Source organism: Mycolicibacterium boenickei, from assembly GCF_010731295.1.
Classification (GTDB): Bacteria; Actinomycetota; Actinomycetes; order Mycobacteriales; family Mycobacteriaceae; genus Mycobacterium; species Mycobacterium boenickei.
The window spans coordinates 507,725-564,093 of the sequence record NZ_AP022579.1 but is presented as its reverse complement, the minus strand read 5'-3'; the positions used below and the strand labels follow the sequence as shown (position 1 = coordinate 564,093).

General features: G+C 66.7%; 52 protein-coding genes (2 of these 52 running past the window's edge). 23 read left to right on the top strand and 29 right to left on the bottom strand.

From position 1 onward, the window contains the following. Nucleotides 1–1,529 carry the 3' portion of an acyl-CoA dehydrogenase family protein gene (locus tag G6N57_RS02460; protein ID WP_077738769.1) on the top strand. 601 nt of this gene lie to the left of the window's left edge, so the window shows 1,529 of its 2,130 coding nt (coding positions 602–2,130); its start codon lies off the left edge, out of view; it ends in the stop codon at nt 1,527–1,529. Here the strand turns inward: G6N57_RS02460 and G6N57_RS02455 are convergent. Next, on the bottom strand, nt 1,526–2,140 hold the full coding sequence (locus tag G6N57_RS02455; RefSeq protein WP_077738770.1) for a TetR/AcrR family transcriptional regulator: 615 nt from the start codon (nt 2,138–2,140) through the stop codon (nt 1,526–1,528). The genes G6N57_RS02460 and G6N57_RS02455 overlap by 4 nt on opposite strands. 60 nt (nt 2,141–2,200) lie before the next feature. Here G6N57_RS02455 and G6N57_RS02450 point away from each other — a divergent pair, with 60 nt between their 5' ends. Continuing rightward, a complete protein-coding gene (locus G6N57_RS02450; RefSeq protein WP_077738771.1) occupies nt 2,201–2,716 on the top strand; it encodes an Rv1443c family protein in 516 nt (171 codons plus the stop codon). On the opposite strand, the gene G6N57_RS02445 is transcribed toward G6N57_RS02450, so the two are convergent. Together G6N57_RS02445 and G6N57_RS02440 are read right to left on the bottom strand one after the other, a co-directional pair. Next, entirely contained in the window at nt 2,645–3,214 is a 570-nt protein-coding gene (locus G6N57_RS02445; protein ID WP_077741645.1) for a hypothetical protein, read from the bottom strand. The two genes, G6N57_RS02450 and G6N57_RS02445, sit on opposite strands and share 72 nt — an antisense overlap. 28 nt (nt 3,215–3,242) lie before the next feature. Further along, a complete protein-coding gene (locus G6N57_RS02440; protein ID WP_077738772.1) occupies nt 3,243–4,301 on the bottom strand; it encodes a ferredoxin--NADP reductase in 1,059 nt (352 codons plus the stop codon). Between the two features lie 168 nt (nt 4,302–4,469). Between G6N57_RS02440 and hsaA the strand changes: the two genes are divergently transcribed. The 6 genes from hsaA to G6N57_RS02410 all read left to right on the top strand — a co-directional run bounded on the left by hsaA (nt 4,470) and on the right by G6N57_RS02410 (nt 10,634). Continuing rightward, nucleotides 4,470–5,660: a 3-hydroxy-9,10-secoandrosta-1,3,5(10)-triene-9,17-dione monooxygenase oxygenase subunit gene (gene hsaA / locus G6N57_RS02435; RefSeq protein WP_077738773.1), complete on the top strand. Its 1,191-nt coding sequence runs from the start codon at nt 4,470–4,472 to the stop codon at nt 5,658–5,660. A gap of 3 nt (nt 5,661–5,663) precedes the next feature. Next, entirely contained in the window at nt 5,664–6,539 is an 876-nt protein-coding gene (gene hsaD, locus G6N57_RS02430; protein WP_036442384.1) for a 4,5:9,10-diseco-3-hydroxy-5,9,17-trioxoandrosta-1(10),2-diene-4-oate hydrolase, read from the top strand. Between the two features lie 3 nt (nt 6,540–6,542). Continuing rightward, on the top strand, nt 6,543–7,442 hold the full coding sequence (gene hsaC / locus G6N57_RS02425; protein ID WP_077738774.1) for an iron-dependent extradiol dioxygenase HsaC: 900 nt from the start codon (nt 6,543–6,545) through the stop codon (nt 7,440–7,442). After that, nucleotides 7,442–8,011, top strand: coding sequence for a 3-hydroxy-9,10-secoandrosta-1,3,5(10)-triene-9,17-dione monooxygenase reductase subunit (gene hsaB, locus G6N57_RS02420; protein WP_065510216.1), 570 nt, complete (start codon nt 7,442–7,444; stop codon nt 8,009–8,011). Before hsaC ends, hsaB begins: the two co-directional genes overlap by 1 nt. A gap of 171 nt (nt 8,012–8,182) precedes the next feature. Next, entirely contained in the window at nt 8,183–9,637 is a 1,455-nt protein-coding gene (locus G6N57_RS02415; protein ID WP_234815860.1) for a hypothetical protein, read from the top strand. 157 nt (nt 9,638–9,794) lie between these two features. Next, nucleotides 9,795–10,634 (top strand): mycofactocin-coupled SDR family oxidoreductase, encoded by an 840-nt coding sequence (locus G6N57_RS02410; RefSeq protein ID WP_077738775.1) that lies wholly within the window; start codon nt 9,795–9,797, stop codon nt 10,632–10,634. Here G6N57_RS02410 and G6N57_RS02405 read toward each other — a convergent pair. Further along, a complete protein-coding gene (locus G6N57_RS02405; RefSeq protein WP_077738776.1) occupies nt 10,627–11,220 on the bottom strand; it encodes a TetR/AcrR family transcriptional regulator in 594 nt (197 codons plus the stop codon). The two genes, G6N57_RS02410 and G6N57_RS02405, sit on opposite strands and share 8 nt — an antisense overlap. A gap of 153 nt (nt 11,221–11,373) precedes the next feature. Here G6N57_RS02405 and G6N57_RS02400 point away from each other — a divergent pair, with 153 nt between their 5' ends. Together G6N57_RS02400 and G6N57_RS02395 are read left to right on the top strand one after the other, a co-directional pair. Continuing rightward, nucleotides 11,374–11,598 (top strand): ferredoxin, encoded by a 225-nt coding sequence (locus tag G6N57_RS02400; protein WP_077741647.1) that lies wholly within the window; start codon nt 11,374–11,376, stop codon nt 11,596–11,598. Nucleotides 11,599–11,601: 3 nt separating this feature from the next. Continuing rightward, nucleotides 11,602–12,885: a cytochrome P450 gene (locus G6N57_RS02395; protein ID WP_077738777.1), complete on the top strand. Its 1,284-nt coding sequence runs from the start codon at nt 11,602–11,604 to the stop codon at nt 12,883–12,885. Here G6N57_RS02395 and G6N57_RS02390 read toward each other — a convergent pair. The 9 genes from G6N57_RS02390 to G6N57_RS02350 form a co-directional block, all read right to left on the bottom strand. After that, on the bottom strand, nt 12,866–14,104 hold the full coding sequence (locus tag G6N57_RS02390) for an NAD(P)/FAD-dependent oxidoreductase (RefSeq protein WP_097926454.1): 1,239 nt from the start codon (nt 14,102–14,104) through the stop codon (nt 12,866–12,868). The genes G6N57_RS02395 and G6N57_RS02390 overlap by 20 nt on opposite strands. Continuing rightward, complete coding sequence (locus G6N57_RS02385) at nt 14,101–15,501, bottom strand: NAD(P)/FAD-dependent oxidoreductase (RefSeq protein WP_077738778.1); 1,401 nt, start codon at nt 15,499–15,501, stop codon at nt 14,101–14,103. Before G6N57_RS02385 ends, G6N57_RS02390 begins: the two co-directional genes overlap by 4 nt. After that, nucleotides 15,498–16,928 (bottom strand): FGGY family carbohydrate kinase, encoded by a 1,431-nt coding sequence (locus G6N57_RS02380; protein WP_077738779.1) that lies wholly within the window; start codon nt 16,926–16,928, stop codon nt 15,498–15,500. The genes G6N57_RS02385 and G6N57_RS02380 overlap by 4 nt, the downstream gene beginning before the upstream one ends. Then, complete coding sequence (locus G6N57_RS02375; RefSeq protein WP_077738780.1) at nt 16,925–18,412, bottom strand: amino acid permease; 1,488 nt, start codon at nt 18,410–18,412, stop codon at nt 16,925–16,927. Before G6N57_RS02375 ends, G6N57_RS02380 begins: the two co-directional genes overlap by 4 nt. 86 nt (nt 18,413–18,498) lie before the next feature. Further along, nucleotides 18,499–19,278: a DeoR/GlpR family DNA-binding transcription regulator gene (locus tag G6N57_RS02370; RefSeq protein WP_077738781.1), complete on the bottom strand. Its 780-nt coding sequence runs from the start codon at nt 19,276–19,278 to the stop codon at nt 18,499–18,501. 84 nt (nt 19,279–19,362) lie between these two features. Further along, nucleotides 19,363–20,778, bottom strand: coding sequence for an aldehyde dehydrogenase family protein (locus tag G6N57_RS02365; protein WP_077738782.1), 1,416 nt, complete (start codon nt 20,776–20,778; stop codon nt 19,363–19,365). Further along, a complete protein-coding gene (locus G6N57_RS02360) occupies nt 20,760–21,557 on the bottom strand; it encodes a carboxymuconolactone decarboxylase family protein (RefSeq protein WP_077738783.1) in 798 nt (265 codons plus the stop codon). Before G6N57_RS02360 ends, G6N57_RS02365 begins: the two co-directional genes overlap by 19 nt. After that, nucleotides 21,554–22,354 (bottom strand): mycofactocin-coupled SDR family oxidoreductase, encoded by an 801-nt coding sequence (locus G6N57_RS02355; RefSeq protein WP_174814449.1) that lies wholly within the window; start codon nt 22,352–22,354, stop codon nt 21,554–21,556. Before G6N57_RS02355 ends, G6N57_RS02360 begins: the two co-directional genes overlap by 4 nt. Further along, nucleotides 22,354–23,184, bottom strand: a complete 831-nt coding sequence (locus G6N57_RS02350) for a mycofactocin-coupled SDR family oxidoreductase (RefSeq protein WP_077738784.1) — start codon at nt 23,182–23,184, stop codon at nt 22,354–22,356. The genes G6N57_RS02355 and G6N57_RS02350 overlap by 1 nt, the downstream gene beginning before the upstream one ends. A gap of 86 nt (nt 23,185–23,270) precedes the next feature. On the opposite strand from G6N57_RS02350, the gene G6N57_RS02345 reads away from it, so the two are divergent. After that, nucleotides 23,271–23,831 carry a TetR/AcrR family transcriptional regulator gene (locus tag G6N57_RS02345; RefSeq protein WP_077738785.1) on the top strand — a complete coding sequence of 187 codons (561 nt, stop codon included), beginning with the start codon at nt 23,271–23,273 and terminating at the stop codon, nt 23,829–23,831. Here G6N57_RS02345 and G6N57_RS02340 read toward each other — a convergent pair. Both G6N57_RS02340 and G6N57_RS02335 read right to left on the bottom strand, forming a co-directional pair. Next, the gene (locus G6N57_RS02340; protein WP_077741649.1) at nt 23,828–24,598 is read right to left on the bottom strand and encodes an alpha/beta fold hydrolase; all 771 of its coding nucleotides are present in this window, start codon (nt 24,596–24,598) and stop codon (nt 23,828–23,830) included. The genes G6N57_RS02345 and G6N57_RS02340 overlap by 4 nt on opposite strands. A gap of 15 nt (nt 24,599–24,613) precedes the next feature. Continuing rightward, nucleotides 24,614–25,525 carry a LysR family transcriptional regulator gene (locus G6N57_RS02335; protein WP_097926453.1) on the bottom strand — a complete coding sequence of 304 codons (912 nt, stop codon included), beginning with the start codon at nt 25,523–25,525 and terminating at the stop codon, nt 24,614–24,616. Nucleotides 25,526–25,642: 117 nt separating this feature from the next. On the opposite strand from G6N57_RS02335, the gene G6N57_RS02330 reads away from it, so the two are divergent. Genes G6N57_RS02330 through G6N57_RS02320 form a run of 3 tightly spaced genes read left to right on the top strand, consistent with a single transcriptional unit; the run spans nt 25,643 to nt 29,639 of the window. Then, on the top strand, nt 25,643–26,971 hold the full coding sequence (locus tag G6N57_RS02330; protein ID WP_036442361.1) for an MFS transporter: 1,329 nt from the start codon (nt 25,643–25,645) through the stop codon (nt 26,969–26,971). Beyond that, a complete protein-coding gene (locus tag G6N57_RS02325) occupies nt 26,968–27,714 on the top strand; it encodes a 3-hydroxybutyrate dehydrogenase (RefSeq protein WP_077738786.1) in 747 nt (248 codons plus the stop codon). The genes G6N57_RS02330 and G6N57_RS02325 overlap by 4 nt, the downstream gene beginning before the upstream one ends. Beyond that, entirely contained in the window at nt 27,711–29,639 is a 1,929-nt protein-coding gene (locus G6N57_RS02320) for an acetoacetate--CoA ligase (RefSeq protein ID WP_077741651.1), read from the top strand. Before G6N57_RS02325 ends, G6N57_RS02320 begins: the two co-directional genes overlap by 4 nt. 73 nt (nt 29,640–29,712) lie before the next feature. Here the strand turns inward: G6N57_RS02320 and G6N57_RS02315 are convergent, their stop codons facing one another. From G6N57_RS02315 to fadD3, 5 genes are read right to left on the bottom strand one after another with little or no spacing between them, the layout of a single operon-like run. Then, nucleotides 29,713–30,867 (bottom strand): pyridoxal phosphate-dependent aminotransferase, encoded by a 1,155-nt coding sequence (locus tag G6N57_RS02315; protein WP_077738787.1) that lies wholly within the window; start codon nt 30,865–30,867, stop codon nt 29,713–29,715. A gap of 10 nt (nt 30,868–30,877) precedes the next feature. Next, nucleotides 30,878–31,816 (bottom strand): acyl-CoA dehydrogenase IpdE2, encoded by a 939-nt coding sequence (ipdE2, locus tag G6N57_RS02310; protein ID WP_077738788.1) that lies wholly within the window; start codon nt 31,814–31,816, stop codon nt 30,878–30,880. After that, on the bottom strand, nt 31,813–32,769 hold the full coding sequence (locus G6N57_RS02305; RefSeq protein WP_077738789.1) for an acyl-CoA dehydrogenase family protein: 957 nt from the start codon (nt 32,767–32,769) through the stop codon (nt 31,813–31,815). Before G6N57_RS02305 ends, ipdE2 begins: the two co-directional genes overlap by 4 nt. Further along, nucleotides 32,766–33,896, bottom strand: coding sequence for an acyl-CoA dehydrogenase family protein (locus G6N57_RS02300; protein ID WP_077738790.1), 1,131 nt, complete (start codon nt 33,894–33,896; stop codon nt 32,766–32,768). The genes G6N57_RS02305 and G6N57_RS02300 overlap by 4 nt, the downstream gene beginning before the upstream one ends. Next, entirely contained in the window at nt 33,887–35,431 is a 1,545-nt protein-coding gene (gene fadD3, locus G6N57_RS02295) for a 3-((3aS,4S,7aS)-7a-methyl-1,5-dioxo-octahydro-1H-inden-4-yl)propanoate--CoA ligase FadD3 (protein ID WP_077738791.1), read from the bottom strand. The genes G6N57_RS02300 and fadD3 overlap by 10 nt, the downstream gene beginning before the upstream one ends. Before the next feature lie 47 nt (nt 35,432–35,478). Between fadD3 and ipdE1 the strand changes: the two genes are divergently transcribed. Both ipdE1 and ipdF read left to right on the top strand, forming a co-directional pair. Next, nucleotides 35,479–36,627 carry an acyl-CoA dehydrogenase IpdE1 gene (gene ipdE1, locus G6N57_RS02290; RefSeq protein WP_077738792.1) on the top strand — a complete coding sequence of 383 codons (1,149 nt, stop codon included), beginning with the start codon at nt 35,479–35,481 and terminating at the stop codon, nt 36,625–36,627. Next, nucleotides 36,624–37,415: a (5R,7aS)-5-hydroxy-7a-methyl-1-oxo-2,3,5,6,7,7a-hexahydro-1H-indene-carboxyl-CoA reductase gene (gene ipdF, locus G6N57_RS02285; RefSeq protein WP_077738793.1), complete on the top strand. Its 792-nt coding sequence runs from the start codon at nt 36,624–36,626 to the stop codon at nt 37,413–37,415. Before ipdE1 ends, ipdF begins: the two co-directional genes overlap by 4 nt. Before the next feature lie 60 nt (nt 37,416–37,475). Here ipdF and G6N57_RS02280 read toward each other — a convergent pair whose 3' ends face one another. Both G6N57_RS02280 and G6N57_RS02275 read right to left on the bottom strand, forming a co-directional pair. Next, nucleotides 37,476–38,792: a RodZ family helix-turn-helix domain-containing protein gene (locus tag G6N57_RS02280; protein ID WP_133118393.1), complete on the bottom strand. Its 1,317-nt coding sequence runs from the start codon at nt 38,790–38,792 to the stop codon at nt 37,476–37,478. A 201-nt stretch (nt 38,793–38,993) separates the two neighbouring features. Next, a complete protein-coding gene (locus tag G6N57_RS02275; RefSeq protein ID WP_077738795.1) occupies nt 38,994–39,806 on the bottom strand; it encodes a helix-turn-helix domain-containing protein in 813 nt (270 codons plus the stop codon). A gap of 153 nt (nt 39,807–39,959) precedes the next feature. Between G6N57_RS02275 and G6N57_RS02270 the strand changes: the two genes are divergently transcribed. Genes G6N57_RS02270 through fadA6 form a run of 5 tightly spaced genes read left to right on the top strand, consistent with a single transcriptional unit; the run spans nt 39,960 to nt 44,968 of the window. Next, the gene (locus G6N57_RS02270) at nt 39,960–40,625 is read left to right on the top strand and encodes a response regulator (protein ID WP_077738796.1); all 666 of its coding nucleotides are present in this window, start codon (nt 39,960–39,962) and stop codon (nt 40,623–40,625) included. A 5-nt stretch (nt 40,626–40,630) separates the two neighbouring features. After that, nucleotides 40,631–41,650: a HAMP domain-containing sensor histidine kinase gene (locus G6N57_RS02265; RefSeq protein ID WP_077741652.1), complete on the top strand. Its 1,020-nt coding sequence runs from the start codon at nt 40,631–40,633 to the stop codon at nt 41,648–41,650. Further along, a complete protein-coding gene (locus tag G6N57_RS02260) occupies nt 41,647–43,167 on the top strand; it encodes a DUF4153 domain-containing protein (protein ID WP_097926452.1) in 1,521 nt (506 codons plus the stop codon). Before G6N57_RS02265 ends, G6N57_RS02260 begins: the two co-directional genes overlap by 4 nt. A gap of 32 nt (nt 43,168–43,199) precedes the next feature. Next, nucleotides 43,200–43,802, top strand: a complete 603-nt coding sequence (kstR2, locus tag G6N57_RS02255) for a TetR family transcriptional regulator KstR2 (RefSeq protein WP_077738798.1) — start codon at nt 43,200–43,202, stop codon at nt 43,800–43,802. 17 nt (nt 43,803–43,819) lie between these two features. After that, nucleotides 43,820–44,968 (top strand): steroid 3-ketoacyl-CoA thiolase FadA6, encoded by a 1,149-nt coding sequence (gene fadA6 / locus G6N57_RS02250; RefSeq protein WP_077738799.1) that lies wholly within the window; start codon nt 43,820–43,822, stop codon nt 44,966–44,968. 66 nt (nt 44,969–45,034) lie between these two features. Here fadA6 and G6N57_RS02245 read toward each other — a convergent pair whose 3' ends face one another. After that, nucleotides 45,035–45,934, bottom strand: a complete 900-nt coding sequence (locus G6N57_RS02245; RefSeq protein ID WP_077741653.1) for a LysR family transcriptional regulator — start codon at nt 45,932–45,934, stop codon at nt 45,035–45,037. 92 nt (nt 45,935–46,026) lie between these two features. On the opposite strand from G6N57_RS02245, the gene G6N57_RS02240 reads away from it, so the two are divergent. Both G6N57_RS02240 and G6N57_RS02235 read left to right on the top strand, forming a co-directional pair. Continuing rightward, nucleotides 46,027–48,351, top strand: a complete 2,325-nt coding sequence (locus G6N57_RS02240) for an FdhF/YdeP family oxidoreductase (RefSeq protein WP_077738800.1) — start codon at nt 46,027–46,029, stop codon at nt 48,349–48,351. After that, entirely contained in the window at nt 48,351–48,986 is a 636-nt protein-coding gene (locus tag G6N57_RS02235) for a DUF1345 domain-containing protein (RefSeq protein ID WP_077738801.1), read from the top strand. Before G6N57_RS02240 ends, G6N57_RS02235 begins: the two co-directional genes overlap by 1 nt. Here G6N57_RS02235 and G6N57_RS02230 read toward each other — a convergent pair. The 6 genes from G6N57_RS02230 to G6N57_RS02205 form a co-directional block, all read right to left on the bottom strand. Further along, complete coding sequence (locus G6N57_RS02230; RefSeq protein ID WP_077738802.1) at nt 48,955–49,989, bottom strand: FUSC family protein; 1,035 nt, start codon at nt 49,987–49,989, stop codon at nt 48,955–48,957. The genes G6N57_RS02235 and G6N57_RS02230 overlap by 32 nt on opposite strands. Before the next feature lie 71 nt (nt 49,990–50,060). Further along, on the bottom strand, nt 50,061–51,455 hold the full coding sequence (locus G6N57_RS02225) for a nitrate/nitrite transporter (protein ID WP_077738803.1): 1,395 nt from the start codon (nt 51,453–51,455) through the stop codon (nt 50,061–50,063). A gap of 110 nt (nt 51,456–51,565) precedes the next feature. After that, nucleotides 51,566–52,309 (bottom strand): respiratory nitrate reductase subunit gamma, encoded by a 744-nt coding sequence (gene narI / locus G6N57_RS02220; protein WP_077738804.1) that lies wholly within the window; start codon nt 52,307–52,309, stop codon nt 51,566–51,568. A gap of 28 nt (nt 52,310–52,337) precedes the next feature. After that, the gene (gene narJ, locus G6N57_RS02215; RefSeq protein WP_077738805.1) at nt 52,338–53,018 is read right to left on the bottom strand and encodes a nitrate reductase molybdenum cofactor assembly chaperone; all 681 of its coding nucleotides are present in this window, start codon (nt 53,016–53,018) and stop codon (nt 52,338–52,340) included. Then, nucleotides 53,015–54,619, bottom strand: coding sequence for a nitrate reductase subunit beta (gene narH, locus G6N57_RS02210; protein WP_064883727.1), 1,605 nt, complete (start codon nt 54,617–54,619; stop codon nt 53,015–53,017). The genes narJ and narH overlap by 4 nt, the downstream gene beginning before the upstream one ends. A gap of 1 nt (nt 54,620) precedes the next feature. Next, nucleotides 54,621–56,369, bottom strand: the end of a protein-coding gene (locus G6N57_RS02205) for a nitrate reductase subunit alpha (RefSeq protein ID WP_077738806.1). The gene runs 1,926 nt beyond the window's last position; only the last 1,749 of its 3,675 coding nucleotides appear in the window; its start codon lies off the right edge, out of view; its stop codon occupies nt 54,621–54,623.

Below are 56,369 nucleotides of genomic sequence, written 5' to 3'. Positions count from 1 at the left end.
TCACTGGCGCCGTGCTGGCCGCCGAGGCCGCCGGCCTGGCGCGCTGGACCCTGCAGACCGCCACCGAATACGCCAAGGTGCGTGAGCAGTTCGGCAAGCCGATCGGCAGCTTCCAGGCCGTCAAGCACATGTGTGCCGAGATGCTGCTGCGCTCCGAGCAGATCTCGGTGTCGGCGGCCGATGCGGCGCGCGCGGTCTCGGAATCCGATGACTCCCAGCTGTCGATCGCCGCCGCGGTGGCGGCCGCCGCGGGCGTGGATGCGGCCGAGGACAACGCCAAGGACTGCATCCAGGTGCTCGGTGGTATCGGCATCACGTGGGAGCACGAGGCACATCTGTACTTGCGTCGCGCATACGGGATTTCGCATGCGCTCGGTGGCCGGCGCCGGTGGATCCGTCGCGTCTCGGCGCTGACCCAGCAGGGCGTGCGTCGTGAATTGCGTATCGACCTCGAGTCGGTGGCCGGGCTGCGTCCGGAGATCAGTGCCGCGGTCGCCGAGGTGGCCGCGTTGCCGGTGGAGAAGCGGCAGGTGGCGCTGGCCGAGTCCGGTCTGCTGGCCCCGCACTGGCCACGTCCGTACGGCCGCAACGCATCTCCGGCCGAACAGCTGCTGATCGATCAGGAGCTGGCCGCGGCCGAGGTGGAACGCCCGGATCTGGTGATCGGCTGGTGGGCGGTGCCGACCATCCTGGAGCACGGCAGCCCGGAGCAGATCGACCAGTTCGTGCCGGCCACGCTGCGCGGTGATCTGGCCTGGTGCCAGCTGTTCTCGGAGCCGGGTGCCGGCTCGGACCTGGCCGCGCTGCGCATGAAAGCTGTTCGCGCAGAAGGCCCGAACGGTGAGCCGGGTTGGAAGCTGACCGGGCAGAAGGTGTGGACCTCTGCGGCGCAGAAGGCGCACTGGGGGGTGTGCCTGGCGCGTACCGACGCCGACGCTCCGAAGCACAAGGGGATCACCTACTTCCTGATCGACATGAAGACGCCGGGCATCGTGATCCGCCCGCTGCGCGAGATCACCGGTGACGAACTGTTCAACGAGGTGTTCTTCGACGACGTCTTCGTGCCCGACGAGATGGTGGTCGGCACCGTCAATGACGGATGGCGGCTGGCCCGCACCACGCTGGCCAACGAGCGCGTGGCGATGGCAGGCGGTACGGCGCTGGGCAACCCGATGGAGGAGCTGCTGCGCACCCTCGGCGCGAAGCCGGATGTCGACCCGGCCGATCTGGATCGCCTCGGCGGGCTGATCCTGACGGCCCAGGTGGGCTCACTGCTGGATCAGCGGATCGCCCAGCTGGCGGTCAGCGGTCAGGACACCGGTGCGCAGGCCAGCGCCCGCAAGCTGATCGGGGTGCGCTACCGCCAGACGCTGGCGGAGTTCCGGCTCGAACTGTCCGACGGCGGTGGTGTGGTGCGCAACCGGGAGGTGCACGACTTCCTCAACACCCGCTGCCTGACGATCGCCGGTGGGACGGAGCAGATCCTGCTGACCGTCGCCGGCGAGCGCCTGCTCGGCCTGCCGCGCTAACCCCGCAGGTACCCCGCCAGCATCGTCACGATGCCGTCCTCGAGCTGGTCGGCATCGGCGGGCTGGTCGCACGCCAGCAACCGGTGGGTCAGGGATTCGACGGTCGCGACCACCATGCGCGCCGCGAATGCGGTGTCGGCAACCGTCACGTCGGAATGGCTGTCCAGCAAGGCTTTTGCCGCGCTCACCGCGTCCGCTTCGGCGTGATGCAACCGGTCCAGCAAGCCGGGTGATCGCGGTGCTTCTTCGAACAGCACCCGGTGCAGGCGGGTGTCGTCGCGGTGGTTGTCGATGGTCGCCCGGACGAACAGCCGGAGCAGGTCTTCGAGTGTCTCGGGCAGACCTGCGGAAGCGCGCTCGCGCAGCAGCGCGGTACCGGCGTCGACATGTGCGTCGGTGAGCGCCGACAGGATCGCGTCTTTGTTCGGGAAGTACTGATACAGCGAGCCGATCGACAGCTCCGCCGCTGCCGCGATGCGGTTGGTGGTCCCTGCGGCATACCCGTATTCGGCGAAAACGCGAGCCGCGGCGTCGAGGATGGCCTGCCGGGTCTCGACGGAGCGCTGTTGTCTGGGCTGCTTACGTGCCCGGAACCGGTCGGTCGGGGTCATCCTCACCTCCGCACGAAAAGCGAGTAGTCAGCCGATGCGAGGCTCACGAAAATTGGTGACATGCAGCGCATCCACGTTGAGACGATTCTGCCCGCCGATACCGAACGAATGTGGCAGGCCATGCAGCAGGTGCCGACGTTTCTCTACGTCTGCCGCGGACTGTTCGGCGTGCCGGCCCTGTCCGGCCGTACCGAGCCGTTCCAGGCCGGGGACCGGGGCACGGGTTGGCTGTTCGCCTTCCACGTGATCCCGGCCTACCGGCACACCATCGAGGTGCTCGATGTCGACGACAGTGCTCGCACGATCCGCACCCATGAGTACGGCGGAGTGCTGCGATCGTGGGATCACATGCTGCACGTGGAACCGGTCACCGATCACTCGTGCCGGTACAGCGACACCGTCGAGATCGATGCCGGCCGACTCACTTCCGCTGTGGTGTTGCTGGCCCGCGGGATCTACGCGTACCGGCACCGCCGGTGGCGCAGGCTCGTGGACCGCCACATGTCAGAACCCCGTCTGGGTGCAGGCGGTCGGAGTGGTCAGGTTGACGCCACCGAACACCACCTGGATGACTGAGCAGATGATGAACTGGTCCTTGGTGTTCGGCTGACCGGTCCGCCACTCGGTCGGGGTCGACACGCCCTCGATCCGGAAGCGTTCGATGGGCCCGCCGCCGAAGTAGGTCGCCGAGATCTCGACCTTGTTCGTCGAGCGGTACAGCTTCGACAGCACGTTGTCGTGGTTGGAGCCCTTGATCTCCCGGGGCATTCCGGCCGGGGCGCTGTAGGAGGCCTCCTGCCAGGTGTCCTTGTTCGTGCTGCGCAGGGTGATGGTCTGACGGGCCCACGCGTCGCCCGGGAACCCGATCTGGCCGTCCGGTGTCAGCAGGTTGGCCTGGGTGTTGAACGTGCACTGGGTGCCCGCGCAGTCCGCGCTGACGTGCATCTCGATGTCGCCCTGTGGGCTGGGGATCGAGGTGACGGCCGAGTTCGCGGCCGCAGGGGCCGACGCGGGGAACGTCAGCGCCGCCGCGGTCAGCACTGCTGCCGCGCTCGCTGCGGAGAGCCTGTTGATCGTCATCGTCAAGAAAGGTATCCGCTCGTTACTCGTCGTAGGTGACTTCGACCGAATCCGAGACCGGCGTGGCCTGGCATCCCAGGATCAGGCCCTCCTCGAGGTCGGAGGGTTCGAGCACGTCGTTGATCTTCATCTCGACGTCTCCGGACTTCTTGAGCACCGCGCATGCGCCGCAATGGCCCTCGCGGCAGGAGAACGGTGCGTCCAGGCCCTTGTCCAGCAACACGTCGAGCAGCGTGGCCGAACGTGGCCAGCGGACCTCGTGGGTGGTGCCGTCGAGGGTGACGACGGCGGTGGCCGGTCCCTGGTCGCTGTCATCTTCTTCGATCACCACGGCGGCGAACGGGTCCGAGTCGAGTGACTTGAACACCTCGATGTGGATGCGCTCGTCGGCGGCACCGGCCTGCTGCAGCGCCTGCTCGGCCGCGGCCATGAACGGTCCGGGCCCGCAGATGAAGGCCTCGCGGGAGGCGTAGGGCGCGACCAGTCCGGCCAGCGCGGCGGGGCTGGGCAGCCCCTGCACCGTCTCCAGCCAGTGCACGACGGTGAACCGGTCGGGGTACTTGGCGGCCAGCTCGCGCAGGGTGGCGCCGAAGATGACGGAGTTCTCGTCGCGGTTGGCGTAGACGAGGACGACGTTGCCGCTGCCCTCGGCGAGCGCGGACTTGCAGATCGCCATCATCGGCGTGATGCCGCTGCCCGCGGCCAGCAGCAGGAAGTCGGTGTCGAGATCCTTGGGCACGAACGTCCCGGACGGGGCCAGCACGTGCATGCGCATCCCGGCGTGTGCGTTGTCGCACAGCCAGTTCGACGCGTAGCCGTCGGCGGTGCGCTTGACCGTGACGGTCAGCTGATCGTCGGTCACCGGCGAGCTGGACAGCGAGTAGCAACGGGCCACCGAGCCGGTGCGATCGCTCGGCACCCGCAGGGTCAGGAATTGGCCCGGGGCGTAGCGCAACCGGTCGGCAGGGATGTCCGAACCTTCGGGAACGCTGAACACCAGAGACCGCGCGTCGGCTGTCTCCTCGATGACCGCGCTCACCTGCAGTTCGAGCACATGGCTGCCCAGTGGCTCATCAGTCACGGCTGGCCCCTCTCTTCACTCATAACTAGAACAGGTTACAAAAACATACTTGCCCAGGTCCAGCCGCTCATTGCAACCCGCTACTCGACACAAATCGTAACGTGTTCTAATCTCTGTCTAGGCGGTCAGCTCGCGCTCATCGCAGTCCGATTCTTGGGAGGCATTTCCGTGACATCCATTGAACAGCGTGACGTGCAGGCAGTTCTGGCCGGCATCGATGAACTGCTGCCGACACTGCGTGAGCGCGCTCAGGAGACCGAGGATCTGCGCAAGCTGCCGGACGCGAACGTCAAGGCGCTGGAAGACATCGGTTTCTTCAAGCTTCTGCAACCCGAGCAGTGGGGCGGTCTGCAGTGCGACCCGACGGTGTTCTACGAGGCGGTCCGGCGGTTGGCCAGCGCTTGCGGTTCCACCGGCTGGGTGGCCGGCATCATCGGCGTCCACAACTGGCACCTGGCGCTGTTCGACCAGCAGGCCCAGGAAGACGTCTGGGGCGAGGACACCGCGGTTCGGATCTCCTCCTCCTACGCGCCGATGGGTGCGGGCACCGTGACCGAGGCCGGCGACGGCTACATCGTCAACGGCGCCTGGAACTGGTCCTCGGGTTGCGACCACGCCACCTGGGCCTTCCTCGGCGGCCCGGTCATCAAGGACGGCCGGCCGGTCGACTTCGGCAGCTTCCTGATCCCGATCAGCGACTACAAGATCGACGACGTGTGGAACGTCGTCGGCCTGCGCGGCACCGGCAGTAACACCGTCGTGGTCAAGGACGCGTTCGTGCCCAAGCACCGCTTCCTGTCCTACAAGGCGATGAACGACGGCACCGCAGGCGGCTACCGGACCAACACCGCCCCGGTCTACAAGATGCCTTGGGGCACAATCCATCCCACCACCATCTCGACCCCGATCGTGGGCATGGCCTACGGCGCTTACGACGCCCACGTCGAGCACCAGGGCAAGCGTGTCCGCGCGGCGTTCGCCGGCGAGAAGGCCAAGGACGATCCGTTCGCCAAGATCCGGATCGCCGAGGCGGCCAGCGACATCGACGCCGCCTGGCGCCAGCTGTCGGGCAATGTCGCCGACGAGTACGCGCTGCTGGTCGCCGGTGAGGAGATCCCGTTCGAGCTGCGGGCCCGCGCCCGTCGCGATCAGGTGCGTGCCACCGGCCGCGCGATCGCCTCGATCGACCGTCTCTTCGAGGCCTCGGGTGCCACCGCGCTGTCCAACGACGCTCCGGTGCAGCGGTTCTGGCGTGATGCGCACGCCGGCCGGGTGCACGCCGCCAACGATCCCGAGCGCGCCTACCTGATCTTCGGCAACAACGAGTTCGGCCTGCCCCCGGCCGACACGATGGTCTGATCGATGACTGCCACTCAGGAGATCACCTTCGAATCCACCTCGCGGTACGCCGATGTGCAGGCCGGCGAGCTGGCCATGCGGTTGCACTACCACGAGGCCGGGGACCCGACGGCGCAGACCATCGTGCTGCTGCACGGCGGTGGTCCCGGCGCCTCGAGCTGGTCGAACTTCGGCCGCAACATCGCGGTTCTAGCCGAGAAGTACCACGTCCTGGCCATCGACCAGCCGGGTTACGGCCTGTCGGACAAGCACACCGAGCACGAGCAGTACAACCGCTACAGCGCCAAGGCGGTTCTGGGTCTGCTCGACAAGCTGGAGATCACCGGTCGCGTTCCGCTGCTGGGCAACTCGCTCGGCGGCGGCACCGCGGTCCGCTTCGCGCTGGACTACCCGGACCGGGCGGGCAAGCTGGTGCTGATGGGCCCGGGTGGTCTGTCGGTCAACCTGTTCGCACCGGATCCGACCGAGGGTGTCAAGGCGCTCGCCAAGTTCAACTTCGAACCGACGCGCGAGAATCTCGAAGCGTTCATCCGGATCATGGTGTTCGACCAGAAGCTGGTCACCCCCGAGCTGGTCGATGAGCGGTTCGCGATCGCCAGCACGCCGGAGTCGCTGGCCGCCACCCGTGCGATGGGTAAGTCGTTCGCCGGTGCGGACTTCGAGCTCGGAATGATGTGGCGTGAGGTGTACAAGCTGCGTCAGCCGGTGCTGCTGATCTGGGGCCGCGAGGACCGGGTCAACCCGCTCGACGGCGCACTGGTCGCGGTCAAGCAGATTCCGCGGGTACAGCTCCACGTCTTCGGGCAGTGTGGACACTGGGCTCAGGTCGAGAAGTTCGACGAGTTCAACAAACTCACCATCGATTTCCTTGGGGGTTAGCAGATGAGCATCAAGGCGCTCGGCTACATGCGCATCGAGGCCACCGACGTGGCGGCCTGGCGTGAATTCGGGCTGAAGGTCCTGGGCATGGTGGAAGGCGACGGCTCCATCCCGGGCGCGCTCTACCTGCGGATGGACGACTTCGCAGCCCGTCTGGTGATCGTGCCCGGCGAGCAGGACCGGCTGCTGATCTCCGGCTGGGAGGTCGCCGACGCTCCTGCCCTGCAGGGCCTGCGCGAGACCCTGGCCAAGGCAGGGGTCGATTTCACCGAGGGAACCAAGGACGAGATCCGCGAACGCCGGGTCGAAGGCCTGATCCGGTTCTCTGACCCGGCCGGCAATGTGCTCGAGGCGTTCCACGGCGCGCAGTACCTGGGCCGGCGGTTCGTCAGCCCCTATGGCCACAAGTTCGTCACCGCCGAACAGGGCCTCGGGCACGTTGTGCTGACCTGCGATGACGACGCCGCAGCTCAGGCGTTCTACCAGGACGTGCTCGGCTTCCGGCTGCGCGACTCGATGAGCCTGCCCCCGCAGCTCGCGGGCCGTCCGGCCGACGGCGATCCGGTCTGGCTGCGCTTCTACGGCTGCAATCCGCGTCACCACGCGCTGGCCTTCATGCCGATGCCCAACCCGACGGGCATCGTGCACCTGATGGTCGAGGTGGAGAACTCCGACGACGTCGGCCTGTGCCTGGACCGTGCCAACCGCCGCAAGGTCAAGATGTCAGCCACGCTCGGCCGGCACATCAACGACAAGATGCTGTCCTTCTACATGAAGACCCCCGGTGGGTTCGACATGGAATTCGGTTGTGAGGGACTGGAAGTCGAGGACGAGAGCTGGATCGCCCGCGAGAGCGTGGGGATCAGCCTCTGGGGCCACGACTTCTCCGTTGGATTCCAGTGATGACACAGGCACAGCCGATCGACCCGCGTACATTCCGAAATGTGCTCGGCCAGTTCTGCACTGGCGTCACGGTCATCACGACCTTGCACGACGACGTGCCGATCGGCTTTGCCTGCCAGTCGTTCGCCGCGCTGTCGCTCGACCCGCCGCTGGTGTTGTTCTGCCCCACCAAGCAGTCGCGGGCGTGGCAGGCCATCGAGGCCAGCGGGAAGTTCTGCGTGAACATGCTGCACGAGAAGCAGCAGCACGTGTCCGCCCAGTTCGGCTCCAAAGCTCCGGACAAGTTCGCCGGAATCGACTGGACGCCATCGGAACTCGGCTCTCCGGTGATCGATGGCAGCCTCGCCCACATCGACTGCAACGTGCACTCCGTACACGACGGTGGCGACCATTTCGTGGTGTTCGGTGCGGTGCACTCGTTGTCCGAGGTTCCCAAGCGTAAGCCTCGGCCGCTGCTGTTCTACCGCGGCGAGTACACCGGGATCGAGCCGGACAAGAACACCCCGGCGCAGTGGCGTGACGATCTGGAAGCGTTCCTCACGACCACCACGTCCGACACCTGGCTCTGACTTTCGTCGTTGACAAAATGGGCCCCCTCCTGACGGACGGGGCCCATTTTGTTATGCGCAGCGCATATTTACGGTACAGAAAGTCAGGGTAGGCATACCTATTGATATTTAGGGAAACCTAAGCTAATTTTTGGTCGTTCCTCAGTCAACTATCAGCTTTCAGGAGTTTCCGTGCCCCAACCTGCCCTTTCGTCCGGCCATACCCCGGCGGCGAGCCGCAAGGACAAGTTCCTTCTCGCCGGCGTCGCGATGGTGAGTGCCGGCGCCATCGCGGTGACCCCGGTTGCCCAGAACGCGACGGTCATTGAGCAGGCGAAAAACTTCGCCTACGACCTGACGGCCGCGACGATGGACGCCACCGCCTCTCCGGTCGATGTCTACGGGACGTTGTTCAGCAACACGGTCGGCAACCTCCAGTCTCTGGGCGCCGCGCTCGCGGCGAATCCGGCACCGTTCCTGAGTCAGGTGTTGGAGAACCAGCAGGGCTACGCGGCAAAGTTCGGCGCGGCGTTCGAGGCCATCCCCACCAACCTGAAGAACTGGTACGAGGGACCCAACGGGCAGGCTCGGCTGGCGCAGGCACAGGCGGCCCTCGAGGCCGGCGACATCGGCGAGGCGTACCGGTGGTTCAACCACTCGATGCTGTACGCGTTCCAAGGCGCCTTTGGTTCGCTGATCGCTCCCGGCTTCATCCTGTCGGGTGTTCCGCGCGGCGGGACCGAGTACCTGGCCGGGATCCCGGAGCAGATCGCGCAGAACTTCACGAATGTGATCGCCGCGACCTTCACCTCGAGCGTTGTCGTCAGCGCAGTGTTCCAGGGTGCTTTCGCGACGGTGAGCGGTCCGGCGTTCGAACTCGCCCGCGTTGCCGAGGCCATCAGCACCAGCGTGGCCGCCGGGGATGCCCAGGGGGCCTTCAACGCCGTGGTCAACACACCGGGAATCCTGGTCAACGCGGCGCTCAACGGATTCAAGTACTCCGATCCCGATCCCGAGACCGGCACCGGGGGCTACACCGAGTGGCCGGCCCTGCTCACCTGGGCCGAGCCCGGCGAGCAGGGTGGTGCTCGGGTGGTCGCGGGCCTGCTGCAGAACCTGCTGGTGAACATCCCCAAGTCCCTCGCCGACGCCATCGACAACACCCCGGAGGAGGAGGCAGCCCCGTCGGCCGCGTCGACCGGCGTCGCCGCTCTGGTGTCGGCCGTTTCGCCGAAGGCAGCGTTGACGGAGTCGGTCGTCGAGACGGCAAAGGCCGAGGCCCCGGCTGTCGAGTCTGCGAAGGTCGAGGCCCCGAAGGCTGCGACCCCGGCTGTCGAGTCCGTGAAGGAAAAGGAAGAGACGCCGAGCGTCACTGCTGTTTCGGCTACGACAGATGCGGCCGCTCCGGCCGCGACGGATGAGGCTGCCGCTGAACCCGCCGCAACGCCCGCGACCGGCAAGTCGGCCGACGCGGATGCCAAGTCCACGGGCAAGACGAAGGTGGCGGACCGGATCAAGGCCAAGATCAACGAGGCCAAGGAAGCCCGGCAGGCCAAGGCCAAGGAGGCCAAGGCCAAGGCGACCAAGTCCACCGATTCGAAGGGTGCCGGCGACTCCAAGAGTGACTCGGGCTCGTCGTCCGAGTAGTCAGTGCTGCGCAGCTGGGCCTCATCCGTCAGGGTGGGGCCCAGTTTCGTTCCGGTCGACCGCCATCTCCTGACCGATCGATTAAAGATGCTGTTGACAAACCCGCCGTCTGATGTAACGGTTTGATCGACTGATCAAATCATCGAAAGGATGGCCAATGGCAGGCAGAGTCGAGGGCAAGGTTGCCCTCGTAACCGGGGCGGCGCGTGGGCAGGGACGCAGCCATGCGCTGAGATTGGCGCAAGAGGGTGCCGACATCATCGCCGTCGACGTCTGCCGCCCGGTTACCGACACCAGCGCGATCCCGGCCTCGACCCCGGATGATCTGGCCGAGACGGCGGACCTGGTCAAGGGGCTGGATCGCCGTATCGTCACCGCCGAGCTGGACGTGCGTGACTTCGACGCGCTCAAGGCGGCCGTCGACAGCGGTGTCGAGCAGCTCGGCCGGCTCGACATCGTGGTGGCCAATGCCGGCATCGGCAACGGTGGTGACGTCCTGCACGAGACCAAAGAGTCCGACTGGGACGACATGATCGGCGTCAACCTGTCCGGCGTCTGGAAGACCGTGAAAGCCGCAGTGCCGCACATCCTTTCCGGTGGCCGGGGCGGTTCGATCGTCCTGACCAGCTCGGTCGGCGGCCTCAAGGCCTACCCGCATACCGGCCACTACATCGCGGCCAAGCACGGGGTGATCGGTCTGATGCGCAGCTTCGCGGTGGAGTTGGGGCAGCACTCGATCCGGGTCAACTCGGTGTGCCCGACCAACGTGAACACCCCGATGTTCATGAACGACGGCACCATGAAGCTGTTCCGTCCCGACCTGGAGAATCCGGGTCCCGACGACATGGCGGTCGTCGCTCAGTTGATGCACGTGCTCCCGGTCGGCTGGGTGGAGCCCGTCGACATCAGCAACGCGGTGCTGTTCCTGGCCTCCGACGAGGCCCGCTACATCACCGGTCTGCCGGTCACGGTCGACGCGGGCAGCATGCTCAAGTAGCGGTGGCGTCGCTGCCGAACCGACGCAGGAATCGTTCGACGAAGGCGCGGAACTCGGCGTGGCCGTCGGTCACGCCGACCGCCTCTTCGTTGCACAGGCTGCGGGCGGACTGGGTGAGCAGCATCGACATCACCACCGGCGGATACTCCTCCATGTCCACGCCGTTGGCACGCAGGACGCCGGCCATGGCGGTCGCCTCGATGTCGCGAACCCGCTCGGAGTACGCCTTGAGTTCGACGCCGATCGCCTTGCGGTGATTGGCCAGCGCCATGAACTCGGTGTTGAGCCCGGTCACCCGCGAGTCGGAGTTGATCAGCCACAGGGCGCGGAGCGGATCGTCGGTGGTGATGGCCTCGCGCAGCCGGGCCAGGGCCACGTCGGCACCGCTACGCAGTACCGCGATGTACAGGTCATCGAGGGTGTCGAAGTAGTAGTAGACGAGCGCCGAGCGGACGCCGGCGACGGCGGCGATACGCCTGGTGGTGGCTGCGGCGTAGCCCTCGTCACGGATGACCTGGGCGGTCGCCTCGATCAGCCGCTTGCGGGTGCCCGCGTCCTTCTCCTTGGCCGCCCGTGCTGCCGCCATCAGCGCACCCTCCGAAAATCATTGCCCGACAACAGGTATTTCGTTCCCAAAGGGAACCTTGACCGCCGAACGCCGGGGGTGGTAAGCATGAGCCATCCTAACGGTTTGATCGAGTGATCAAATTTAGAACTGAGGAAACAGATGCTCCACGACATGAGCACGACCCGGGTCAGGGTGGACCCCGGTCTGTGTGAAGGCCATGCCCTGTGCATCCAACTTGCCCCTGAGGTGTTCGACCTGTCCGACGACGAGGTGGCCAGCGCTGCCCCGGTGAACGGGCAGTGGGATCAAGGTACCTGGGACAACGTCAAATCTGCCGTCGACGCCTGCCCGCGCCAGGCCATCAGCCTGCTCAACACCAGCACGAAAGGCCAGTGAGCCATGACCGATCTCGCCTCAGTCGACTACTTCGCCGACCCGGCGGTCGCCCAGGATCCGTACGAGTACTACGAGTACCTGCGCAGCAACGGGCCCGTGTTCGCCGAGCCGCATCACGGTGTGGTGGCGGTGACGGGCTATCAGGAAGTGATGGCCGCCTTCAAAGACCACGGGTCGTTCTCGGCCGTGAACGCGATCGGCGGCCTGTTCCCGCCGCTGCCCTTCGAGCCCGAGGGCGATGACATCAGCGAGCAGATCGAGGCGCACCGCCACTTGTTCCCTATCCACGAGCACATGGTGGTGATGGACCCGCCGCAGCACGAGCGCGCCCGGTCGCTGCTGAGCAAGCTCCTCACGCCGCGGCGGCTGAAGGAGAACGAGGATTACATGTGGCAGCTGGTCGACCGCCAGCTGGACAGGTTCCTCGACAACGGACAGTGCGAGTTCCTGTCGGAGTACGCCAAGCCCTTCGCCACCTCGGCGATCATCGACCTGCTTGGTGTTCCGGAGGAGGACCGCCCCGAATTTCTCGCCGCGCTAGGTGCTGAGCGGCCGGAGGGCAACCGGGTCGGCGCGCTCGACGGCGAGCCGGTCGGCCTCGACCCGCTGCAGTACCTGGACGACAAGTTCGCCGGGTATCTCGCGGAGCGCCGGCGCGAGCCCCGCGGTGATGTGCTCTCCGGCATGGCCACCGCCACCTATCCCGACGGCTCGACCCCAGAGCTGCTGGAGGTGGTCAAGCCGGCGACGTTCCTGTTCGCCGCCGGCCAGGAGACCGTCACCAAGCTGCTCACCGCCGCCGTCCAGGTGCTGGGCGACTACCCGGAGTTTCAGCAGACGTTGCGCGAGAACCCGGACGGTATCCCGACTTTCATCGAGGAAGCGCTGCGGATGCATTCTCCGACGAAGGTCGACTTCCGGCTCGTCCGCAAGAGCACCACACTCGGCGGCGTACCGCTGAAGGCGGGCACCATCGTGATGCTGTGCCTCGGCGCGGCCAACCGCGATCCCCGCAAGTTCGACGATCCGCACGAATTTCGGCCGGATCGCAAGAACGTCCGCGAGCACATCGCGTTCGGCCGCGGCATCCACACCTGCGCCGGGGCACCGCTGGCCCGGGTCGAGGGTCAGATCACCGTCCGCCGCCTGCTGGACCGTATGCGGGACATCGGAATCGACGAATCCGCACACGGTCGCCCCGGAGCGCGGAACTACACCTACGAACCGACGTTCCTGCTGCGGGGCCTCACCGAGCTGAACATCACCTTCACCCCAGCGAAAGGCTGACCGGACCGCCGCGGTGGTCCACCGTGTCGAGGATGCTCGACGGCACCCGGAACACCCGGCCCGGTGAGGCCGGCCACGGCAGGGTCTTGCGCCCGATGACCTTGCCATCCTGGCGCGCAACCACTTTCGGGATCCGCACCAGGGTGTCGGTCCACAGCAGCAGCCGGTTCCGGGCCGGCGCGGGGTCGCCGGGCCGCAACAGGCCGGGTGCCACCCAGCGCAGCGGGGCCGCGGCCTCGATGCGGACCGCGCCCTGCGGGGCGGGTGTGCCGCTCAAGTAGCGGCGCACCTGTGCGGCCACATGGCGGCCGTCGAGTGCGGCGATGTCGGCGGTGTCCACCGGGTGCAGCAAGTTGCCGATCGCGAAGACACCGTCCCGGCTGGTCCGCAGCGCGGTGTCGACGACGGGGCCCAGGCTGCTCGGGTCCATGTCGAGTCCGGCCGAGCGGGCGAGTTCGTGGTCGGGAATCCAGTCGCCGGTGAACACCACGGTGTCGCAGGCCACGATGCGGCGCTGCCCGGTCCGGGTGTTCTCGACCTCAACACCGACGACGACACCCTTGCCGATGATGCGGGTCACCCGGGTCGTGGTGGCCACCTCGACACCCATCAACGGCGTGCGGCCGGCGATGTTGAATACCGCGTACGACTCGGGCGACGGGTATTCGCTTGTCATCAGGACGGTTTCGCATCCGGCGTGTTTGAGGGTGAGCACCGCCGAGTAACTGACGAGTTCGGCGCCCACGACGACGGCGCGCGTGCCCACGCTGCGGTGCTGAAGGTGCACGGTGTTCTGCAGTTGCCCGGTGGTGTACACACCGCCGGGTCGGTCACCGGGGATCATCCTGGCCGGGCGGGCCCGTTCGCGGGCGCCGGTGGCCAGGACGACGGCGCGGGCGTCGAGAACTTCGCGCCCCGACGGTGAGGTGACTTCCAGAGATCTGTCGCCGGCCCAGCCGGTGACCATGGCGGAGGTGCGGATCTCGGCCCCGGCCGCCGCGGCCTCGCGGACCAGGCGTCGTGCGTACGCAGGCCCGCCGATGAACGTCTTCATATCGCGGATGCCGTAGCCCGGGTGGTCGCTGTGACGTGGAATGCCACCGGCCTCGTATTCGCGTTCCAGCACAACCACATTCAGTCCGGTTCCGTCGGCCAGCGCGGCCGCGGCGGTCAGGCCGGCGGGTCCGCCGCCGATGATCGCGACGTCGTAGGTGCTCACTGGTGGACCTCCTGACGCTCCCGCTCGAAGACCGCCTGCACCTCGGCGCCGCAGAAGAATGCCTGGCAGCGGCCGTTCATCACGCGGGTACGTCGGCGCAGGCCTTCCAAGGCCGCGGGCGGGATGACGGAATGGCAGGCGTCGCGCAGTTCACCTTCGGTGACGCGTTCGCAGAAGCACACGATCCGGCCGTAGGCGGGATCGGCGGCGATCTTCTCGGCCTGTTGATAGGGACGGGGGAATGCCTCGCCGAGGTTGGGCATCTGCGGCGGGGCCGGCAGCTCGTCGACCGGATCCAGCTCAAGGCCGGCCGAAACCAGTTGGTCGCGGGCATATTCGGCGATCGCCATGCCCGCGGTCAGGCCGGTGGAGCGGATCCCGCCGACCAGAAGGTAATGCTGTGCCGGATCGGCTTCGATCAGGTAGTCGCCGTGGTCGATTGCGGCGCGCAGTCCGGCATAGGTCGCGGTGACCTCCTCGGCCAGCAGCCGGGGCATCAGTGCCCGGCCCTTTTCGAGCAGGAACTCGAACCCGGTCTCGGAGGTGCCGGTCGCGGTGCGGTCGGTGAGGTCCTCAGAAGTGGGGCCTAGCATGACGTTTCCGTAGATGGTGGGGCTGACCAGGACGCCTTTGCCCCGCGATGTCGGTACCGGCAGCACGATCTTGTCGACGAGTGGCCGAGCCAGCTTGTCGTAGACGATGAGCTCGCCGCGGCGCGGAGTCACAGTGAATCGGGAGAAGCCGAACAGGTTGTCGATGACGTCGGCGCCCAGGCCGGCCGCGTTGACCACCCACCGGGCCCGCACCGCGCCGGCGGAGGTGTGCAGCGTGGTGACCTCGGCCCCGGCCTCGACGCGTTCCACCCGGTGATCGGTCAGTAGGGTGGCGCCGCGGTTGACGGCGTCGGTGGCCAGCGCGAGGTTGACCGTCCAGGTGCAGATGATCGACTCGTCGGGCACCGTGAGCCCGCCGAGCGCACCTGGTCCCAGATCGGGCACCGCGGCATACACGGCGGCGGAATCGACGATCTCGCACCGGTGATAGCCGTTGGCCTCGGCCTTCTCTTTCAATCCCGGTAGGGCATCGAGCTGTTCGTCGTCCCAGGCCACCAGGATCGCCCCGGTGTGTTCGACGGGGATCCCGGTGCGGGTCGCGTAGTCGGACAGCAGCTGATAGCCACGGCTGACCATGGCGGATTCCAGTGTGCCGGGCTTGGCGTCGAATCCGGTGTGCAGGATCGCGGTGTTGGCCTTGCTGGTGCCGTCGCCGACGTCGTCGCGGGCTTCGAGCAGGGCGACCGACAGTTGGTATCCGGACAGCTCGCGCGCGATGGCCGAGCCGACGATGCCGGCGCCGATGACCACGACGTCGAACACGTCGGAGGTCGGGGTGTTCATGAATTCTCCTGGTTGTACGTGGTCTCGGCGAGTTCGCGCCAGGCCGAGCGGAATTCGGCGGCGCGCGCCGGACTCCATCGAGGTTCGTAACCGGCCGCCGGCGTCCAGTCGGCGACGACATCGGCCACCGACGCGTCGGGCGCCAGGCTGAGCCGGGCCAGTGCGGCGGCGCCCAGCGCGGTCGCGTGCGCCGAGGGATATACGTCGACCGGCACCTGCAGGATGTCGGCGCAGGCTTGCATCAACACTGTGGACTGGGTGAGGCCGCCGTCGGCGCGGAGCCGGGTCAGCGGTGGCGCGTCCGCGTCGATCGCCGACACCAGCTCGGCGACCTGAGCTGCGATGCCCTGCAGGACGGCCATCACGATGTGTCCGCGGCCGGTTGACAGGGTCATTCCCGAAATCGTCGCGGTGGCCTGCGATTTCCACCATGGCGCGGCCAGGCCGGCCAGTGCGGGCACACACAGCACTCCCGCGCTGTCGGTCTCGGCAATGCAGTCCATCTCCGCGGCCCCGCCGATCAGGCCGAGCGAGGTGAGCCATTTGACGGCGGACGCCGCGGTGTAGACCTGGCCGTCGATGCAGAACGAGTCGGTGCCGCCGACCCGCCAGGCCACCGACGAGGTGAGGCCGGTGGTGGAGCGCACCGGGGTGGTCCCGGTGTTGGACAGCAGGAACGCGCCGGTGCCGAAGGTGCACTTGGCCATGCCTGGCTCGAGGCACGCCTCGGCCAGCAGCGCGGCCTGCTGATCCACCACGATGCCGCCGACCGGGGTGTCCGTGCCGAAAGCGGATGTGGTTCCGATTATCTCGTCGTTGGCGGCGATGCGGGGCAACCGCTCACCGTCGAGGCCGAACAGGGCGAGCAGTTCATGGCTCCAGTCCCGGGCACCCAGGTCGACGGCCGCCGAGCGGCTGGCCGTGGTGGCGTCGGTGACGAACTCGCCGGTGAGCTGGTGCAGCAGCCAGGTGTCGGACGTTGTGACGACGCTGCCGGCCACTCCTTCCACATTGCGGCGCAGCCAGGCCATCTTCGGTGCCGAGAAGTACGGGTCGAGCACCAGTCCGGTGTGGGCGGCGACCATCTCGGCGTGCGGTGCGAGGTCGGCGCACAGGGCTTCGGCCCGGCGATCCTGCCACACGAGGGCCTGGGTCAGCGGCTTGCCGGTGCCCGGGTCCCAGGCCAGCACGGTCTCGCCCTGATTCGCCAGCGACACCGCCTCCACTGGCCGGCCGGCCTGTTCGAGGGCGGCGCGTCCGGCGCCGAGCACGGACTCCAGCAGCTCTGCCGGATCCTGCTCGACGCCGCCGCCGTCGAGGTAACGCGGGTGCACCGGAACCTCGGCCAACCCGACCACACCGTGTTCGGGGTCGACGACGATCGCCTTGGTCCCCGAGGTGCCTTGGTCGATGGCCAGTACGGTCATTTCACGGTTTCCTCGGTGCCTGCGACCTCATCGAGTTCAGCGTCGATCGAGGCCATCTCGGGCATCTTGAGCCCCTCCTTGCCGCGGGTGACCAGCAGATAGCCGAGGTAGACCGCGCCGATCGCGACCATGGCCAGGACGTAGAGCCACGGATCCTTGAAGGACGCGTCGCGGAACAGCGAGAGCTCGAACACCAGCCAGACCACTGCGACCACCAGGACCGGAATCTCCCAGCGGCCCAGGCTGAATCCCGCGCTGGCGGGCAGCTTCTTGCGGGTCGCGATGTAGAGCGCGATGGTGATGGCGTAGATGGAGGCCGGCAGCAGGGTGGCCGCGGAGAACAGCTTGAACAGCGCGTCGGTGCTGGTCGAGAAGATGCCGAGGATCACCGCCGAGGTGGCTGCCATGAACACGGTGGCGTTGGCCGGGGTGCGGAACCGAGGCGAAACCTTGTGCAGCACCTGCCATCCCGGGAAACGCTGATCGCGCGACATCGCCCAGACCAGGCGCACACCACTCATCAGGATCACCAGTCCGCAGGCGAAGATCGCGATGGCCACCAGCACGAGCAGTGCGGTGCCGACGAAGGAGCCGAGGATGTCACGGATCACGTCGGCGATCGGGGTGCCGGACTGGGCCAGCGTGGTCGGGTCGCTGACGGCGGCGGTGACCACGAGCAGGAACAGGAAGCCCAGGATGCCGGAGGCCAGCACGGCCTGCCACATGGCGCGCGGCACAACGATTTCGGGCTTCTTGGTTTCCTCGGCCAGGTTTGCGGCGGATTCGAAGCCGACGATGGTGAAGGCGCCGAGCAGGAAGCCGAGCATCCACGGGCCCACCGAGGTGGCGGTGCCGAAGCTCCAGTATCCCTCGGCCGGGATATCGCCGCGGGAGAACAGGTTTCCGACCGACAGCTTGTGCGCGATGACACCGACGATGAACAGCAGGACCACGAGGGCGACCATGCCGATCAGCTCCGCGGTGACCGCGAAGTTGTTCACCCGCTCGGTCCACTTGGTGGACAGCCCGACCAGCAGGGCCTGCAGGAACAGCACCGCGGCGGTGATCTCGAATGACGTCAGCGCGGTTCCGGTGAAGTCGAACAGCGCGGGCACCACGGTGGCGGCCACGGTGTAATCCACCGCGACCACGACGATCGCGAGGAAGGTGAACGAGATCCAGCCGGTGATCCAGCCGAGAACCGGGTTGGCCAGTCGCGACACCCATTGGTAGGCGTAGCCGGTGACCGGGATGCGGGCGGCCAGCGAGCCGAGCAGGAGCGCGACCGCGACCTGACCGACGATGACGATCGGCCACGTCCAGATGCCCATCGGGCCTGAGCTGTTGAGCACGCTGCCGTATGTGGTGAAGATGCCGGTCGCAATCGAGACGAAGGCGAAGGCCACGGCGAACGAGGCGAATTTGCCGGTGCCGCGTTCCAGGGTTTCGGTGTAGCCGTAAGGCGATGTGGAAGAATTTGTCACTGATCGGGCTTTCTGAGGGAAATTGACTGTTTCGCGAGGGAATTGCTCGGTCCGCGGGCGACGCTGCAACGTCGCCCGCACCCGTTTCAGGCGCTTGCCGGACGCGCCGGCATGACCACACCTCCCGTCTCCTCTAGTGCCGCTGCCACGGCCGGGTCGGTGTTCTGGTCGGTGATCAGTCCGTTGACGGCGCTGAGATCGCACACTCGGTACGGCGCCACCTGCCCGAGCTTGGAGGAGTCGGCCAGGATGTAGCTGCGCGCGCTGTTGGCGATGATCGTCCGGCGCACGTCGATCTCGTCGAGATGGAAGTCGGTGAGGCCGGCTGCCGCGTCCACCCCGCCGGACCCGAGCAGGGCGATGTCGGCGTAGATGTCGGTGAAGAAGGCCTTGGTGTGTGCGTTCGAGCAGGCCAGATCGCCGGCCCGGACCCGTCCGCCGGCCAGCAGCAGCTCGATTCCCGGGCGGTCGGCGAGCTCCACCGCGACCGGTAATGACGGGGTGATCACGGTTCCGGTGAACGAGCGGGGGATGGCCTGGGCGACGGCGACGGCCGTGGTCCCGATGTCGATGATCACGGTCTGCCCGTTTTCGAGGAGGCCTGCGGCCACCCGGGCCAGCTGGGCTTTCGCCTGGTGGCGGATCATCGTGCGCTCGGAGTAGGACGGCTCGATCGGACGGTGGTCGGCGACCGCTGCGGCGCCGCCATGGACCCGGCGCAGGGCGCCGCGTTCTTCGAGAAACGCAAGGTCGCGGCGCACGGTCTCGGCCGATACCCCGAGGCGGCGGACCAGTTCGTCCGTACTGACCGCTTGAGCGGTGTCTACCGCCTCGACGATCGCCTCATGACGTTCAACCGGCAGCACGGCTGACCGTCAATGTGGATTTCTGACCGTTCATGACGGTTATTGTGGGGTGTTGCCTGGCTCACGTCAACCGAAGCCGAAAAATCAGCGCATGGCGATGCGAATGTTCTTCACCTGCTGGAACTCGTGGAGGCCCTCGACGCCGCCGGTGCGCCCGGCGCCGCTCTGTTTGTATCCGCCGTAGGGACCCTGCGGGGAGATGTCGCTGAACTGGTTGATCCACACCGATCCGGATTCCAGCTGACGAGCCACTCGATGCGCGCGGTTGAGATCCGTTGTCTGAACGAATGCGTTCAGGCCGTACGGGGTGTCGTTGGCGATCCGCACGGCCTCGTCCTCGTCGCGGAATCTCATCAGCGAGACCACCGGCCCGAAGGTCTCCAGCTGTGCGAGGTCCGAGGCGTTGTCCACGCCGCCGAACACGGTCGGTTCGACGTAGTAGCCCTCGGCCAGGTCGTCCGGAAGCCCGGCACCGCCGATCCGCTTGCCGCCCAACAGCAATTCCCCGGCCCCGCCGGACGCCGCGGCGTCGACGGCGGCCAGGATCCGGTCGGCCGCGGCTTGGCTGATCACCGGCCCGAATGTGGTCGCCGGATCCATCGGGTCACCGATTCTCGCCGAACCGATGACGCCGAGGAACTTCTCCAGGAATTCGTCATAGACCTCGTCGTGCACCAGGATCCGGCTGGCGCACGCGCAGCTCTGCCCCGATTGCATGAGCGGGCCCTGATGGGCCGAGAGGGCGGCGGCCAGGTCGAGGTCGGCGTCGGCGAAGATGAGGTTGGCTGATTTGCCGCCCAGCTCGGTGACCACCGGCGTGAGATTGGTTGCCGCTGCTTGCAATACCTTGCGCGCCGTACCGCCGCCGCCGGTGAATGCGATCTTCCCGATGCCGGGATGGCGGACCAGGGCGTCGCCACCTTCGGCGTCGGCGGGGACGACGGCGACCAGCCCCTCGGGCAGTCCCGCCTCCAGGCACAACTCGCCGAAGCGCAGTGCCGCGAACGGCGCGAGCTCCGACGGTTTGAGGACGACGGCATTGCCGGCCGCCAGTGCCGGGGCGACGCACGATCCGGTGACGACCAGCGCGCCGTTCCACGGCGTGATGACGCCGACCACCCCGTACGGTTCGCGTTCGACGAGGTTGATGTCGAACGACCCGTTGACCGGTGTCGTCACTCCGTGCGGTTTGTCGGCGTAGCCCGCGAAATGTCGCAGGAACCGTTCGAGAAGCATTGCGGTGCCGGCGAACGAGATCGGCACCGCGTAGTCGGCCACGTTGAGTTTCGCGAGCTCGTCGAGGTGGTCGTGCACCACGTCGGCCAGGCCGATCAGCAGGTCGCGTCGCCGGTCGACGGTAAGCGCCACCCATTCGCGTTGCGCTTTGGCCGCCACTCGGACCGCGTTGTCGATCTCGGCGGCGCCTGCCAGTTCCACGGTGCCGTTCGGCCGGCCGGTGGCCGGGTAGATGTGCTCGAAGATCACGCCTCGGCTTCCCATTCCTGCAACACCCGCTGCTTCTGCTCTCCGATCACCTGGTTGAGGTTCGCGGCCTTGGGCCATCCGTAGTACGCCGCGAAATGCAGTGCCAGCTCGTCCATTTCCTCGAAGGAGACGTCACGACTCTTGAGGGCGGCGTAGACATGACTCAGGATCGGCAGCGGAGCATCCTGGAACGCCACGCAGGCCACCGTCACCAGCCGGCGCTCCTTCATGCCCAGTCCGGGCCGCAGCCACATCTCGCCGAACACGAAGTTGAGGATGCCTGCCCCGGAGTACGGGTTGTCGCGGGTCGGGGCGAACGGGATGCAGTTGATGTCCCGGAAAGACTGCTCGCCGCAGACCAGCCGTTCCTCCGGGTCACTCGGTGTGGGCAGCGGCAGCAGCGGCTCCGGCGCCGGCGGCGTCTGGCCCCGCTCGCGGTGGATGCGCTCCCACTGCTCGTCCACCACGCCGTTGAACCGCGAGGCCTTCGGCCATCCGGCGTACACCGCGAAATGCAGGACGGTTTCCCGCATTTCGACGATCGACACGTCACCGCTGTTGAGTGCGGCATAGACGTGGTCGCGCAACGGGCCTTCGGCGTCGGCGTCCGCCACGCACGGCAGCGTGACGAAGCGTCGGTCCCGGCGGCTCAGGGCAGTGCGTGGCCACACCTCGGCGAAGACGAAGTCGACGAGGGTGGTGGTCGCCGGGGAATCGTCCTCGGGCGCGGAGAACGTCATCACCTCGGCGAACTCGCGGCGTCCGCGTTCGGTACGGGTATCTGATGCGGTCATCGGATCGTCACTCCTGCGTCGACTTTGAACTCCAGGCCGGTCACATAGCGGGACTCATCCGAGACCAGGAACAGCACCGCATTGCTGATGTCGATCGCCTCGGCCATCACGATGGGGATGGCGTTGCCGAACAGCGGCGCCAGATCCGGACGTTGCTCGGCGATCAAGGTGTGCAGCGTCGCCGGCCGCATCCCGGTCTCGACACCGGTCGGGTGCACCGTGTTGACCCGGACATGCTGGCCGGCAAGCTCATTGGCCAGCGCCTTGCTCATCCCGACCACGCCGTGCTTGGAGGCGGTGTACGGGGTGTGCAGCGGCGTGCCCTTGATGCCCGCGGCCGAGCTGATGTTGACCAGGCTGCCGCCGCGTTCCACCAGGTGTGGCAGTGCGGCCACGCAGGTGTTCCAGGACCCGATCAGGTTGATGTCGACGACGGTGCGCCACTGCTGGGCGGTGGTGGTGTCCCAGGTGCCCGCGGTGATGACGCCGGCGTTGGCCACCGCAGCCTCCAGGCCACCCAACTCCTTGACGCCGTCGGCGACTGCGGTCGCCAGCGCGTCGGCGTCGCGCACGTCGACCACGTAGGTGAGGGCGCGCCGGCCGTGTTTTTCGACCAGTCGCGCGGTTTCGTCGAGGTCTTCACGCGAGGCCAGCGGATAGTCGATCTCGTCCACCGATCGGCACAGGTCGACGAGGATGACGTCGGCGCCTTCCTCGGCCAGGCGTACGGCGTGGCTTCGGCCCATACCGCGTGCTGCGCCGGTGATCAGCACCCGCTTGCCGGTGACGCGCCCCATCAGAGCTTGTTCGTGAAGCCGGCGTCGACGGGGAGGGTGACCCCGGTGACGTACTTGGCGGCATCGGACACCAGATAGCTGATGGCCGCGGTGATGTCCTGCGGTTCGAGCAGCGACACCGGCATCGGGTTCTGCAGATGTGGGCCGCCGTCGGGGTAGTTCTCCAGGAACGCCGTCATCGCCGGGTTGACCGCCATCATGGTGTTGACCGCGGTGGGATGCACCGTGTTGACCCGGATGCTGTATGGGGCAAGGGCATTGGCCAAGGTGCGCATGAGTCCGACGATGCCGTGTTTGGACGCGGCGTAGCCAAGGCCGCCGCCCTGCAGGCCGCCGAAGCCGCGCAGCCCGGCGGTCGAACTGGTGAAGACGATCGACCCGCCGCGTCCGCCTTCGATCAGATGGGGGATCGCGGCCTTGGCGGTGTGGAACGAGCCGACCAGGTTGACGTCGAGCACGTCGGTCCACATCTCGAGGTCTTCTTCGATGGTCAGCTCGCGGAACGCCATCGTGGCGATGCCCGCATTGGCGAGCACGATGTCCAGCCGCCCGAACTGCTCCACGCCCGCGTCGAGCGCGGCCTTCAACGCGTGGAAGTCGCGGACGTCGGCGACCGAGGCGATCATCTTGCCGCCCGCGGCCTCGACGAGCGCGACGGTCTCGTCGAGCTCATCGCGGCTGGCCATCGGATAGCCGTTCGACGGGATGTCGGCGCAGATGTCCACGCCGATGATGGCCGCGCCATCACTGGCGAGCGTCACCGCGTGACTGCGGCCCTGACCTCGGGCTACCCCGGTGATGAAGGCGACTTTTCCGTCCAGATTTCCCATTGATCCTCGCTCCGCCGAATGGCTGTAACCGTGTTACAGCGGTACGGTAACGTGGTTACTCTCCGGCGGCAAGGGTGTTCTCAACAGTGGCAGAAGAGCGTGATCGGATCCTCGACATCGTCGTCGAGCTCCTCGAAACCGAGGGCTACGAGGCGGTGCAACTCCGTGAGGTGGCGCGTCGGGCCAAGACCTCGCTGGCCACCATCTATAAGCGATACTCCACCCGCGACGAGTTGATCCTGACCGCGCTGGATTCGTGGACGGCCGAGCACCGGTATTCGGGCGTGGCCGGCCAGGTGCGCGAGCCGGGGGAGACGCTGTACGAGGCGCTGATGCGGCTGTTCCGCACGATCTTCGAGCCGTGGGAAAAGCACCCCGACATGCTCCGGGCCTTCTCGCGGGCCAGGGCGGCGCCGGGCGGGGACCGTTTGGAGCGTCGTGGTCTCGACGCGGTGGTTCCCGCGGGGTTGTCGATCCTGGCCGGGGTCGACGAGGAGTTCGTGCACGACCTCGACAACATATTGATGAACCTGGTGTTCGGGCTGGTCGGCCGGTTCACCGCAGGCGAGATCGCCATCACCGACATCCTGCCCAGCCTCGACCGGACCGTCTACTGGCTCACCGCGGGGTACGAGGCGCGGCGCTAGCCGATGTGCGCGTCGATGAACGCCACGATGTCCGCGGCCACCTCGCGGTGCACATCCTCGTTGAGGATGTCGTGGCGTCGGCCCGGAAACTCCTTGAACTGCAACGGTTCTACCTGCTCGGCGTACGCCTTGACGGCGTCGGCCGGGGCGATCACGTCGGCCGAACCGTGCAGCGCCAAGGTGGGCACCGCCAGCTTGGGCAGCTCGGCGCCGAACCGGTCCCAGGCCCGGTCCAGCTCGCGGGTGAGTGCGGTTCCGTCGGCGTCGACGAAGGCCAACGGGTCGTTCTCCAGGGCGTCGAGGTAGAACGGGTCCGACGAGAGCCAGCTCGGGTCAAGATCCAATTCGGTGTTCGGGTCGAGCATTTCGGGGATCGGAACCAGTGGAGCGCCCGAGATGACGCCGGCCCGGTACCGGTCGGGCTCGCCCAGCAGCCGGAACAGCGTGACCACCGACCCGAACGAATGTCCTTGTGCCACCAGCGGTATGCCGGGGTTCTCGTGCTCGGCGAGGCTGGACAGGGCATCGGCCAGAGACGAGCTGTCCTCGATCGAGCCGAAGTCGCCCCGGGTACCCGGGGTCAGGCCGTGCCCGAACTGATCGACCGCCCACAGGTCGATGCCCACGGCATTGAGCGCGAATCCGTAGCGGTGGTAGACGCCGGTATGTTCACCGAACCCGTGCAGGAAGACGACGGCTGCGCGGGGTTCCGGTGCGGCCCAGTGCCGGTAGTAGGCCCGCCCGCGTTCGTGCTCGATGAATGGCATGCCCATCACTCTGCATCAGCGGACGCCGAGCAGCACGTCTTGTTGGTCGGCCATCTGGTTCTGAATCGCCTCGACGACAGCGGCGACCACCGGCCGGCGCAACGTTTCGGCCCGGGCAACCAGCCAGTAACTCAGGCGAACGGTCAATTCTGCGGGCAGCACCCGGACCAGATCCTCGTGCCGGTCGGCCATGAAACAGGGCAGCAGTCCCAGTCCGGCCGCGGCCCGGGTGGCCTCGACATGGACGAACACGTTGGTGGAGGTCACCGATTCGCGCATGGTCGGCGCGAAGCTGCTGGCCATGTCGAGATCGTCGACCTGCAACATCGAGTCGATGAAGTAGACCAGGGGATACCGGTCCAGGTCTGCGATGCCGTCCGGGCTGCCGTGCTCGGCGAGGTAGGACCGGGCGCCGTACAGGCCCAGGCAGTAGTCGCCGAGCCGGATCGCCTCCGCCCGTCGAACCTGGGGTGCGCCCACGACTATCTCGAGGTCCAGGCTCGACCGCTGCTGGGAGGCGCGTCGAGTGGCGGTCACGATCTCGACCGCCAGGCGTGGGTGACGACGCTGCACCTGCGCCGCCGCCGGCGCGGCGATGTAGGCGCTGAAGCCGTCTGTCGCCGAGATCCGCACCACGCCCTCGAGTTGCCGCGTGCCGGTGGCGCCCAGGGCGGACACCGCGGACTCGACGGCTTCGGCAGCGGCCAGGGCCTCGCGACCGAGGTCAGTCAGTTCCCATCCACCGCCGGCCCGGGTCAGTACCCGGCCCCCGATGGCCTGCTCGAGGGCGGCGATGCGCCGCGAAATCGTGGTGTGGTTGAGACCGAGCTCATCGGCCGCGGCGGTATAGCGCCCGGACCGGCCGACGGCCAGCAGGACGAGCAGATCGTCCGCGCTGGGGCGGCCAGGCCGTTGCGCACCGTCCATGTCTGCATTTTTGCAGACTGTTCGTGCGGTTTTACCCATTGCGGCAGGTTCGGCGTGCATGAATACTCACGAAGGATTGTGGTCCGGGTCATATCAACTCCAGAAGGGGAGCCGCGGATGAGCGTGCCCAATACGACCGGCCTGCGCCGCGTCGTCGCCGCCTCGATGGCAGGCACGGTGGTCGAGTGGTACGAGTTCTTCCTCTACGGAACCGCCGCCACCCTGGTGTTCAACAAGCTGTTCTTTCCTGCCGGCGGCAACGACCTGGACGCCATCATGGCGGCCTTCGGCACGTACGCCATCGGCTTCCTGGCCCGCCCGCTCGGCGGCATCGTGTTCGGTCACTACGGCGACAAGTTCGGCCGCAAGAAGCTGCTGCAGTTCAGCCTGATCCTCGTGGGCCTGGCCACGTTCCTGATGGGCTGCCTGCCGACCTTCGGCCAGATCGGCTACCTGGCTCCGATCCTGCTGGTGGTCCTGCGTTTCGTGCAGGGCTTCGCCGTCGGTGGCGAGTGGGGCGGCGCGGTGCTGTTGGTCGCCGAGCACAGCCCGAACCAGTCGCGCGGATTCTGGGCCAGCTGGCCACAGGCCGGCGTCCCGGTGGGCAACATGCTGGCTACCGTGGTGCTGCTGGTGCTCAACGGGCTGCTCAGTGCCGATGCGTTCCTGTCCTGGGGTTGGCGGGTGGCGTTCTGGCTGTCGGCCGTGGTGGTACTGATCGGCTACTACATCCGCACCAAAGTCACCGACGCGCCGATTTTCGTTGCGGCCCAACAAGAAGCCGAACAGATCAAGGCCAGCTCGTTCAGCGCGATCGAGGTTCTCAAGCGCTACCCGCGCGGAGTGTTCACCGCGATGGGTCTGCGATTCGGCGAGAACATCATGTACTACCTGGTGGTCACGTTCTCGATCACCTATCTCAAGGAGCACGTGCACTCCGACACCAGTGACATCCTGTGGTGGCTGCTCATCGCACACACCGTGCATCTCGTGGCCATCCCGACGGTCGGAGCCCTGTCGGACCGCTATGGCCGCCGCCCGGTGTACTTCCTCGGTGCCGTCGGCGCAGCCGCATGGGGCTTCTTCGCCTATCCGATGATGGACAGCGGCCAATATCTGCCGGTGATCGGGGCCATCTCGCTGGGCCTGGTGATCCATGCCCTGATGTACGCGCCGCAGCCCGCGCTGATGTCCGAGATGTTCCCGACCCGGATGCGCTACTCCGGTGTCTCCCTTGGCTATCAGGTCACGTCGATCGCCGCCGGATCGCTGGCACCGATCATCGCGGTGTGGTTGTTGAAGACGTATGCCTCCTCGGTGCCGATCGCGGTGTACCTGGCGCTGGCGGCGCTGGTGACGCTGATCGCGCTGGCGTTCACCCGCGAGACCAAGGGCGTGGACCTGGCCGAGATCGATGCCGCCGACCTGCAGCGGGCCACGGCATGAGTGATCTGGCCGGACGCACCGCCCTGGTCACCGGAGCCGCCGGCGGGATCGGGGCCGCGTGCGCTCGCGAGCTCGCATCGCGCGGGGCGGTGGTCACGGTGGCCGACATCGACGGATCCGCCGCGGCTTCCGTCGCCGATGAGATCGGTGGAAAGCCCTGGGCGGTAGACCTTCTCGATGTGTCGGCCCTGGAGACGCTGCAGCTGGACTGCGACATCCTGGTGAACAACGCCGGGGTGCAGAGCATCCACCCGATCCAGGATTTCCCGCCCGAGCGGTTCCGCATGTTGCTGGCGTTGATGGTCGAGGTGCCGTTCCTGCTGATCCGCGCGGCCCTGCCGCACATGTACGCGCAGGGGTTCGGCCGCGTCATCAACATCTCGTCGGTGCACGGCCTGCGGGCCTCGGAGTTCAAATCCGGTTACGTCACCGCCAAGCATGGCCTGGAAGGGCTGTCGAAGGTCACCGCCCTGGAGGGCGGACCGCACGGGGTGACCAGCAACTGCGTCAACCCCGGCTATGTACGTACTCCGTTGGTTACCAAGCAGATCGCCGACCAGGCCCGCATCCACGGCATTCCCGAGCAGGACGTGCTGGCCGAGGTGCTGTTGAAGGAGAGCGCCGTCAAGCAATTGGTGCAACCGGAAGAGGTCGGCGCGTTGGTAGGTTGGCTGGCGTCGCCGAGTGCCCGGATGGTGACCGGCGCGTCGTACACGATGGATGGTGGGTGGAGCGCACGATGAATCAACCGCAGTGGGAGCCGACGCCGGAAGGCATCGAAGCTGCCAGGGTCACCGACTTCGCCCGGTTCGTCGAGTCGCGCCTCGGCGTCAGTACATCGGACTATCAGAGTCTGTGGCAGTGGTCGGTCGACGAGCCGGCCGCGTTCTGGGGTGCGGTGTGGGACTACTTCGGCCTGGGGGAGCGGCCGGAGCAGGTGCTGGTCGGCGACACGATGCCCGGCGTGCAGTGGTTCCCCGGCGCCCGCCTGAACTACGTCGATCAGGTAGTCCGGCAGGCCCGGACCGATCGGCCGGCCATCCTCACCGTCGCCGAAGGCGGCGCGGTCACCGAGCTGTCCTGGGCTGAATTGCTGCGCCGTACCGGAGTTTTCGCGCACACGCTGCGATCCCTCGGAGTCGAACCGGGGGACCGGGTGGTCGGCTACCTACCCAACATCGCCGAGGCCATCATCGCGTTCCTGGCGACCGCGAGCATCGGTGCGATCTGGAGTGCCTGCGGGCAGGACTACACCGCCAAGGCGGCCCTGGATCGGCTCGGTCAGCTGGAGCCGACGGTGCTGGTGACCGCCGACGGCTACTGGTTCGGCGGCAAGTCTCACGACAAGGGTGCCGACATCGCCGCGGTGCGCGACGGCCTGCCCACGTTGAAGGCCTCGGTGCTGGTATCCCGGCTCGGAGCGGCCCGCGAGGATTGGCTGGACTGGGACTCAGCGACTGCGGGCAGGGCCGAATTGACCACGACACCGGTCGATTTCGCTCACCCGCTGTGGGTGCTTTACTCGTCGGGCACCACCGGCCTGCCGAAAGGCATCATGCACGGCCACGGCGGCGTACTGCTCGAACACCTCAAGGCGGTGGCGCTGCAGTCCGACATCGGTCCTGACGACACGTTCTTCTGGTACACCAGCCCGAGCTGGATGATGTGGAACTTCCAGGTGGCCGGCCTGCTGGTCGGCGCGACCATCGTCTGCTACGAGGGCAGCCCCACCTACCCGACGGCCGACGCGCTGTGGAATATCGCCGCGACCGTCCATGCGACGGTCCTGGGCACGAGCCCCGGCTACGTGCTGGCCTGCGCCAAGGCCGGCGCGGTACCCCGCGAAGAACATGATCTTGCGGCACTCAAAACGGTTGGTATTACCGGTTCGTCGCTGCCGCCCTCGTCGGCGTTGTGGTTGCGTGACAACGTCGGCGAGCGGGTACAGGTGTCGTCACTCAGCGGCGGCACCGACGTGGTCTCGGCATTCATCGGCGGCGCGCCGACGGTGCCAGTGTGGCCGGGTGAGTTGTCGACCCGCTACCTCGGAGCGGCGGTGGACGCGTGGGACGAGTCGGGTAAGCCCGTGCGCGGCGAGGTCGGCGAGTTGGTGATCACCAAGCCGTTGCCGTCGATGCCCATCGCATTCTGGAACGACCCCGACGGATCCCGTTACCGTGGCGCGTATTTCGAGATGTTCCCCGGCGTGTGGCGCCACGGTGACTGGATCACGATCACCGACCACGACAGCATCGTCGTGCACGGCCGGTCGGACTCCACCCTGAACCGCAACGGCATCCGCATGGGCAGCGCCGACATCTACCAGTCGGTGGAGCGGTTGCCCGAGGTCGCCGAGGCGCTGGTGATCGGGGCCGAACAGCCCGACGGCGGGTACTGGATGCCGCTGTTCGTGGTGCTGGCCGAGGGTATTGAGCTCACGGACGCGGTGCGGGACAAGATCATTCAGACCATCCGCACCGAGGTGTCGCCCCGGCACGTGCCCGACGACATCCTCGTCGCGCCCGGCATCCCGCACACCCGCACGGGCAAGAAGCTCGAAGTCCCGATCAAGAAGCTGTTCCAAGGCGCCGACGCGGCCAAGGTGGTCGAGCGCAGCGCCGTGGACAATCCGGACCTGCTGGACTGGTACGCGGCCGTCAAGCCCTGACGTCCTCCGCCGAGACTACGGGTTTTGGCCTGTAATTGACTGTTCTACGCCAAAAAGCGTCGTCTCGGCGTGGTCAGTGGGCCAACCAAGCACCGATGCGGCACAACGCCTCTTCGATGTCGCTGGTCGGCCCGGCGAAGGACAGCCGCACATAGGAGCCGCCCCGCACGGTGTCGAAGTCGATTCCGGGGGCAATCGCGACACCGGTGTCGGCCAACAGCTTTGAGCACCAGGCCAGGGAATCGTCGGTGTGATCGCTGACATCGGCGTACACGTAGAAGGCGCCGTCAGTCGGGGCCAGCCGGTCGATGCCGATGCCGCGCAGGCCGTCGAGCAGCAGCTTGCGATTGTCCGCGTAGTGCGAGAGCAGGCCTTCGGCCTCGGCGAGCGCTTCCGGGGTGAACGCGGCCACCGCAGCATGCTGGGCAAGTGCGGGTGGACAGATGGTGAAGTTGCCGGTCAGCCGGTCCACCGCACGCTGAAGTTCGGTGGGCACCAGCAGCCAGCCCAGCCGCCAGCCGGTCATCGCGAAGTACTTCGAGAAGCTGTTGACCACCACGGCATTCCGTGAGGTCTCCCATGCGCAGCTGGTCTCGGGGGCGCCGGGGTAGACCAGGCCGTGGTACACCTCGTCGCTGATCAACCGCACGCCCGTCGTGTCACACCAGCGAGCGATCGCGGCCAGCTCGGCAGGTGGGATGACGGTGCCGGTCGGGTTGGCCGGGCTCGCGACGATCACGCCGGCCACCGGGGGATCGATTGCCTCGAGCATCGCGACCGTCGGCTGGAACCGGGTCTCGGGGCCGCACGGGATCTCCACCACCTCACAACCGAGCGCGGTGAGGATGTTGCGGTAACAGGGATAGCCCGGGCTGGCGATCGCCACCCGGTCGCCGACGTCGAAGCAGGCCAGGAACGTCAGCAGGAACCCGCCCGACGATCCCGTGGTGAGCACCACCTCGTCGACGCTGACCTCGACGCCGTACTTGCGGTACGACGCGGCGATCTCGGCCCGCAGCTCCGGGAGTCCGAGGGCGACGGTGTAGCCGAGCGAGCCCTGATTCAGTGCAGCGACGGCAGCCTCGCGAACTGCCGTCGGTGCCCCGGCGCTGGGTTGGCCGGCGGACAGGTTGACCAGGTCGCCGTGCGAGCGCTGGCGTTCGTCAGCGGCCAGCCACACGTCCATGACGTGGAAGGGCGGGATCCCTGCTCTGAGCGAGACGTCCATCCGAGCCAGGCTAGAACACTTCCGCTTCGAGCCGGCGCAGATGCTGACGCGGCGGTCCGAGCAGCTGGGCGCTGCCGTGGGCTCGCTTGAAGTACAGCTGGATGTCGCTCTCCCAGGTGATGGCGATACCGCCGTGCAGCTGGATGGCCTCGGCACTCACCGCGGACAGCGCCTCGCTGGCGAAGTAGCGGGCCAGTGAAGCCGACGTGGGTGACGGGGCGGCGATGGCGTCGTTGACGACGGCGCGCGCCGAGGACACCTTGACGTACAGGTCGGCCATCCGGTGCTTGAGCGCCTGGAAGCTGCCGATCGCGCGGCCGAACTGCACCCGGTCCTTGGTGTAGGCGACGGTGAGGTCCAGGCAGCGTGACGCGGCGCCGATCTGCTCGGCAGCCAGCAGCAGGGCCGCGGTGTCGGCCAGACCAGGGTCCGCGCCGAGGGTGACGGTGTCACCGGGGATCACCGCGGACAGCCGACGGGTCAGATCCATGGTGGATTTGGGGGTGGCGGTGAAAGTGGTCCAGCGGGTCAGGTTCTCGCCGTCGGCACCGATGACGACGTCGGCGACGTCACCGTTGATCACGTAGTCGGCGTCGAAGGCGACGGTGCCGATGGACGCGCCCTCAACAAGCCCAGCAAGGCCTTCCTCGTTCGCGCCCACCGCCAGCAGGGCGAGTTCGGCCAGTGTGGTGCCGAGCAGCGGGGTCGGCACCAGGGCCTTGCCGAGCTCTTCGAGAACCACTGCGGCATCGGCGAGTTCGCCTCCGGCGCCGCCGAGTTCCTCGGGGACCACCAGGGCGGCCGCGCCGACCTGCTCGCACAACAGGGTCCACAGCTTCTCGTCATAGCCGCGTTCGGATTCCATCGCGGCGCGCACGGCCTCGGGCGAGGCATGCTTGTCAACCAGTGCGGCGACGGTTTCGCGCAGCAATTGCCGTTCTTCACTCACGAGAGGGCCTCCAGCAGTCGACGACGGTGTGCGGTCGGATCGCCCCAGGCACTGCGCAACGCCTGCACGCGCAGCAATGACAGGGACAGGTCGTGTTCCTGGGTGAACCCGATGGCGCCGTGGGTCTGCAGCGCGGACCGGGCGGCCAGCAGCGCGGCGTCGGCGGCGGCCACCTTGGCGGCGCTGATGTCGCGGGCGGTGTCGGCCGACCCCTCAGCCAGTGACAGTGCTGCGCCGTACACCAAGGGGCGGGCCAGTTCGACGGCGATGAGCACGTCGGCCAGCTTGTGCTTGATGGCCTGATACGAACCGATGATCCGGCCGAACTGCGCACGCTGCTTGGCGTATTCGACGGACTGGTCCAGCATGGCCTGGCCGGCGCCCACCAGCTGGGCGGCGGTGGCCAGGACCCCGAACTCGTAGGCCCGCGCGGTGTCAGCGGCCTGCGTGTCACCGGAGGCGGTGACGTCGAACAGTTTCCGGGCCGGGTCGACCGAATCGTGGGCGGCGCCCGCAGTTGCGTCGCCGACCTGACCCTCGGCGGCCAGCAGCGTCAGTCCCGCGAAATCGGCATTGACGGCGCGCGGTGTCTGCGGCGGCATGGCGACCGTGGCGATGAGCTCGCCGGAGGCCAGGGCTGCCGAGCGCTCGTCGTCCGCGAGCAGGATGGGTGCCACGGCGATGGACTCGGTCACCGGACCGGGCACCGCCCAGTAGCCCAACCGCTCCAAGGCGACGACGAGATCGACGGGGCTGGCGTCGATGCCGTCGTACTTCTCGGGCACCAGCAGAGCGGTCACCCCGAGGTCGGTGAGCTGTGCCCACACCTTGCGGCCGGGCCCGGTGTCACCCTCGCCCCAGGCTCGTACCGCAGCCGGGACATCGGCGGCGCCCAGTGCGGCGTCGATGCTGGCCGCGAAGTCCCGCTGCTGTTCGTCGATCTCGAAATTCACTTCGGCTCCCGGGGCAGGCCAAGAAGGCGCTCGGCAATGATGTTGCGCTGGATCTCGTTGGTGCCGGCGTAGATCGGGCCGCCGAGCGCGAACAGCAGCCCCTCGGTCCAGTGGTCCACCAGCTCGGCATCGGGTCCCTGCATGTCCAGGGCGGTCTGGTGCAGCGCGACGTCCAGGTCGGACCAGAACACCTTGGTCACCGAGGACTCGGCGCCCAGTTCACCGCCGTTGGCCAGCCGGGTCACGGTGCCGAAGGTGTGCAGCCGGTAGGCCTGGGCCTTGATCCAGGCGTCGGCGACGCGATCGGTGAAGACCGGATCGGGGTTCGACTGCCACTGGGCGACAAGACGTTCCGCGGGAGCCAGGAAGCGGGCCGGGCTGCGCAGCGACATACCGCGCTCGTTGCTCGACGTGCTCATCGCGGCGCGCCAGCCTTCGTGCACGCCGCCGATCACGTCGTTGTCCGGCACGAACACGTCGTCGAGGAAGATCTCGCCGAAACCGGTGTCCCCGCCCAGTTGGGCGATCGGGCGCACGGTGATGCCGGGCGCCTTGAGGTCGAACATGAAGTAGGTCAGACCCTTGTGACGCTGCGCCTCCGGGTCGGAGCGGAACAGGCCGAAGCCGCGCTCACCGAACGGTGCGCGGGAGCTCCAGATCTTCTGTCCGTTGAGCTTCCATCCCCCGTCCACCTTGGTGGCCGTCGAGCGCAGCGAGGCCAGGTCGCTGCCCGACTCGGGCTCGGACCAAGCCTGGGCCCAGATCTCCTCGCCGCTGGCCATTTTCGGCAGCACTCGTTGGAGCTGCTCCTCGGTACCGTGGGCGAACAGGGTCGGCGCCAGCATCGCGGTGCCGTTGGCGCTGGCCCGCCCGGGCGCGCCGGCGTGGAAGTACTCCTCCTCGAAGACCACCCACTGCAACAGGGTGGCGTCACGGCCGCCGTACTCCTTGGGCCAGGCGATCACCGACAGGCCTGCGTCGAAAAGCACCTTGTCCCAACGGCGATGCTGTTCCAAACCTTCAAGGGTGTCGTACGACTTCGTCGGGAAGTGCTCCCGGTTCGCCGCCAGGAAGTCGCGGACCTCGGCCCGAAAGGCCTCGGTCTCGTCGTCGAATGTCAGGTCCATTGCACCCCTTCTCGGGTCCCTCTGCTCCGCAGCACCGGCTTGATCACCTTGCCGCCCGGATTTCGCGGCAGCACATCCAAAAACTCCACTGATCGCGGCACCTTGAAGTTCGCCAGATGCTCACGTGCGTAAGCGATCACAGCGGCCTCGTCCAACGTCACGCCCGGCTTGACCACCACATAGGCCTTGCCGACTTCGCCGAGCCGCTCGTCGGGAACGCCGATCACCGCGGATTCCGCCACCCCGTCCAACCGGGCCAGCACCTGCTCGATCTCGGCCGGGTACACGTTGAACCCGCCGCTGATGTACATGTCCTTCAGGCGGTCGGTGATGGTCAGGTTGCCGCGTGCGTCGAGCGTGCCGATGTCGCCGGTGTGCAGCCAACCATCGGCATCGATGGTCGCCGCGGTGGCCTCTGGATCGTCGAGGTAGCCGAGCATGACGTTGGGTCCGCGAAGCAGTACCTCGCCCGAATCATCCAGGCGCAGTTCGAAATCAGCGATCGGCCTGCCGCAGGTGGTGGCCACGGTCACCGCGTCGTCGTCGGCGCTGCACATGGTGCCGAACCCGGCCGCCTCGGTCAGCCCGTAGGCGGTCAGCACGATGTCGATGTCGAGTTCGGACTGCATCCGCTCGATCAGGACCACCGGGACGACGGCCGCGCCGGTCACCGAGAAGCGCAGCGAAGACAGGTCGTAGTCGGCACGACTGGGATGGTCCAGCAGCGTCTGGAAGATGGTCGGCGGACCGGGTAGCACTGTGATGCGCTGTTCGGCAATGGTTTTCAGCACCTGGTCGGGCTTGAACGTCAGCACCGGGTACAGCGTCGCGCCGGTCTGCAGGCAGGCCAGGATGCCGGCCTTGTAGCCGAAGTTGTGGAAGAACGGGTTGATGCACAGGTAGCGGTCGGTGCTGGTGACCTGGCCGCACTCGGCCCAGGCCGCCGATCCGTCGAGCGACTGGCGGTGTGCGCACCGCACACCCTTACTCCGTCCGGTGGTGCCGGAGGTGAACAGGATGTCGGAGACATCGTCGGGCTGCACCGCGGCGGCACGCGCGTCGACGGAGTCCAGGTCGGTCCCGCGGGCGACGAACTCGTCCCAGGTCCCGTCCTGCTTCTCGATCGGTACCCGCACGATGTGCTTCAGGGCCGGCAGTGCGTCACGGTCCAGTTCGGCGGCGCGGTCCGAGCCGAGGAACTCGCCCGAGGCGATCAGCAAGGGGGCCTCGGTGCGGGCCAGGATGTCGGTGGCCTCGCTGGCGGTGTAGCGGGTGTTCAGCGGCACCATCTCGGCGCCGGCGTAGTGGGTGGCCAGGCAGGCCACGACCCAGTGCCAGGTGTTGGGCGACCAGATCGCCACCCGGTCGCCGGGCTGGACGCCGAGCGCGATCATCGCCGCCGCGGCTTGGCGTACGTGCGCGCGCAGCTCCGCGTACGTGAGGCTCTTATGGTCGCTAACCAGGGCCTCATGGTCGGAAAACTCCACGGCAACCCGGTCCAGCACCGCTGGCACGGTGCGGCGATCGCTCGTCATCGATGCTCCCTTAACAAAGCAAGTGCTTGGTAGGTTAGCCTACAGGGGTGATAGAGGTCCAGGAGTTCCGGGCCGAGGTCCGGCAGTGGCTCGCAGACAATCTCGTAGGCGAATTCGCAGCGCTCAAGGGCCTGGGTGGACCGGGGCGTGAACACGAAGCCTTCGAAGAGCGTCGGGCGTGGAATCAGCATCTGGCCGCGGCGGGGTTGACCTGCCTCGGCTGGCCGGTGGAGCACGGCGGCCGCGGGCTGTCGGTCGCGCACCGCGTCGCCTTCTACGAGGAGTACGCCCGCGCGAACGCGCCCGACAAGGTCAACCACCTGGGCGAGGAGCTGCTCGGGCCGACGCTGATCGAGTACGGCACCCCCGAACAGCAGCAGCGTTTCCTTCCCAAGATCCTCGACGTCACCGAGCTGTGGAGCCAGGGTTACTCCGAGCCCAACGCCGGCAGTGACCTGGCCAATGTGGCGACGACGGCCGAGCTGGTCGGCGACGAATGGGTGATCAACGGCCAGAAGGTATGGACGTCGCTGGCGCACTGGGCGCAGTGGTGCTTCGTGGTGGCGCGTACGGAGAAGGGCTCTAAGCGGCACGCCGGACTGTCCTATCTGCTGGTGCCGCTGGATCAGCCGGGCGTTGAGATCCGCCCGATCATCCAGCTCACCGGGGACTCCGAGTTCAACGAGGTGTTCTTCGACGATGCCCGCACCGAGGCGTCGCTGGTGGTCGGTCAGCCCGGTGACGGCTGGCGCGTGGCGATGGGCACGCTGACCTTCGAGCGCGGGGTGTCCACGCTGGGCCAGCAGATCCGCTACGCCCGCGAGCACTCGAACCTGGTCGAGCTGGCCAAGCGCACCGGCGCGGCCGACGATCCGCTGATCCGCCAAAGGCTGACCGAGTCGTGGACCGGCCTGCAGGCCATGCGTTCCTACGCGCTGGCCACCATGGACGTCGAACAGCCCGGGCAGGACAACGTGTCGAAGCTGTTGTGGGCCAACTGGCATCGCGAACTCGGCGAGATCGCCATGGACGTGCAGGGAACGGCCGGGCTGACGCTGGAAGACGGCGATTTCGACGAGTGGCAGCGGCTCTATCTGTTTTCGCGGTCGGACACCATCTACGGCGGGTCGAACGAAATTCAGCGCAACATCATCGCCGAGCGGGTGCTCGGTCTACCCCGAGAGGCAAAGGGATGAGTGATCTCTCCGTAGCTCCCAAAGAGGTTGAGGGCCACGGCCTGCTCAAGGGCAAGGTCGTTCTCGTGACCGCCGCCGCCGGCACCGGCATCGGCTCGTCCACCGCTCGGCGCGCCCTGCTTGAGGGTGCCGACGTCGTGGTGTCCGACTACCACGAGCGGCGCCTGAACGAGACCCGCGATCAGCTGGCCGAGCTTGGCCTGGGCCGGGTCGAGGCCGTGGTCTGCGACGTGACCTCCACCGAGGCCGTCGACGCGCTCTTCGCCCGGTCGGTCGAAAAGATGGGCCGCCTGGACGTGCTGGTGAACAACGCCGGCCTGGGTGGCGAGACCCCGCTGATCGACATGACCGACGAAGAGTGGGACCGCGTCCTCAACGTCACGCTGAACTCGGTCATGCGGGCCACCCGCGCTGCCCTGCGCTACTTCCGCGACGTCGAGCACGGCGGCGTGATCGTCAACAACGCCAGTGTTCTGGGCTGGCGCGCGCAGCACTCGCAGTCGCACTACGCCGCGGCCAAGGCCGGTGTCATGGCGCTGACCCGTTGCAGCGCAATCGAAGCCGTCGAGTTCGGGGTCCGGATCAACGCCGTCTCACCGAGCATCGCCCGGCACAAGTTCCTGGAGAAGTCCGCCGACGCGGCGCTGCTGGACCGGCTGTCCTCGGATGAGGCGTTCGGCCGCGCGGCCGAGCCGTGGGAGATCGCCACCACCATCGCCTACCTGGCCAGCGACTACTCGAGCTACCTGACCGGCGAGGTCATCTCGGTTTCCAGCCAGCGCGCCTGATCTGGTTCCTGCAATGCGGCCCCTGTCCGGAACTCCGGGCAGGGGCCGCATTGTGTGGTGCTAGCTGTCGCTGCCGGAGTCGGAGCTACCGGCTGCGTCCTTCGCGCTGCTGCTGGCCTTGCTAGTGGTGGCCTTCTTGCTGATTCGGTCTTTCAGCCCGCTGACCGAGTTCTCGATGCCGTCGCGAATGTCGTTGAGTCCCTTGTTGACTTCATTGGCCGCACTCTCCACTGAGGTACGGATCTGCTGGGCAGGCCGGCTTGAAGTGGTGCCGATCTTGCCGGGTTCTGCTTTGTTTCCGGCCGAAAGGTCGGTTGCACCATTGGAACTGACGGTCGCTGCGGCGGGAGCGTCAACCTCGGTGGTGTCGTCCGTGGGTGCTGGGTCAGCCGCGGGCTCGGCCGTTGGCTGATGCGCCCCGACCGGAGCGCTGGTGCCTGCGGGGAGTTCGGCGGGCGTGTTGGCATCGAGCGACACCATCGTTCCGGACCCGACATCGGTGTTGGCCACCGAGGTGGCGGCAACGGACGTGTTCGGCGGCGTGACATTGGCCATGATCGCCCGCGGAACTTTGATCAGGAGCGATACCAGCAGACCCCCGGAAATCAAGGTAGTCGAACCGATCCTGCGTGCTTGCACCAGGCCGCCGGGCGAGTTCAGGAAGTGATCGACAGCGTCGGCGGGAGCGTTGAGCACTGCGCCGAGCGCTCCCATCGCATCGCCTGCCTCAATGGCATCGACCAACTTCTGCGCGGTGATGCTGGCTGAGACGACAGGGGACCAGGCCAGGTTCAGGACGGGATTGACGACCGAAAGCAGCTGTATCGGCTGTATAAACGCCTTGGTAAGGTCCGTGATGTCTTGCATGACATCGGTCGGCACCGTGAGGAAGCCCACCAGTCCGAACAGTGGTGAGCTGGTTGAAATCAACGACATCACGGTGCTTCGGAATGTCGTCATGGCCGCCTGGGGCTGACCTGACGCCAGCTGTTCAAAAGCGGTCTGCAGCCCGGTGGTGACGGTGGTCGCGGCCCAACGTTGCAGGGCCTCCACAACTTGCGGGAGGTTGCCGAACAGATCGTTCCCATAGCCCTGCAGCTTCGCTTCGAACAGGTCCAGCATGCCCGGTAGTGACAGTTCGGGAAATAGCTCTACGTAGTCGCCGATGGTGGTGAGGTTGGCGGAGGTCGCTTCGAAGACCTGCATCCACCTGGTAACCGGGTCGACGAAGGTGGAGGCGGTGAGCTGCACCGAGGCCGACGAGATCGCCGGTAGTTGGGCTTCAGGCAGGGGTGCCGCAATGGGCGCGACGGCGACCACGCTCGCCGCGGTCAGGGCTATGGCAGCCGTGGAGAATGGACGTAGCGCTGTATGCATCAAAACCCCTTCTGAGGGCACTAGGCGTCAGTGACCGGGCGAAGGTATCTGAGAGTCAGCTGAGAAAGCTTTTCAATTCTTGGCTACTTTTCAATTCTTGTGGAACACGTTTCAGTTCCTTCAATCCGCAACGATTCCGATCTAGTGGCTCGGGAAGGCGTAGGGGTGAGGTGAATGCGGGATTCGGCCCTGTATCAGGGTCTATCGCGCTGACCGGCGGTAGGCGCGAGGCGACAGACCGACACGACGTCCGAACGTGGCGGCAAAGTGACTCGGGTTCGGAAAGCCCACCGCAGAGCCGATTTCTGTCATCGACAGAGAGGTTGTCACCAGTAGGGTCTTGGCCTGCTCGATCCGGCGATCCAGCAGGAACTGATACGGCGTGGTGTGGAAGGCCTGCCGGAATGCCTTGATGAACGTGTCGACGGGCATCCCGACCAGCCGGGCCAGCGAGTCCACGCTGATCTCGGAGTCCAAACCGTCGCTCAGGTACTCGACGATCGCCGCCTGAGTGGCGGCGTCCAGAGACCGTCGCTCGTCACGCTTTCGTTGCCGGCCTACGGTGTGGGCGTCGACGATGAGCAGTCGCAGTGTCTCTGCCGAAGATTCTTGAAGTAACCGAGCGAGCGTGTCCTCGCGACCGGCAACGCTGCAGATCTCCTCAACGAGATTATGGATCAGCGGATTTCGATATTTGACCCGAGGAATCAAAGCCGCATCGCCAATCGCACGACCAGGAATGGAGATCTCGCAGTATCCCGCAGTGTCGCCTTGAACCAGTGCTGCGCAGGCAAGGCCGGCAGGTTTCCACCAGATGTCTCCCGCGCTGGGCGGAACACGTCCTGAAGGGCCCCAGTCGAGCAGCGTCTCCATCGAGCGCATAGCTCCGTGCCGATATACGTACATCACGTGGTTGGTGGCGTCGACGCTGCACCAATCGGTGGGTGCGGATATCCGTTCGCTGACGAAGTTGAACGACAAGCCGCGGGCCGAGACGATGTCCTGCTTGAGCACCGTACGTGGAGTCTGGGGTCGGTCACCGTCCCACGGCTTCAAGGCCACGCGCGGAGTGTATCGACGGGAATGACCTCCTGGCGGCGTTTACCTCCACGGGATCTTCACAATCACTGCCGATAAGCGCCACAACCTGCGCTTACGCTCAGATCTGTGAAACGAATCCTGGTGGTCGACGACGAGCCGACAATCTTGTCCGCGGTGGCCACCAGGCTGCGCGCCGAGGCGTTCGAGGTCGAGACCGCCGTCGACGGACCCTCGGCGGTGGCAACCGCCGCGGCGACCCAGCCGGATCTGGTGGTACTCGACGTCATGCTGCCCGGTTTCGACGGGCTGGAGGTGTGCCGGCGGATCCAGGCGGAACGGGTGGTGCCGGTGTTGATGCTGACCGCCCGCAGCGACGAGACCGACATGCTGATCGGTCTGGGTATCGGTGCCGATGACTATCTGACCAAGCCGTTCAGCATGCGTGAATTGGTGGCGAGGGTCCGGGTGCTGTTGCGGCGTGTGGAGCGGGCGGCCGGTGACCAGCCGCTGTCGGTCGGTGACTACCGCATCGACCTGACCGAGCGCCGGGTCCATCAGGGCGATCAGGAGATCCACCTGACCCGAACTGAATTCGACCTGCTGGCGTTTTTGGCCGGGCGGCCCAGGGCCGCGGTGCCCCGCGAGACGCTGCTCGAACACGTCTGGGGTTGGGCGTCGGAGGTGGAGACCCGGACGGTGGACAGCCACGTCAAGGCGCTGCGGCGCAAGCTCGGATCTGAATTGATCCGCACGGTGCACGGCGTCGGTTATGCCTTGGAGATTCCCCGGTGAGCGCCATCGCCGAGTTCTGGGACCGGCTACCCAGACCACTGGACCCGTTCGCATCGTTCAAGGTCAAGACCGGCCTGCTGGTAGGTGGGGCGATCCTGCTGGCCTCGTTCACGTTCTGGGTCGGCGCCAGCTGGCAGTTCCGGTATGCGCTGCTGGCTGCGCTCGCCACGTCGCTGATCCTGACGCAGTTCCTCGCCCACGGCATGACGTCGCCGCTACGGCAGATGACCGCGGCGGCGCGGGCCATGGCCCGCGGTGATTACAGCCTGCGGGTACGCGCCACCTCGCGCGACGAAATCGGCCAATTGGCAACGGCATTCAATCAGATGGCGGCCGATCTCGGTGCGGCCGACGAGTATCGGCGCGGGTTGATCGGCAACGTGTCCCATGAGCTGCGCACGCCCATCACTGCGTTGCAGGCCGTGCTGGAGAACGTGGTGGACGGGGTCGTCGAACCCGATCCCGAGACTATGCGGATGGCGCTGTCTCAAACCGAACGCCTCGGTGAGCTGGTGACCAACCTGCTCGACCTGTCGCGCGTCGAAGGCGGCGCAATCCCGTTGCAGATCAGCAGGTTCGATGTCGACGAGTTCCTGCGCGAGGCCGTCGAGCACGTCTCCGTATCGGCGACCGACGTGCCGGTGGCGCTCAAGGTGTCGCCGCCGGACCTCAAGGCCGTGGCGGACCCGGCGCGGCTGCGGCAGGTTGTGGTGAACCTGGTGGACAACGCGATTCGGCACAGCCCGGCCGGTGGCCGGGTGACCGTGCTGGCGACACGTGAGGCATCGGGTCTGCGGATCGAGGTGACCGATCAGGGGCCGGGCATCGCACCCTCCGAACGTGAGCGGGTTTTCGAACGATTCACCCGTGGTGCCACCTCCGACGGCGGCACCGGTCTGGGTCTGGCGATCGCACGGTGGGCAGTCGAATTGCACGGCGGTGTCATCGAAGTGATGGACACCGATACGGGATGTCGGATCAGGGTCAGCATCCCTGAGTCCGCGACGGGGGAGAGGTCACGATGACGACGACCGTTCCAGGGTTGCCACCGTTTCTGGGGCCGGCTTTACCGCGCCAGGGCGAGCCGGGTTGGACGATGTGGCCTCGCCGGGTCTGGCCGCTTCCCCCGCCGGCCTCGGCTCCGCGACGGGTTTTGGTGTCCGCGCTGATCGTCGGGTTGGTCGGTACGGCGGTGTGGCGGGTGTCGGTGCTCAGCATCGGCTACCTGGTGGTCGGCCTGATGGTCTTCGGCGTCGTCTACGGCACAGCGCCGCGACGTGCGAGCCGCTCCGAATGGGTCGGCATCGGTCTGACGCTGGCCCTGCTGGCCGTGCCGGCACTACTGGCCGCCGAGTGGATGGGTGGCCTGTGCCTGGCGGCCGCCTGGATCGTCGGCTGGTGCACTCTGGTCGGCGGCCGTACCTGGACTGCGGTATTCACCGGGCCGTTCGTTCCGTGGGTGTTGTTCGGTCGGCTGCGGGACTGGGTAGGTCAGACGGTGAAGGCCTCGGTGCCGGATCGCGGGGGTCTGCCCAGCCTCGGGCGCGTCGCCGTGGTGGCCGGACTCACCGTCGGCCTGGTGGTGGTGTTCGGTGCGCTGTTCGCCGCCGCCGACCCGGCCTTCGCACACCTTGCCGGCAATCTCGTGCCTTCGTTCGACGGGTTGGACTTCGCCGCGCGGGTGGTGGTTTTCGGCATCGTGGTGATGTTCGTGCTGGGCGGTGCCTACCTGGTGCGGTTCCCGCCGCGCCTGGATGCGATGGCCCCGGCGCCGATGCAGCCGGTCCCGCGGTGGGAGTGGGCGCTGCCGTTGGGGGTGCTCGACGCGCTGTTCGTCGCATTCGTTGCAGTGCAGGCCACTGTGTTGTTCGGCGGTCACACCCACGTGTTGGAGACCGAGGGACTGACGTATGCCGAGTACGCCCGTCAGGGGTTCTGGCAGCTGCTGTGGGTGTCCGCGCTGACGCTGCTGGTGCTCAGCGTGGTGATCCGGGTGGCAGGCCGGGGCAGTGCCGCCGATCGTGACCTGCTGCGACTACTGGTCGGAATCCTTTGTGCCGCATCGATTGTCGTGGTGATCTCGGCGATCCACCGGATGTGGCTGTACCAGCAGGCGTACGGATTCAGCACCGAGAGGCTGATGGTCATCACCACCGAGGTATGGCTGGGCGTGGTGTTCGTGCTCATCGCGATCGCCGGGATCCGGATGACTGGTCGGTGGCTGCCGCGGGCGGTGCTGGTGGCAGGTGTCCTCGCGCTGCTCGGTCTGGCGGCGTTGAACCCGGAACGGTTGATCGCGGACCGCAACATCGACCGCTTCGAGCGGACCGGTGCGCTCGACACCGAGTACCTGTCCGGGCTGTCGTCGGACATCGACCCGGCCCTGGACCGGTTGCCCGCGCACGTCCGCGCCTGCGTGCGGTCCCACGGCTCGAATTCGGACCCGTGGTATCAGTTCAATCTGTCGCGGTGGCGCGCGGTCGGTCCGGCGGCGACCGATCTGCCGGAGTACTGCTCGGCGTCGACGTACGCCCGAAGGTGACCTAGCAAGCGCTTGGTTGCTATGCTGTGTCGATGGAGCCGGATACCCCCGCCCAGCCGGCAAGCAGACGCGACGAGCTTCTCGACCTGGCCGCGACGATGTTTGCCGAACGCGGACTGAAGGCGACGACGGTTCGCGATATCGCCGACTCCGCAGGAATCCTGTCGGGCAGTCTCTACCACCACTTCAAGTCCAAAGAGCAGATGGTCGAGGAAGTGCTCAAGGACTTTCTGGACTGGCTGTTCGCGCGGTACCAGGAGATCCTCGACAGTGAGACCACCCCGCTGGGCCAGTTGACCGGCTTGTTCATGGCGTCCTTCGAGGCCATCGAGCACCGGCACGCGCAGGTGGTGATCTACCAGGACGAGGCCAAGCGGCTCTCGTCGATCCCGCAGTTCGCCTTCGTCGACGAGCGCAACCGGGAACAGCGCAAGATGTGGATAGACATCCTGCAGCAGGGCATCGCCGACGGCTCGTTCCGGCAGGACATCGACGTCGACCTGGTCTACCGGTTCATTCGTGACACCACCTGGGTTTCGGTCCGCTGGTATCAACCGGGTGGACCGCTTTCGGCCGAAGAGGTCGGCCGGCAATACCTCGCCATCGTCCTCGGCGGAATCACCGCCGCCCGTTAGGTCAAAGGAGACAAACAATGCCTGAGGCATACATCGTCGACGCGGTGCGTACGCCGGTCGGAAAGAAGAACGGCTCGCTGGCCGAGGTTCATCCGATCGATCTCGGCGTGCACGCGTTCCGCGCCATCTTCGACCGCAACGACGTCGACCCGGGTGCGGTTGACGACGTCATCGTCGGCTGCGTGGACGCCATCGGCGGGCAGGCCGGCAACATCGGCCGCCTGACCTGGCTGGCCGCCGGGTACCCCGAGGCCGTTCCCGGCGTCACCGTCGACCGGCAGTGCGGTTCCAGCCAGCAGGCGATCTCGTTCGGCGCCCAGGCCATCATGTCCGGCACGGCCGACCTCATCCTGGCCGGCGGCATGCAGAACATGAGCTGGATCCCGATCTCGTCGGCCATGGTGGTCGGCAAGGAGTTCGGATTCACCTCGCCCACCAACGAATCCAAGAGCTGGCTGCACCGTTACGGCGATCAGGAGATCTCCCAGTTCCGCGGCTCGGAGATGATCGCCGAGAAGTGGGACATCTCCCGCGAGGAGATGGAGGAGTTCGCCTACAACAGCCACCAGCGGGCGTTCGCCGCGATCCGGGCCGGGCACTTCGACAACGAGATCATCCCGGTCGGCGACTTCGGTGTCGACGAGGGACCGCGCGAGTCGACGCTGGAGAAGCTGGCCTCGCTCAAGCCGCTGGTCGAGGGCGGCCGGCTGACCGCCGCGCTGGCCAGCCAGATCTCCGACGGCGCCGCCGCGGTGCTGCTGGCGTCGGAAGAAGCCGTCAACACGTACAACCTGAAGCCCCGCGCCCGCATCCACCACATCAGCGCCCGCGGCGACGATCCGGTGATGATGCTGACCGGCCCGATCCCGGCGACCCAGTACGCACTGGAGAAGACCGGCCTGTCGATCGACGACATCGACACCGTCGAGATCAACGAGGCCTTCGCGCCGGTCGTGCTGGCCTGGCTCAAGGAGACCAAAGCCGATCCGGCCAAGGTCAACCCGAGCGGCGGTGCCATCGCGCTGGGTCACCCGCTGGGTGCCACCGGCGCCAAGCTGTTCACCACCATGCTCAACACCCTGGAGCGCACCGGCGGCCGCTACGGCCTGCAGACCATGTGTGAGGGTGGCGGTACCGCCAACGTCACGATCATCGAGCGCCTCTGATCTTTCGCCGAAAAGACGCGAAAACCCCTGATTTCCACGGATTTCGGGGGTTTTCGTGTCTGTTCGTCAGGTGTCGAAACGTGCCTCAAGCGCCGTCTCGACCAAAGCGCGTGCCAGCACCGAGCCCGGCTCGGCCGCGCTGGTGACGAGCGCGACCGTCGCCGTCACCGTCACCGGCGGATCGTCCAACGGCACCACCCGCACCCCGCCCGGCGGGCGCAACGTGCGCAGCCAGGTCTGGCCGACGATGCTGGCCCACCGGCTGGTGCTGACGTGGGCCAGCAGGGATACCACCGAATCGGCCTCCAACCGCGGTGCCGGGGTGAGACCGTGGCCGGCAAGCGCATCGTCGAGCAGTTGACGGCCCCGCATGCCGGTGTTCAGCAGGCACAAGGGCAGCTGCAGCACGTCTGACCAGGTGATCGGATCGGGTTGGCTCGTGAGTAACTCGCTGCTGACGATCAACACCTGGCGTTCCTCATACAGCGGTGTGACAGTCAAGCCCGCGGTATCGACGCCGTCCGGGTAGATGATGCCCGCGTCGAGTTCGAACCGGCGCAGCCGCTCGACGATCCCTGCTGAGCGCTGACTGCTCTCCAATTGCACGCGCACCAGCGGATGTTCGGCGCAGAACGGGTCGGTGAGCAGTGCGACGGTGCTCGAGGCCGCGGGGATGACGCCGAGCCGGAGCTCTCCGGTCAGGCCGGTCTGCAATGCGGTGACCTCGTGGATGAGGGCATCGTGGTCGGCCAGGATCCGGCGCGCCCACAACACCAGCCGCTCGCCCTCGGGCGTCAGGCCTTCGAAGCTCTGGCCGCGGCGCACCAGCGGGACCTTGAGCTCGTTCTCCAGTTTGCGGATGGCTTCCGACAGCGCAGGCTGCGACACGTAGCACGCGGCCGCGGCGCGGGCGAAGTGCTTCTCGCGGGCGAGCGCGACGAAGTATTCGAGCTGGCGAAACAGCATGAGCCATTCGACCACGGCCGATAAGCGCGGCCTATCACATCGTCGGAAACATTCCTTGGACGCGGCTGTTCGTCGGCGCGCAGACTTAACTCATGACAGACCGGGGCACCGAACAGCGCACCGACGCTGAAGGCCATGACCAACCGGAGTTCCATCCCTACCATCACCCCGCGGCCGGATGGGGTGCCGCGAAGAGCGTCACCAGATTCCTGATCCGCGAGCGGGAGCCCATCGACGGGCCCCGCGCGATCATGAAGATGAACCACGAGGACGGCGGATTCGACTGTCCGGGCTGCGCCTGGCCGGACGACATGAAGGGCCTCAAACTCGACATCTGCGAGAACGGCATCAAACACGTCACGTGGGAGATGACGCACAAGCGCTGCGGCCCCGAGTTCTTCGCTCAGCACACCGTCTCCGAGCTGTCGACGTGGAGCGATTTCGCCCTCGAGGACCAGGGCAGGCTGACCGAGCCGATGGTGTACAACGCCGAGACCGACCACTACGAGCCGATCAGCTGGCGCGACGCATTCGACCTGGTGGGCAAGGCCTGGGCGGAGCTGGACAACCCCAACCAGGCGTCGTTCTACACCTCGGGCCGGCTCGGCAACGAGGCCACGTTCCTGTACCAGCTGATGGCCCGCGAACTCGGCACCAACAACCTGCCGGACTGCTCCAACATGTGCCATGAGGCCAGCGGGCGCGCACTGCAGGCGGCGCTGGGGACCGGCAAGGGCACCGTCGATCTCGAAGACTGGGAGACCGCCGACGCGCTGTTCATCATCGGCGTCAACGCTGCCTCCAACGCCCCGCGCATGCTCACGGCGCTGGCGGAGGCCTACCGCCGGGGCGCGCAGATCGTGCACATCAACCCGCTGGTCGAGGCCGGTGCCACCAAGACCATCATCCCGCACGACTTTCTGCGCATGGCCACCTTCAAGTCGACCAAGACCAGCACCCTGAACCTGCAGCCCCGGATCGGCGGAGATATGGCGCTGATGCGTGGTATCGCGAAAGCCGTTCTGGAACAGGCGGAAACGGACCCGAAGGCCGTCGACGCCGAGTTCATCGCCCGCTACACCGCCTGGTTCGACGCCTACCGGTCGGTCGTCGAGGACACTTCCTGGGAGGAGATCGAATACAAGTCCGGGGTGTCGCAGCGCGATATCCGCAAAGCGGCCAAGATCTATTGCGACGCCGACCGCAGCATCATCAGCTGGTGCCTCGGGGTCACCCAGCACGAACACGGTGTGGACAGCGTTCGCGAGATCGTGAATCTGCTTCTGCTGCGCGGCAATCTGGGCCGTGAGGGTGCCGGGCCGTCGCCGGTGCGAGGGCACAGCAACGTGCAGGGCAACCGGACCTGCGGGATCGACCACCGGCCGGCGGGAGCGTTCCTCGACCGGCTCGCCGAGGTGTGCGGTATCGATCCGCCGCGTGAGCACGGAATGGACACCGTGCACACCATCGAGGCCATGCATCGCGACGAGATCAAGGTGTTCGTCGGAATGGGCGGCAATTTCGCCAGTGCCGCTCCGGACACCGCCTACACGTTCGCGGGTCTGCAGAGATGCGATCTGACCGTTCAGGTGAGTACCAAACTCAACCGCAGTCACGTGATCCACGGCCGTCGCGCCCTGATCCTGCCGTGCCTGGGCCGGACCGAGAAGGACGAGCAGAAGGCCGGGGTGCAGTCCACCTCGGTCGAGGATTCGATGAGCATGGTGCACCTGTCGGTCGGGATGAAGAAGCCCGCCTCGCCGCACCTGATGTCCGAACCGGCGATCATCGCCGGAATCGCGGCGGCCGCGCTGCCCTCCAGCGCGACACCGTGGGCCTGGTATGTCGAGGACTACGACCGGATCCGCGACACGATGGCCAAGGTGCTCAACGGTTTCGAGGACTTCAATCGACGGGTTCGTCTCCCGCTCGGCTTCCGGATCAAGCAGCCCGCGCGGGAGCTGATTTTCCTGACCCCGTCCGGTCGCGCCGAGTTCTCAGCGGCCGACCTACCTGACGACAGCACCGAGTCGGGCACCCTGATCCTGGCGACGCTGCGTTCCCACGATCAGTGGAACACCACCATCTACTCCGACAACGACCGCTATCGCGGAGTGAAGAACCTGCGCACATTGATTTTCATGAACGAGCAGGACATGGCCGACCGCGGGCTCAAGGAGTTCGACGACGTCGACATCGTCGCCACCGCACGCGACGGCAGCACCCGATCGCTGCGCCGCTACAAAGCCATCCCGTACGGCATCCCGCGCGGTTGCGCGGCCGGATACATGCCCGAGATGAACGTGTTGTGCGCCATCGGCGATTACAGCACCCAGAGTGACCAGCCCATCATGAAGAACGTCAAGGTCACCGTTGCCCGTTCTGCTCCTCACGTGCTCGGCGAGCCCTCGATCTGATGCTCGCGTCCAGGCTGCTGGCGGCGCCCGGCCGGCTGGGCGGTTCGGTGATCGTGGGGGTCGGCACCGGCGTCGTCGTCGGCACTCTGACCGACACCCCGCTCGGCGTGCTGGTCGGGATTGCCGCCACGGGAGTGGTTTTCGTGCTCACCGGCTGGATTCTGTTGTGGCCCATGGATGCCGAGGCAACCCACCGTCACGCGCATCAGGAGGCCTTCAATCCGGTCGTCGAGGAGCTCGTGATCGTCGCGGCCGCGGTGGGCGCCCTGGTCAGCATCGTCTTCATGCTCGTGCACGGCGGCTCGCACAGCGATCCGACCGCGGCGACGGCCGCCCTGGCCGGGGTCTTCATGGCGTGGGCCGGTATGCATCTGATGTACGCGGCGCGCTATGCGAACCTGTACTACACGCCGGCGGTGGGCGGGATCGACTTCAACTCCGACGAACCACCGGCGTTCCGCGACTTCTTCTACTTCAGCTACAACCTGGGGATGACCTATCAGGTGTCGGATACCAGCGTCACCGACGGAGTCATCCGCTCGGTGGCACTGCGGCACTGCCTGCTGTCGTATCTGTTCGGCACCGTGATCCTGGCGACCACGATCAACCTTGTCGTCGGCATCGTGTCCAGCTGAACCCACCGATTCCTGGCCCGGGGAGCAGCAGGGCCACCCCGATCGCTGCCGTGACGCCGATGACGGTGTCGATGCCGCGGTCGGTGAGTAGTGCCATCGGCTCTGCCGGCTCGGCCAGATCCGTCATCAGCATGATCAGCGGGGTGAAGAATCCCAGGGCGATCGCGTGATGGTGCGCCATGAACAGCTCGGTGGGGAACAGCAGCACCATCACGCACACGGCCAGGACGTACTCGTTCGGGTGGGGCACCAGGAGCAGGGCGGCCACCACGAGACCGATGAGCGTGCCTGTCAAACGGTGCACGCCACGGCGCACCCGGCCCGCGGTGTCGGCCGCGGCCAGCGGACCGGCAGCCGCGGCGATCGCCCAGTTGGCATGGTCCACACCCAGAAGCACACCCGCGGTGCCCGCCGCCGTGACGGCCGCCGCGTAACGGGCGGCGTGGGTCATCACGCCCTGGGCGGGCACGGCGGCGGTGGGTGGCGTGGGGACCGGCCCTCGCGACGCGTCGAGGATGCCGAGCGCGACGCACAGTAAAGCCGTTGCGGCACAGATGGACACGGCTGCCACCGGCGACACCCGACCAGCGGGCACCGTGGCGACCGCGCCGAGGGCGAACACCCCGTAGAACGGCCCCTCGGGTTTGAGCGCGAGGCGGTCGGTCACCACCGAACCCACCGTCACGAAGGCGACGGCTGTGACCACCAGCGCCCAGGGGTGCGCCCGCATGTTCGCCAGGGTCACGCCGATGGCGACCCCGGCGGTCAGGATGGCCGCCGCCTGGGACTGGTGGACGACACGCCGTTGTCGTGGCTCAGCCCGGCCGTACATCCCCGTGATCGCACCGAACACCGCATAGATCATCAGGTCCGGACGTCCCGCGAACAGCAGGGCCACGCCCGGTACGGCCAGGCCGAGCGCGACCCGCAGGGCGGGGCGATGATCGCCCGGCGGTGGGGTCATCGCGATGCGCACTCGCGCATACACCCGAACGGTGCGCATGTCATCGAGGTTGCGCCACCGAGATGCCCTCGTCAAAGCGGAGTTTCCGACGAGCCGATCGAAGCTGCCTATCAGCGCAGGACGCTGTCGAGCATCGAGGGGGTGGACTGTCGTGGGGACGGGGTGCGGACGTACCTGGACCAGGTCAGCCTCATGGCCAGCGCGTAGAACAGCAAGAAGATCCAGAACGCGGCCGTGGCCGACCCGCTGGTCAGGTAGGACTGGCGCAACGCCAGATTGATACCTACCCCGCCGAGCGCGCCCACCGCTCCGGCGAACCCGATCAGCGCACCCGACATCGCGCGCGACCACTGTTGCTTGTCGGCCTCGCTGCCGATGAGTGAGCGGCTTCGCGCCTCGAAGATCGATGGGATCATCTTGTACACCGAGCCGTTGCCGAGGCCCGAGAGCACAAACAGCGCAACAAAACCCACGACGAAGCCGATCATGGTGGCGGTTCCGACCGGTCCACCGACGTGGTCATGGTACGTCGACACAGCGATGAGCAGTGCCCCGGCAAGGATCATCCCGCCGAACACCACTGTGGTGACGCGTCCGCCACCGACCCGGTCGGCCAGCTTGCCGCCGTAGACGCGGGCGATCGAACCGAGCAACGGACCTATGAACGCAATCTGCGCCGCGTGCAAGGCGGCCTCGGCCGGGCTCTGCCCGCCTGTGACGAAGTTGATCTGCAACACCTGGCCGAAGGCGAACGAGAACCCGATGAAAGATCCGAAGGTGCCGATGTAGAGCAGCGAGATCGCCCAGGTATCGCGAACCGACAGAATGGAACGCATTGCCGTGGTGTCGATCTGGTGCTGTTCGAGGTTGTCCATGAACAGTGCGGCGCCGATGGCCGCCACGGCCAAGAGCACCAGATAGACGGCGCACACCCAGTGCGGGGACCGGTTGCCTGCGGTCGCGATGACCAGTAGGCCGACCAACTGGAGCACCGGGACGCCGATATTGCCGCCGCCGGCATTGAGACCCAGTGCCCAGCCTTTGAGCCGTTGCGGATAGAAGGCATTGATGTTGGTCATCGACGAGGCGAAGTTGCCGCCGCCGAAGCCGCCCACGGCTGCGCACAGCAGGTAGGGCCACAGCGGCAGGCCCGGATGGGCCAGCAGCACCATGGTGCCCACCGTGGGAATCAACAGCACGAAGGCCGAGAACACCGTCCAGTTCCGGCCGCCGAACTTCGCGGTGGCCAGTGTGTAGGGGACGCGGAGGCACCCGCCCACCAGGGTGGCAGTGGCGCCCAGCAGGAACTTGTCCCCGGCGGAGAAGCCGTACACGTCTTCGGGCATGAACAGCACCATGACCGACCACATGGTCCACACCGAGAACCCGACATGTTCGGCGACCACCGACCAGAACAGGTTTCTCCGGGCAATGTATTTGTTCCGGGCCTCCCAGGCCACGATGTCTTCGGGGTCCCAGTCGGTGATCGTGCGTGATCGGAGCATGTTGCAAACCTAGAAATGACTTGTTTCCCGGAAGCTGCGCGCCGTGTCAGAGCTGTGAAGATCTACTCACCTGGCGACGACTTCCGTTGTGAGAACCAGGTTTACGTCGCTCACACCCAACGGCTGCGCGGTGGTGGTGCCTGTGGGGTCACCCAAGCTTTGGCGTACCGGTTCTTGCCGGCCCGCTGCGGATCGCGGCTGCGGTAGATGACAAAGGGACGGACCAGATAGCCGATCGGTGCACTGAACATGTGTACCAGCCGGGTGTATGGCCAGAAGCCGAGCAGCGCAACGACTATCAGAACATGGGCCTGAAACGTCCAAGGGGTTTCAGCCATCAGCTGCGGTGCCGGGTGCAGGGTGAACAGGCTGCGGAACCACGGCGACACCGTCTCGCGATAGTTGTACGTCGAGAACACGTTGGTCAGGGTGTTCAGCATCCCGGTTGCCAGCGCCCCGACCAGCAGCAGGTACATCACTTTGTCGTTGAGCGTGGTCGCGGTACGCACCTCCGGGACGGTGACCCGGCGGTACAGCAGGATGGCCAACCCGGCGACGACGGCGATGCCGGCCAGCGACCCCATACTCACCGACATCAGGTGGTAGACGTGCTCGGAGACGCCCACCGCCGATGTCCACGACTGCGGGATCAACAGTCCGACGACGTGCCCGGCCAGCACCCCGAGGATGCCGAAGTGGAACAGCGGGCTGCCCAGTCGCAGCAGCCTGCTCTCGTATATCTGGGAAGACCGTGTGGTCCAACCGAACTGGTCGGCTCTGTAGCGCCATACGTGTCCGAGCAGGAACGAGGTGAAGGCGATGTACGGCAGGGTCATCCACAGCACGTTGCTCATCGGTGTGTTCTCCTCTTCGCGCAGGCGCTCATCGCCGACCTCCTGAGGTCATCGGATCCATCGCAAACGGATCGAGGCCGACGTCCTCGTCGGGCGGGCCCTCGGCGGCGAGCTGCGCGATACGGCGGCGATCGGCGCTGTTCACCGGCGGCAGTGTGGAAAGGACGGCGGCCAGCAGGCCGGCGTAGTAGGACCCGTTGTCCAGCAAGGACAGCCGCAACAGTTCGAGTACCGGGACGTGTTCGGCCAGCAGCCGCTCACCTTGGATTTGATCGACCGTCGCGGCGAACTCGAGCACCATGGGCAGGTAGTCGGGGAGCTCGGAATTCTCCAGGTCACCTACCTCCAGGCCCGCCTGACGGTAGGCGTGTTTGAACCTCAGCAGGGCCATGCCGCGTTTCCGGGTGTCGCCGTAGGCGTAGTAGGTCAGATGCAGGCTGCTGCGCCGCTGCATGTCGAACGTCTCGACATAGTTCGACGCGCGCAACATCGGATCTGTTCCGTCGAACTGACGCAGGAACTCCGTCAGCGGCACCCGAGCCGGGTCCGGCAGTTCCGCTGCGGCAGTCGCAAGCTTGTCGACGAGATCGGCCGTCTCGGCCGTGGGATAGTCGAGCAACAGTGCGGCGATGCGCCACACCAGTCGCTGCTGGCGCTCGGACAGGGCCGAACCTGTACCGGTTCTGCGGCCGAGAGTGAGTAGCTTCATGTGGTCGGCAACAACCCGTCTGTGCTCCGGCCGTCCCAGTTGAGCAGGTTGACCCGCGTCGGATCACCCTGTGGAACAGCATCATTGGTGTGGGTCAGGTGGAACTTGTCCACCATGGTGTCGTAAGCGGTCATTCCCGGACCACCGTCTCCGTCGAGGCTGCAACCGGTCGCCAGGGCGTCGAGGCGGTGGGCATCCGACCCGGCCCCGGTCGGGATGACATAGCGGTCCTGATACTTGGCGATGGCCAGCAGTCGGTACATCGCCTCGATCTCATCGCCGCTCAATCGCACCGAGTCCGGGATAGTCTCGTCGAACTCCTCGCCGAGATTGGCCGCCCGCATGTAGGCGCGCATGGCCGCCAGTCGTTGCAGGGAGGCCCGAACCGGGCCGACCTCGCCCGCGGTGAACAACTCGGCGAGGTACTCGACCGGGATGCGCAGCGTGTCGATGGCGCCGAACAGGTTGTTCTTGTTCTCGCCGTCGTGGCCCGTCTCCTTCAGGATGTCCACCACCGGGGACAGCGGCGGCACGTACCAGACCATCGGCATGGTCCGGTATTCCGGATGCAGGGGCAGGGCCACCTGGTAGTCGACGATCAGCCGGTAAACCGGTGAGTTCTGCGCCGCTTCAATCCATTCGGGGGAGATGCCGGCCCGTTCGGCTTCGGCGACCACGCGTGGGTCATGTGGATTGAGGAAAACGCCGAGCTGTGACGGGTAGAGGTCCTTGTCGTCGGTGACCGATGCGGCCTCCAGCACCGCGTCCGCGTCGTAGAGCATCACGCCGATGTAGCGCAGCCGCCCGACACAGGTCTCCGAGCACACGGTGGGGATGCCGACCTCGACGCGCGGATAGCAGAACGTGCACTTCTCGGCCTTGCCGGTCTTGTGGTTGAAGTAGATCTTCTTGTACGGACACCCGGTGACGCACTGGCGCCAGCCCCGGCACTTGTCCTGATCCACCAGCACGATGCCGTCTTCGGAGCGCTTGTAGATGGCACCGGAGGGACACGCTGCGGCGCAGGCCGGGTTGAGGCAGTGCTCGCAGATCCGCGGCAGGTAGAACATGAACGTCTGCTCGAACTCGAGCTTGACCTTGTCGGATATCTCGGCGACCTTGGCCAGCAACGGGTCCCGTCCCACCTGCTCCGGACCGCCCCCCAGGTCGTCGTCCCAGTTGGCGCCCCAGGTGACCTTGGTGTCGCGCCCGGTGATCAGCGATTTGGGCCGCGCCACGGGTGTGGTGTCCATGGCCGGCGCCGACAGGAGGTTCTCGTAGTCGTATGTCCACGGGTCGTAGTAGTCGGACACCGTGGGCAGGTCGGGGTTGGCGAAGATGTTCAGTAACCGCTTGAACCGGGAGCCGGACTTCAGGGTGAGCTTGCCACGCTTGTTCAGCGTCCAGCCGCCCTTCCAGCGCTCCTGGTCCTGGTACTGCCGTGGATAGCCTTGTCCTGGGCGGGTTTCCACATTGTTGAACCAGACGTACTCGACCCCGCTACGGTTCGTCCACGCCTGCTTGCAGGTGACGCTGCAGGTGTGGCAGCCGATGCACTTGTCGAGGTTCATCACCATCGCGAGCTGCGCCATGACTCTCATGTCAGTACTCCACATCCTGCGAACGGCGACGAATCGTGGTGACCTCATCGCGTTGATTTCCGGTGGGCCCGTGGTAATTCAGGGCGAAGGACTGCTGCGCGTACCCGCCGATCAGGTGCGTGGGTTTGATCATGATCCGGGTCAGCGCGTTGTGGATTCCGCCGCGTTTGCCGTTCTTCTCGGTGCGCGGCACGTCGACGGCCTTGTCCTGGGCGTGGTACATGAACACCAGACCCTCGGGCATGCGGTGGCTGACGATGGCCCGGGCATTCACCACGCCGTTGCGGTTGGTGCACTCGATCCAGTCGTTGTCCTTGACCCCGATCTTGGCGGCGTCCACGTCCGACATCCAGATGCACTGGCCGCCGCGGGACAACGTCAGCATGTACAGGTTGTCCTGGTACGCAGAGTGAATCGACCACTTGGAGTGCGGGGTCAGGTAGCGCACCGTGATGCCGCCGCTCGTATCGCCCACCTTGGGTTCGTTGAAGAGCGCCGTCATGTCCAGCGGCGGCCGGAACGTGGGCAGTTGCTCGCCGAGCTCACTCATCCAGTCGTGGTCCAGATAGAAGTGCTGCCGGCCGGTCAGCGTGTGCCACGGCTTGAGCCGCTCGGTGTTGATGGTGAAGGGGGAGTAGCGTCGCCCGCCGGTCTCCGAGCCGGACCATTCCGGTGAGGTGTTGACCGGAACCGGCCGGGCCTGGGTGTCCGCGAACGTGATCCGCTTGCCCTCGCTCTCCTTGGCCAGGTCCACCAGTTCGGTTCCGGTGCGGCGTTCCAGCGCCTCGAAACCCTCGACGGCCAGGCGCCCGTTCGTGGTGCCCGACAGCGCCAGGATGGCCTCGGCGGCGTGGGTGTCCTTGGCCAACGACGGGCGTCCGATCGCGACACCGCTGACCACCGCGCCGTTGACACCGCGCAGGTACTCGACCTCGGCGTCGGGGTGGGTGGTCACTCCCTTGGTGGTGAGGCCGACAGTTTCCACCATCGGCCCCAGGGCCGCCATCTTCTCGGCGATAGCCGGATAGTCGCGGTCCACCATGACTAGGCGGGGCATGGTCTTACCGGGAATCGGTTCGCACTCGCCAGCTTTCCAGTCCAGCACGCGACCGCCGGGCTGCGCGGTGGCGTCCGCGCTGTCGTGCTGCAACGGCATGGCCACGATGTCCTTGCGCTTGCCGAGGTGCTTCTCGGCCAGCCAGGAGAAGCCGCGGGCGATGCGGTGGAACGCATCGAAATCGGTCTTGGTCTCCCACGGTGGTGAGATGGCCGGCGAGAACGCGTGCACGAACGGGTGCATGTCAGTGCTGGACAGGTCGTGCTTCTCGTACCAGGTGGCCGCGGGCAGCACTATGTCGGAGAACAGCGTCGTGCTGGTGTTGCGGAAATCCAGGGACAGCAGCAGATCCAGCTTGCCGACCGGGGCCTCGTCGCGCCAGCGCACCTCCCGTGGCCGGATGCCGTCCTCGTCGCGCGCGGCGACCGCGGAGTCGGTGCCGAGCAGGTGTTTGAGGAAGTACTCGTTGCCCTTCGCGGACGAGCCGAGCAGATTCGACCGCCACACCGTCAGGCACCGCGGGAAGTTCTCCGGGGCGTCGGGATCTTCACAGGCGAACTGCAGATGGCCCGACTTGAGTCCGTCCACGACGTATTCGGCGGCATCCTTGCCCATCCGGGCGGCCTCGTCGGCCAGGTCGAGCGGGTTGCGGTTGAACGTGGGGTAGCTCGGCATCCAGCCGAGTCGGCTGGC

Excerpts from the sequence above, each read along its gene's own strand:
- G6N57_RS02455 (WP_077738770.1), bottom strand. The coding sequence starts at position 2,140 with ATGACCCCGACCGACCGGTTCCGGGCACGTAAGCAGCCCAGACAACAG.
- G6N57_RS02450 (WP_077738771.1), top strand. The coding sequence starts at position 2,201 with ATGCAGCGCATCCACGTTGAGACGATTCTGCCCGCCGATACCGAACGA.
- hsaD (WP_036442384.1), top strand. The coding sequence starts at position 5,664 with ATGACTGCCACTCAGGAGATCACCTTCGAATCCACCTCGCGGTACGCC.
- hsaC (WP_077738774.1), top strand. The coding sequence starts at position 6,543 with ATGAGCATCAAGGCGCTCGGCTACATGCGCATCGAGGCCACCGACGTG.
- hsaB (WP_065510216.1), top strand. The coding sequence starts at position 7,442 with ATGACACAGGCACAGCCGATCGACCCGCGTACATTCCGAAATGTGCTC.
- G6N57_RS02410 (WP_077738775.1), top strand. The coding sequence starts at position 9,795 with ATGGCAGGCAGAGTCGAGGGCAAGGTTGCCCTCGTAACCGGGGCGGCG.
- G6N57_RS02405 (WP_077738776.1), bottom strand. The coding sequence starts at position 11,220 with ATGGCGGCAGCACGGGCGGCCAAGGAGAAGGACGCGGGCACCCGCAAG.
- G6N57_RS02400 (WP_077741647.1), top strand. The coding sequence starts at position 11,374 with ATGAGCACGACCCGGGTCAGGGTGGACCCCGGTCTGTGTGAAGGCCAT.
- G6N57_RS02395 (WP_077738777.1), top strand. The coding sequence starts at position 11,602 with ATGACCGATCTCGCCTCAGTCGACTACTTCGCCGACCCGGCGGTCGCC.
- G6N57_RS02385 (WP_077738778.1), bottom strand. The coding sequence starts at position 15,501 with ATGAACACCCCGACCTCCGACGTGTTCGACGTCGTGGTCATCGGCGCC.
- G6N57_RS02380 (WP_077738779.1), bottom strand. The coding sequence starts at position 16,928 with ATGACCGTACTGGCCATCGACCAAGGCACCTCGGGGACCAAGGCGATC.
- G6N57_RS02365 (WP_077738782.1), bottom strand. The coding sequence starts at position 20,778 with ATGGGAAGCCGAGGCGTGATCTTCGAGCACATCTACCCGGCCACCGGC.
- G6N57_RS02360 (WP_077738783.1), bottom strand. The coding sequence starts at position 21,557 with ATGACCGCATCAGATACCCGTACCGAACGCGGACGCCGCGAGTTCGCC.
- G6N57_RS02355 (WP_174814449.1), bottom strand. The coding sequence starts at position 22,354 with ATGGGGCGCGTCACCGGCAAGCGGGTGCTGATCACCGGCGCAGCACGC.
- G6N57_RS02350 (WP_077738784.1), bottom strand. The coding sequence starts at position 23,184 with ATGGGAAATCTGGACGGAAAAGTCGCCTTCATCACCGGGGTAGCCCGA.
- G6N57_RS02340 (WP_077741649.1), bottom strand. The coding sequence starts at position 24,598 with ATGCCATTCATCGAGCACGAACGCGGGCGGGCCTACTACCGGCACTGG.
- G6N57_RS02335 (WP_097926453.1), bottom strand. The coding sequence starts at position 25,525 with ATGGACGGTGCGCAACGGCCTGGCCGCCCCAGCGCGGACGATCTGCTC.
- G6N57_RS02330 (WP_036442361.1), top strand. The coding sequence starts at position 25,643 with ATGAGCGTGCCCAATACGACCGGCCTGCGCCGCGTCGTCGCCGCCTCG.
- G6N57_RS02325 (WP_077738786.1), top strand. The coding sequence starts at position 26,968 with ATGAGTGATCTGGCCGGACGCACCGCCCTGGTCACCGGAGCCGCCGGC.
- G6N57_RS02320 (WP_077741651.1), top strand. The coding sequence starts at position 27,711 with ATGAATCAACCGCAGTGGGAGCCGACGCCGGAAGGCATCGAAGCTGCC.
- G6N57_RS02315 (WP_077738787.1), bottom strand. The coding sequence starts at position 30,867 with ATGGACGTCTCGCTCAGAGCAGGGATCCCGCCCTTCCACGTCATGGAC.
- G6N57_RS02300 (WP_077738790.1), bottom strand. The coding sequence starts at position 33,896 with ATGGACCTGACATTCGACGACGAGACCGAGGCCTTTCGGGCCGAGGTC.
- fadD3 (WP_077738791.1), bottom strand. The coding sequence starts at position 35,431 with ATGACGAGCGATCGCCGCACCGTGCCAGCGGTGCTGGACCGGGTTGCC.
- ipdF (WP_077738793.1), top strand. The coding sequence starts at position 36,624 with ATGAGTGATCTCTCCGTAGCTCCCAAAGAGGTTGAGGGCCACGGCCTG.
- G6N57_RS02280 (WP_133118393.1), bottom strand. The coding sequence starts at position 38,792 with ATGCATACAGCGCTACGTCCATTCTCCACGGCTGCCATAGCCCTGACC.
- G6N57_RS02260 (WP_097926452.1), top strand. The coding sequence starts at position 41,647 with ATGACGACGACCGTTCCAGGGTTGCCACCGTTTCTGGGGCCGGCTTTA.
- kstR2 (WP_077738798.1), top strand. The coding sequence starts at position 43,200 with ATGGAGCCGGATACCCCCGCCCAGCCGGCAAGCAGACGCGACGAGCTT.
- fadA6 (WP_077738799.1), top strand. The coding sequence starts at position 43,820 with ATGCCTGAGGCATACATCGTCGACGCGGTGCGTACGCCGGTCGGAAAG.
- G6N57_RS02245 (WP_077741653.1), bottom strand. The coding sequence starts at position 45,934 with ATGCTGTTTCGCCAGCTCGAATACTTCGTCGCGCTCGCCCGCGAGAAG.
- G6N57_RS02240 (WP_077738800.1), top strand. The coding sequence starts at position 46,027 with ATGACAGACCGGGGCACCGAACAGCGCACCGACGCTGAAGGCCATGAC.
- G6N57_RS02235 (WP_077738801.1), top strand. The coding sequence starts at position 48,351 with ATGCTCGCGTCCAGGCTGCTGGCGGCGCCCGGCCGGCTGGGCGGTTCG.
- G6N57_RS02230 (WP_077738802.1), bottom strand. The coding sequence starts at position 49,989 with ATGCGCACCGTTCGGGTGTATGCGCGAGTGCGCATCGCGATGACCCCA.
- G6N57_RS02225 (WP_077738803.1), bottom strand. The coding sequence starts at position 51,455 with ATGCTCCGATCACGCACGATCACCGACTGGGACCCCGAAGACATCGTG.
- narI (WP_077738804.1), bottom strand. The coding sequence starts at position 52,309 with ATGAGCAACGTGCTGTGGATGACCCTGCCGTACATCGCCTTCACCTCG.
- narJ (WP_077738805.1), bottom strand. The coding sequence starts at position 53,018 with ATGAAGCTACTCACTCTCGGCCGCAGAACCGGTACAGGTTCGGCCCTG.
- narH (WP_064883727.1), bottom strand. The coding sequence starts at position 54,619 with ATGAGAGTCATGGCGCAGCTCGCGATGGTGATGAACCTCGACAAGTGC.